Origin of the sequence: Caldimonas sp. KR1-144 (genome assembly GCF_049446155.1) — a bacterium.
In the GTDB taxonomy this organism is placed as follows: Bacteria; Pseudomonadota; Gammaproteobacteria; order Burkholderiales; family Burkholderiaceae_C; genus Rivibacter.
In genome coordinates this window covers 437,463-491,000 of the sequence record NZ_JBMSEE010000001.1, presented here as the reverse complement: position 1 = coordinate 491,000, position 53,538 = coordinate 437,463, and the positions used below count along the sequence as shown (strand labels likewise).

The following is a 53,538-nucleotide window of genomic DNA, read 5'->3' as shown; positions in this document are numbered from 1 at the left end:
CGAGCAATGCCTATGTGCTGACCGACCGCGGCACCTGGCTGTCGTTCAAGAACCGCGCCGACCTGGCGGTGCTGGTCGAGGGCGACACGCGCCTGTTCAACCAGTACGGTGTCATCGTCGTCGATCCGGCCAGGCATCCGCACGTGAAGCAGCAGCTCGCGCAGACCTTCGCCGACTGGCTGGTCGCGCCGTCCGGCCAGCAGGCCATCGCGGCCTACAAGATCGGCGGCGAGCAGCTCTTTTTCCCCAACGCCGGCAGCGGGAAGTGAGGCGCCGCGACGTGCTCGCGGTGCTGGCCGCGTCGGGTGCGGGCAGCGGCCTGCGGGCCCAGGCGAGCGACGAGGTTGCTGTCTATGCGGCCGGCAGCCTGCGCAGCGCTCTGGGCGAGATCGGCCGGCGCTTCGAGGCGGCGCCCGGCGGCGCGCGTGTGCGCTTCGTGTTCGGCGCCTCGGGCCTGCTGAAGGACCGGCTGCTGGCCGGCGAGCGCGCCGACGTGTTCGCCTCGGCCAACATGACGCATCCGCAGGCGCTGTTCGCCGCCGGCCGGGCACGTGCGCCGCAGCGCTTCGCGCGCAACCGCCTGTGCGTGCTCGCGCGGCCCGAGGTCGCGATCACCACCGTCGACCTCGCCGAGCGCCTGCTCGATCCGACCCTGCGCGTCGGCACCTCGACGCCCAAGGCCGATCCCTCCGGCGACTACGCGTTCGAGATGTTCCGCCGCATCGAGGTGCGCGGCGCTGCCTTCGCGGGCGCCTACCAGCGCCTGGCCGACAAGGCGCTGCAGCTCACCGGCGGCCCCGCGTCGCCGCCGCCGCCGGCCGGCCGCAGCGTCTATGGCGCCTTGCTGGAATCTCGCCAGGCCGACGTGTTCGTCACCTACTGCAGCAACGCGCACGAGGCGGCGCGCGAGGTCGAGGGATTGAAGGTGGTCGAGCTGCCGGGCGACATCGACGTCGCGGCCGACTACGGCGTCTCGCTGCTCGACGGCGCGTCGCCCGCGGCACAGGCCTTCACGGCCTTCCTGCTCGGCGACGAGGCCCAGGGCCTGCTGGCGCGGCAGGGCTTCGCGCCGCGCTGAATCAGGAAGTGGCTGCGAGGCCCAGCGGCCGGCTCGAGCCGTAGACAGTGGCGCCATCGTCGTCGAGCCGTGCCGGCACCGCGCGCCGGCGGCCCAGCCGCTTGGCCTCGTAGAGCGCGAGGTCGGCGCGGTGCTGCGCCGACTCGAGCGACTCGTCCGGCTCGACCTGCACGACGCCGAAGCTCAGGCTGAGCGCAAAGGCGTCGGCCGGCAGTGCGGCCGCGTCGATCGCATCGGAGATGCGCTCGGCGACCATCAGCGCGTCGTCGACCGAGGCACCGGGCAGCAGAAGCATGAACTCGTCGCCGCCCAGGCGGCCGAGCACGTCGCGCGTGCGCAGCGTCTCGCGCGCGCAGCGCGCGACGCGGCGCAGCGCCTCGTCGCCGGCGGCGTGGCCGTGGCTGTCGTTGATGGCCTTGAAGTGGTCGATGTCGAACAGCATCAGCACCGCGCGCGCATCGGATGCGCCGTGCAGCGCCGCGCCGGCCAATTCCTCGAAGTGGCGGCGGTTGGGCACCTGCGTGAGCATGTCGATGTCGGCCAGCACGCGCAGCTGGCGCTGCGTCTCGCGCAGGTCGCCCTCGGTGCGCTCGTGCGTGAGCACCTGGCACAGGTACACGGTGAACAGCATGCCGATCATCATCGGCATCAGCACCAGCGGCGACATCAGCGCGAAGGGCTCGAGCTGCTCGTGGCCCAGCGTCGAGGCGATCCAGCCCAGGCGCGCCAGCGGGATCAGCGTCTGCAGCAGCATCACGGCCGCCATCGTCTTGAGCGCCGGGCTGTCGGGCCGCTCGGGCAGGCGCCACAGGAAGACCGTCGCGTTGAGGAACAGTGCCGACATCGCGAGGCCGAAGGCGATCGCGCGCCACGGGTCGGCCGCGTGGCTGGCCCAGGTGGCCAGCCAGCCGGCGAAGCACAGAACGAACAGCAGCGCGTCGCCCCATTGCGAGCCCGGCAGGCGGCCACGCGCGCAGAAGCGGCGCATGCCGGCCTGGATCAGCACCGGCCACGACAGCAGCAGCAGGTTGCCGGGCACGGCGGCCTCCGGCCAGCGCGCGCGCAGCAGCTGCAAGGCGCCGCCGCCGGCCGCGAGCCACATCGCCGCGACCCACCAGGCGTAGCCGCGATAGACGCGGTGGCTGAGCCCGAAGAAGCTGGTGATCGACGCCGCGGCCGCCATCACGACGACCGACAGCAACAGCATCGTCGGCACGTGCAGCGGCTCGGTGAGCGACATGGGCGTCATCGGCAAATTCTCGGCAAGGCCCTAGTCTCACGACTTCCCCCCAAAGGTGGGTGACGGGTGGTCACGACACGTGACAGGCGTGCCGTAGTACCGCTTTGGCTACCATCGCGCCCGTTTTCGCTTTTCCCGCGCAGGAGAACTCCTATGGCAATGGACGTGGTCGACTACGAGATCAAGGGCTCTGAGATGCAGTTCGTCGAGGTCGAACTCGACCCCGGCGAGGCCGCGATCGGCGAGGCCGGCAGCATGATGTTCATGGACGCCGGCATCGACATGGACACCGTGTTCGGCGACGGTTCGGCCAACCAGGGCGGCTTCTTCGGCAAGCTGCTGGGCGCCGGCAAGCGGCTGGTCACCGGCGAATCGCTGTTCACCACGGTCTACACCAACCAGGGCCAGGGCAAGCGGCGCATCGCGTTCGCCGCGCCGTACCCCGGCAAGATCCTGCCGATGAACCTCAAGCAGCTCGGCGGCACGCTGATCTGCCAGAAGGACGCCTTCCTGTGCGCCGCGCGCGGCGTGAGCCTGGGCATCGCGTTCCAGCAGAAGCTCTCGGTCGGCTTCTTCGGCGGCGAAGGCTTCATCATGCAAAAGCTCGACGGCGACGGCCTGGCTTTCGTGCACGCCGGCGGCACCGTGGTCAAGCGCGAGCTGCAGGCCGGCCAGACGCTGCTGGTCGACACCGGCTGCGTGGTCGCCTTCACGCCCAACGTGAACTTCGAGATCCAGTACGTCGGCAAGGTCAAGACGGCGCTGTTCGGCGGCGAGGGCCTGTTCTTCGCCAAGCTCACCGGCCCGGGCACCGTGTGGCTGCAAAGCCTGCCGTTCTCGCGCCTGGCCAGCCGCGTCTTCGCGGCCGCGCCGCAGCGCGGCGGCTCGCGCGAGGAAGGCTCGATCCTCGGCGGCTTCGGCGCTGGCGGGCTGCTGGGCGGCGTGCTGGGCGGCGACGACGAGTAAGCGCGGCGAGGGCTGCCGCCTGGCGCGCCCTTTGCCGACCCCGTGCGCTCAGACGTCGACGATGAAGTCGGGGTCGAACAAGGCGTTCTCGTTCACGCCGTCCTTGGCGTATCCGCGCGGATTGCACACCACGCGCGTGCCTTTGACCCGGTAGTCGAAGCTGTCGTGCGTGTGGCCGTGGATCCACGCGCGCGCGCGTTCGGCGCCCAGCAGATGCTCGGCCTCGGAGACGAAGCAGGCATTGATCAGCGAGCCCGCAAAGCGCGGATGCACGCTGCGCGGCGACGGCGCGTGGTGGGTGATCACGACGGTCGGCCCGTCATGGGCCGCGTCGAGCCGGCGCGAGAGCCAGCCGGCATGGCGTGCGAAGCGCGCGGCGCAGTCGTCGGGCCGAAAGAGCGCATCGCTGCGCTCGTCGAGGCGGATGCGGCTGAAGTCGCGCATGAACTGCAAGGCCGCATCGACGGCCGCGGCGCGCCCGTCGGGGCCGAACAGCATGAAGTCCGTCCACAGCGTGCTGCCGAGGAAGCGCACGCCGTCGATCACGATCTCGTCGTCGTCGAGCACGCGCACGTGGGTGCCGGCAGCGAGCGCCCTGAGCTCGGCGACGGTGCCCTCGAGGCTGCCGCCGTAGAACTCGTGATTGCCGGCAACGTAGAGCACCGGCTTGTCGAAGCCCAGCGCCCAGTCGATGGCCTGCCTGGGCCGCGCGATGTCGCCGGCCAGGATCACGACGTCGGCGTCGTTGCGCGGCCGATCGAAGCCGGCCACGCCGATGTGCAGGTCGGACAGGATGTTGAGCTTCATCGCGCCGTCCCGTCGTGCGCGGCGTTGCGCGTGCTCAGTCCGCGATGAAGAAGCGCTGCGCCTCGGCCAGCGCATTGGCGTCGGCGGCGACGCTGCCGGGCGGCCCGCCCTTGCCCCACAGCGCGCCCATGAAGCGCATGCCGATGAACTCGGCGCACAGCTTGTAGCTGTCGATCATCGGCTGCGCCTTCTCGCGCGAGCCGCTGGTCGTGACGACCCACAGGCGCTTGCCGGCCATGCGCTCCTTGAACTCGAGCCCCGGCACGCGCATCCACGCGCTCCAGTGGTCGAGGTAGAGCTTCAGCGGCGCGGGGATCGAGTACCAGTAGACCGGCGAAACGAACACCAGGTCGCTCGCCGCCAGCGTGGCTTCGAGCAGCGCGAGCCCTTCGCCGTCGGCCGGCATCGGGTAGCTGCCGCGGCCGTGCCGGTGGTCGACGAACGGCGGCAGTGCGTGCTCCGGCAGTCGCAGCCAGGTCTGCTGCAGGCTCGAAGGCAGCGCCTGCGCGGCAGTGCGCGCGAGCTGCTCGGTGTTGCCCAGCACGCCGGGCTCGCGCGTGCTGGCATTCAGGAACAGGAAGCTCATCGGGTCAGATCGGCTGCGTGCGCGCTTCAAGCCACGCCAGCGCGTCGCCGCTCACCAGCGGCGCGAGGCGCTCCCGCACCGTTGCGTGGTAGGCGTTGAGCCAGGCGCGTTCGTCGTCGCGCAGCAGCGCGAGATCGATGCAGCGCGTGTCGATCGGGCACAGCGTCAGCGTCTCGAACTCGAGGAACTCGCCGAAGCCCGCTTCGCCGGCCGGCACGTTGAGCACCAGGTTCTCGATGCGCACGCCCCAGCGGCCCGGGCGGTAAAGGCCCGGCTCGACCGAGGTGATCATGCCCGGCTGCATCGCCATCTCGGGCGTGACGACCGACTTGCTGATCGTCTGCGGCCCCTCGTGCACGTTGAGGAAGTAGCCCACGCCGTGGCCGGTGCCGTGGCCGAACTCGAGCTTCTCGGCCCACAGCGGCGCGCGCGCCAGCGCGTCGAGCATCGGGCCGGGCGTTGCGAGCGGAAAGCGCGCGCGCGACAGCGCGATCGTGCCCTTGAGCACCAGCGTGTAGTCGCGCTTCATCTCGTCGGACGGCGAGCCGATCGGCCACACGCGTGTGATGTCGGTGGTACCGCCGGCGTACTGCGCGCCGGAGTCGATCAGCAGCAGCGTGTTCGCCGCGACGCCGCCCGGCGTGCAGATCACCGCGTGCGACTCGGCGGTCGCCCGGTAGTGCGGCATCGCGCCGTTGGCGGCGAAGCCGGCGATGGTGTTGAAGCTCGGGCTGACGTAGCCGGGCTGCTTCGCGCGCTCCGCCGTCAGGCGCTCGTCGATCGTGAGTTCGGTGACCGTCTCGCGGCCGAGCGCCTGCTCGAACCAGGCGTAGAAGCGGCACATCGCAGCGCCGTCGTGCGCCATCGCCTCGCGCACGAAGGCGGCTTCCGCGGCGGTCTTGCGGCTCTTGGCGAGCGTGGACGGGTTGATCGCCTCGACCACGCGCACCGCGGCCGGCACCGCTTCGCGCAGCGCCAGCGTCACGCGCTTGGGGTCGACGAGCAGCACGGCGCCGGCGGGCAGCGCGGCCAGCGCGGCGCGCGCTTGCGCATAGTCGGCGATGCGCACGCCGTCGGCAGCCAGCCGCGCGGCCAGCGCCGCGTCGACCTTGCCGGCACCGACGAACAGCGTCGCCTCCTGCGCACCGATCAGCGCGTGCGCCAGGAACACCGGGTTGAAGTTCACGTCGGCGCCGCGCAGGTTGAAGATCCACGCCAGGTCATCGACGGTCGAGACGAGGTGGTGGCTCGCGCCGCGCGCGGCCATCGCGGCGCGCACCTGGGACAGCTTGTCGGCGCGCGAAACGGCGGCCTGCGGCGCCGCATGCTCGTAGACCGGTGCCGAGGGCAGGGCGGGGCGCTCGGGCCAGGCCGCGGCGAGCAGGTCGGCGTCGGTGCGCAGCGCGACGCCGGCGGCATCGAGCGCGGCGCGCAGGGCGGCGGCCTGCGCGAGGCCGATCACGGCGCCGTCGACGGCGACGGTCTGGCCGCGCGGCACTTCGCGTGCGAGCCAGTCGATGTGCTCGCTGCTGGCGCCGGTGGCGATCTTCACCAGTTCGATGCCGCTGCCGGTCAGCTCGGCCTCGGCCTGCACCCAGTAGCGGCTGTCGGCGAACAGCGCGGCGCGCTCGGCGCCGACCACCAGCGTGCCCATCGAGCCGGTGAACCCAGAGAACCATTCGCGGCCCTGCCAGTGGCCCGGCAGGTACTCCGACAGGTGCGGATCGCTCGACGGCACGAGCACGGCGGCGACGCGCTCGCGTTGCATCACGTCGCGCAGCGCGGCAAGGCGGGCGCGGGCGGGGGAAGTGCGGGTATCCATCGCGGGATTCTAGGTTTGCGGCGGCGCGGGCCGCGGTGCATCGGCCACGACGCGCGCATGGCGTTCGAAGCTGAAGTAGGCCCAGGCCCAGTCCATCAGTACGACGAAGCGGTTGCGAAAGCCGATCAGGAAGTACAAGTGGATGAAGAGCCAGAACAGCCAGGCCGGCAGGCCGCTGAACTTGACCGGGCCCACGAGCGGCAGATCGACCATCGCGACCGCGCTGTGGCGGCCGATGGTCGCGAGCGAACCGTAGTCGATGTAGCGAAACCGTCGCGTCGCGTCGCCGCGGCGGCGTCGCAGCAGGTTGGCGGCGGCCCAGCGGCCCATCTGCTTGGCGCCCGGGCTCACGCCCGGCACCGGCGTCGGCTCGCCGCGCGTGGGGTAGCTCTTCGCGGCCGCGAGGTCGCCGATGACCTGGATGTTCGCGTGCCCGGCGATCGACAGGTCAGGCTCGACGATCACGCGCCCGGCGCGGTCGAGCGTGCAGCCGGTGCGCTCGGCCAGCAGCCGGCCGAGCGGCGAGGCGGCGACGCCGGCGGCCCAGATCACGGTGCGCGCCGGCAGGCGCTGCGTGCCGTGGCCCGCGTCGTAGTCGAGGCCGCTGGCGTCGATGCCGGTCACGCGCGCGCCGGCGAGCACCTGCACGCCGAGCTTTTCGAGCTGCTGCGCGGCGCGTGCCGACAAGTCCTCGGGCAGCGCGCCGAGCACGCGCGGCGCGCCCTCGACCAGCACGATGCGCGTCGCGCGCGAGTCGATACGCTTGTATTCGCCGCGCAGCGTGTGGCGCGCGATCTCGGCCAGCGTGCCGGCCATCTCGACGCCCGTCGGACCGCCGCCGACCACCGCGAAGCTCAGCCACGCGGCGCGCTCGGCGGGGTCGCTCTCGCACTCGGCGCGCTCGAAGGCCAGCAGCACGCGGCGGCGCAGCTCGAACGCGTCGGCCAGCGTCTTCAGACCGGGCGCGTGCGGCGCCCAGTCGGCCTCGTGGCCGAAGTAGCTGTGCGTCGCGCCGGCCGCGACGATCAGCTCGTCGTAGGGCAGCCGCTCGCCGCTGTCGAGCGCCACGGCGCGGTTCGCGACGTCGATGTCGACCACCTCGCCCATCAGCACCGTGAGCCGTCCGCGCGCGATCTGCTTGCGCAGGATGTGGCGGATCGGCGCGGCGATCGACGGCGCCGACAAGCCGGCGGTCGCGACCTGGTACAGCAGCGGCTGGAACAGGTGGTGGTTGGTGCGGTCGACGAGCGTGACGTCGACATTGGACTTCGCCAGCGAGCGCGCGGCCTCGATGCCGCCGAACCCGCAACCGATGATCACCACCTTCGTCATGCACCCTCCAGGCTCAGCAGCTTCTTGCGAACGAGATGAATGTGGCTGCGCAGCGCATACAGCTCGTCGGCATGCGACAGCGGCACGTTGATGCGGCCCACGCGCGTGTCCAGCTCCTCGAGCGACTGGCGCAGCGTGCGCGCCTGGGCGGCCGAGGGCTCGCGCTCGAGCGCCGCCTCGATCTGGCGCAGTCGGCCGTACCAGCGAAACACCTTGGAGCGCACGCGCATCTCGTACAGCGGCGGCACGATGCGCGAGGCCGGGATCAGCACGACGATGATCGAGGCGATCACCACCCACATGCGGTCGACCAGGTTGGTGAGCCAGAACGGCAGGTAGCGCTGCAGCCACGACGGCCCGCTCGCATAGAAGCGCTCGGCTTCCTTGGCCAGCGGGAACTCGACGTTGCGCGGCGAGGGGAAGTCGCCGCGGCGCTGGAACCAGCCCGCCTCGCCGTGGATCGTGCGCGCGGCCTGCACGAACAGCTGCTGCAGCGCCGGATGCGCGCTCTCGCGCGCGACCAGCATCGCGGTCGGCGCGACCAGGTGCACGTCGCGCGGCGGCAGGTCGCGCGCGAGGTCGATCACGCCGCGCGGCAGCACCACCGGCGCGAGCACCGGCAGCCGGCGGGCATAGGCCTCCGACTGGGCGAAGTCCAGCAGCCCGACGCCGGGGGTCTGCAGCAGCATCTGCACCATCGGCGCCTCGGGCGCCGACGTGAAGGCCACCGCGTCGAGCCGGCCCTCGAGGAACTCGACCACCGCCGGCGTTTGGCCCAGGCGCGTGAGCGTGAGCTGTTCGCGCTCGAGGCCGTTGAGGTCGATCAGGCGCAGCATCAGGTTGGTGACGCCGCTGCCGGGCGCGCCGATGTTGAGCTTCCAGCCGGCCAGCTGCGCCAGCCGTTGCAGGCGCGCGCGGCCGAGCAGGCGCCGGGCGCTGTCCTCGCGGTAGAAGAACCACACCGGCTCGTAGAACAGGCTGCCCAGCGCGACCAGGCCTTCGGGCGGCGGCTCGTCGGGCTGGCGCTGGCGGTCGGCGCCGCCTTGGACGAAGGCGAACTCGACCTCGCCGTCGGGATCCTCGAGCAGCTTGAGGTTGTCGGCCGAGCCCTGCGTGCCGCGCAGCACGACCTCGATGCCGTGGCGCGCGAGCTGTTCCTGGTAGCGCTTGCCGAACTCGGCATAGGCGCCTTGCTCGGCACCGGTGGCCAGCACCACGCGCTTGGGCGGGTTGGGCTGCACCAGCCAGTACGCCAGCGCCAGCGCCGCGGCGCCCAGCAGCACGAACGGGCCGCCGGTGGCGAGCAGCTCGCGCATCGACCAGCGCGAGGATGGCTTCGACGCGGAGGAACTCTCGGTTAGCTGTGCGGCTTCTTCTTCGGCCATGGAAGTCGTCGGCGGGCTGACGATGCACCTCGATTGTGCTGCCAGGGGCGCATTCAACGCGTCACGGCGTGACCAGTGCCGCATTTCGACGCTTTACCGCGCCGCCGGGCCGGCCACAATCGCGCCACTTTCGCCGAGGCGCCCACGAGGCGCACGGTCGCCCGTGTGCGATCTATCCACGATGACCGTCTCCACGCAGTCCGCGCCGCCGCAATCCTTCGACCTCGCCCTCGATCGCCTGGAACGCGATGCGCGTGCCGGCACGACCTTCGCGCGCGAAGCCGGTCTCGAACTGCGCAGCCACTTCCAGCCGATCTTCAGCGTCTCGCACGGGCGCGTGGTTGGCCACGAGGCCCTGTTGCGGGCCAGCGATGCCCGCGCCCAGGCGGTTTCGCCGCCGCAGTTCTTCGCCGGCGACGACTTCCCTTCGCTGCTGTGGCGCGACCGGCTCGTGCGCGCGATGCACACCGCCAACTGGACGCGCATGAACCGCGGCTCGCAGTGGCTGTTCCTCAACATGCATCCGCAGGTCTTCCTGCGCTCGCCGCAGCTGGTGAACGACGCGTTCCAGCGGCGCCTGTTCGACCACTTCGGCGTGCGCGGCGAGCAGATCGTCATCGAGGTGCTCGAGGACGCGGTGCGCGACGACGCCGACTTCGACGCCGCGGTCGAGCTCACGCGCTCGCGCGGCTGCCTGATCGCGCTCGACGACTTCGGTGCCGGGCATTCCAACTTCGACCGCGTCTGGCGCCTCAAGCCCGAGATCGTCAAGCTCGACCGCAGCCTGATCGCGCGCGCGGCCGCCGACGCCTCGGTGCGACGCGTCGTCGTGCAGATGGTTTCGCTGCTGCACGAGTGCGGCGCGCTGGTGCTGATGGAGGGCGTCGAGACCGAGTCCGAGGCCCATGTCGCGCTCGAGGCCGATGCCGACCTGATCCAGGGCTGGTACTTCGCGCGCCCGGGGCCGACGTTGGTCGCCGCGGACCATGGCCAGCCGGTCATCGACCATCTCTGGGCCGGCTTCGACCATCGCTGGCGCGACGAGCAGCGCGGCCAGCGCGAGGCGATCGCGCCGTTCCAGAACGCGATCGGCTATGCCGCCGCGCTGCTCGCGGCCGGCCATCCGTTCGAGGCCGCGGCGCGGCCCTTCCTCGACCTGCCCGGCGCCGAGGTCTGCTACCTGCTGGGCCCGCAAGGCCATCAGATCGGCGAGAACCAGTGGGTCCAGGGGCCCGTCTCGCTCAGCGGCACGGTCTACGCGCCGTTTCGCGACACGCGCGGCGCGCGCTGGGCCCGCCGGCCCTATTTCCGCCAGGCCATCGGCAGCCCGGGCAAGGTGCAGGTGACCCGGCCGTACCGCACGCTGCACGGCACGCACCTGTGCATCACGGTGTCCACGGCCTTCCGCATGCCGGGCGCGGATGGCGGCGAGCTGCGGGTCGTCTGCGGCGACCTCGTCTGCCCCTGAGCTCCCTCTCCCCCGAGCGGGAGTCAAACCGCGCGGCGGCGTGAGTTCAGCCAGCTCTCCGCGCTGTAAACCGCCAGCGCCGCCCAGATCGCCGCGAAGCCGGCCGCGCGTGCCGGCGGGAACGGTTCGTGGAACAGCCACACGCCCACCAGCAGTTGCAGCGTCGGACCGATGTACTGCAACAGGCCCAGCAGCGAGAACGGGATGCGGCGCGCGCCGGCGGCGAACAGCAGCAGCGGGATCGCGGTGATCGGCCCGGCCGCGGCGATCAGCGCCTGCGTGCCGACGCTCGCGTCGGCGAAGCGCAGCTCGCCGTGCGCGGCCCACCAGGCGATCGCCGCGATCGCCACCGGCCCGAGCAGCAGCGTTTCCATCGACAGCCCCTCGAGCGCGCCCAGCGGCGCGGTCTTGCGCAGCAGCCCGTAGCTCGCGAAGCTCACCGCCAGCAGCAGCGCGATCCACGGCAGGTGGCCGGCATCGAAGGTCAGCCAGGCGACGCCGGCCGCGGCCAGCGCGACCGCGCTCCACTGCACCGGACGCAGCCGCTCCTTGAGCACCAGCCAACCGACCAGCACGTTGACCAGCGGGTTGATGAAGTAGCCCAGGCTGGCCTCGACGACGCGCTGGTTCACGACCGCCCAGATGTAGATGAACCAGTTCAGCGAGATCACGCAGGCGCTGGCCAGAAAGGTCCAGCGCGTGCGGCGGTCGGCCAGCGCGGCGCCCAACCACGCGAAGCGGCGCTGCGCGGCCAGCACCAGCACGATGAAGCCCAGCGACCACGCCATGCGGTGCGCCAGCATCTCCATCGGCGGCACCTGTTGCAAGGCCTTGAAGTACAGCGGATACAGGCCCCAGCAGAAATAGGCGAGGGCGGCTTGCAGGATGCCGGTTTGCATGGGGAACGCGCTTCGGCGCCGTACGGGCGCGGGGCGCGCATTCTCGGCCAGCTGCGGCAGCCGCGCCGGCGCAGGGCTTGTGCGCGGCGTCAGGCCGTCAGGCGCGGCGCGTCCTCGGCGGCTCGCCAGCGGCCCTTGCCGGCGCGCTTGGCGAGGTACATCGCGGCGTCGGCGCGCTGGCGCAGCGAGTCCAGCGCCTCGCCGCGGCGCCAGACCGCCAGGCCGATGCTGGGCGTCGCCACGACGCGGCGACCCTTGAGCACATGCGGCGCCGACAGCGCGGCGATCACGCGTTCGCACTGCGCGGCGCGGTCGGCTTCGCCGCCGGCACCTTCGAGAACGATCACGAACTCGTCGCCGCCCAGCCGCGCGACGAAGTCGACGCGGCGAACCGCATCGACCAGGCGCTCGGCCACCGCAAGCAGCAGCGCGTCGCCGGCCTCGTGGCCGAGGTTGTCGTTGACCTGCTTGAAGCCGTCGAGGTCGATGAACATCAGCGCCAGCGGTTCGCCGCTGCGCTCGGCGCGCCCGCAGGCCTGGCGCAGGTGCTCCCCGAAGTGGCGCCGGTTGGGCAGGCCGGTCAGCGTGTCCACGCGCGCCAGCTCGGCCAGCTGGCGCGCCTGTTCCTCGAGCGTGCGCGCCGCTTCGCGCTGGTCGGTGACGTCGCGCGTGATCAAGGCCAGCCCGCCTTCGACCGGCACCAGCTGGTGATGCAGCCAGCGCCCACGCAGCGAGGGCTCCAGCCCGGGCGACTCGCCCTCGGCCGCGACGCCGGTCTCGCACACGCGGATGAAGTTCGGCAGGAAGCCGCCGTCGCGGATCGTCGGCGCGACCTCGCACAGGCGCCGCCCGACGAGCTGCTCGTGGTCCAGCTTCATCATCGAGGCCGCGCGCGTGTTGGCATGCGTGATGCGAAAGTCGACGATGCGCCCGTCCTCATGCTCGGCGCGCAGCACGACCACCGAGTCGAGGCTGCCTTCCAGCGTGGCCGCCAGCAGCGCCTGCGCCTGGCCGATCGATCGGCGGCTGCGCTCGAGGTCGTGCGCCTGGCGCCACAGCGCCAGCGCGCCCAGCACCACCAGCGTGCCGAACGCACCTGCCCAGCCGAGCACCGACCCACGTGCGCGCGCATAGCGCGCGATCACCGTGTCGCTGGCCACGCCGACGACGGCGAACAGCGGCTGACCGTCCACCGGCACCGCGGCGATGAAGTAGTCGCGGCCGTCGATGGGGCTCCTGGCCGCTTCGTGGTCGATGCGCTGGCGCTTTGCGATCCCGAGCATTCGTTGCGTATCCATGCGCCCTTCGAACTGCAGCTGATCGTCGCGCAGGCGCGAGCGCAGCACGTTGTCGAGGCCGACCACCGTGATCGCCGTGCCGGGCGCCTCGCCGGCGCCGAAGCCCTCGGTCAGCGTCGCCGGATCGAGGTAGGCCACGACGACGCCGTCGAACTCGGCACCGCCGCGTGCCATGCCGCGCATCGCCGGCATGTACCAGCCGCCCATGTAGTGACGCTGCGGCGGCCCGATCGTGAGGCCGAGGTCGTTGTAGCGCGCATGGCGCTGGAACGCGGGCTCGTCGGCGATCGCGGTCGGGATGTCGGGCGAGGTGCCGTCGATCACCATGCCGCGCGCGTCGGTGACGAACACCGCGCGCGCGACGTCGAAGGTCAGCAGGCCGGCGTGCCGCAGGTCGGTCAACGTGACCGGATGGCCGGCCTCGCGCATCGACTTGACCAGGCTGGTGATCTGGTCGCCGCGGTGCAGCACCTCCTCGACCCGCAGCGCGAGCCGCTGCGCGGTGCGGTCGGCGTCGCGCAGCGTCTGCTCGACCTGCTCGCGCCACTCGGCACGCAGCGCGATGTTCGTCACGACGGCCAGGCCGGCGAGCACGCTCGCCGCGCATGCCAGCACCGCCGCGGTCAGCGGCACGCGGGCAAGGCGCCGCAGGGCGGCGGTGGCAAAGGCAGGGTCGGACATGGCGGCACAGGTCGGCCCCCGTTATCGGAAGGCCGCTGCTGAAGCTTGAACGCCGCCTTTGCGCTGTATCAAGCGATCGCCAGCAGCTCGACCTCGAACAGCAGCGTCGCGTTGGGCGGAATCACGCCGCCGGCGCCGCGCGCGCCGTAGCCCAGCTGAGGCGGGATCACCAGTCGGCGCGTGCCGCCGACCTTCATGCCGGCCACGCCTTCGTCCCAGCCGCGGATCACCATGCCGGCGCCGAGCGAGAACTCGAACGGGTCGCCGCGGTCCTTGCTGGAGTCGAACTTGCGGCCGGCGACGCCGTCGTTGTAGAGCCAGCCGGTGTAGTGCACGCGGACCTCGTGGCCGGCGGCGGCGGTGTCGCCGGAACCGGCGACGGTGTCTTCGTACTGCAGGCCGGAGGCGGTGGTGGGCATGGCGTGCTCCTCGGTGGGCGTGAAAGGGCGCGAGCATAGCCGCTGGCCGCTTGCGCCCGCGCTACAGCGCGCCGGCCACCGCGTTGATGCCCAGCGCCAGGATCAGCATGTTGAACGCGAACGCCAGCAGCGAATGCCACAGCACCAGGCGGCGCATCGCGCGCGTCGTCACCTGCACGTCCGAGACCTGCGAGGTCATGCCGATCACGAACGAGAAGTACAGGAAGTCGCCGTAGTCGGGGGGGTGATCGCCGGGAAACAGCAGCGCCGGCGCGGCGGCGTGGCGCCGCGCCGAGACGAAGCGATGCGCGTAGTGGAACGCGAAGCGCACGTGGATCAGCAGCCAGCTCAGGCTGACCGTCGCGCCGGCCAGCGCGCCGGCGCCCAGGCGTTCCTCGTCGGGCCGCGCACGCAGACCCACCAGCACCGCGCCGACGGCGACCAGGCTCAGTGCGCAGCCGCCGAGCACCAGCAGCAGCAACAGCAGGCTGCTCGGATCCTCGCGCTCGACGCCGCGCAAGCTGGTGTGCGAGCGCCAGACGACGTGCGCGGCCAGCAGCAGCGCGGTCGCGGCGAAGGCGCACCAGCCCCACAGCAACGGTTCGAGGCGGTGCGCGCCATGCTGCGCGAACGCGGCGGCGATGCCGACCGCGAGACCGACCAGGGCCGCGGCGGCCAGCCGCCAGGTGCCGCCATGGCCGACCGCGGGTGGGCATGGCGGGGCGCCGATGGGGCGTGTTCGCGCGTCTTCACGTGCCGATGCTAGCGAGGCCCGTGCTCGCGGCCGATCGGCCATGGGCTCGGTTCGCCGTTGCCGATTGCCGCGGTCCGGCGGTTCAACGTTGCCAGCCGCGGTCGCGCGCGGCGCGCTCCTGCGCCGCGTCGAGCGTGCTGCCGCCGGCAAGGCGCTCGTCGACCGCCTCGAGCACCGCGCGCGGCAGCGAGGTGTCGGCCTGGCGCATGGCGCCGTCGGCCGCCGCATCGACGCTGCCGGTCGCCTGCACCATCCATTGCCCGCCGTCGCGGCAGGCCAGCCCGGCCACGCGCGCGGCGCTGAAGCTGCGGCAGTAGCGGCCGTCGCGATCGACGAAGCTCAGCTGCAGCGCGACGGCAGCGCCCGGCGCCGGCTCGCTGGCGAGCTGCGAGGCCAGCGCCTGCGCCAGCGCGCCGGTGGCGACCAGCCGGCCGTCGCGCTCGGCCAGCAGCGCCGCATCGCCGCGCGGCTCGAGCTGCAAGCCGAGCAGCACGCCCAGTGCGACGCTGGCCGCGATGCCGCCCCATTGCAGCCAGCGCGGCGTGGCGGCGCGCGCCTGGCGGCGTGCGCGCTCGCCGGCCAGGTCGACCACGCCGGCCGGTGGCGACAGCGGCGCCAGCAGCCGCTCGGGCACCGGCTCGTCGAGCGCGCCGGCAAAGGCCGCGGCGACGCGCTGGCGCTGCGCCTGGAGCGCGGCGACGCGCTCGCGCAGCGCCGCATCGGCCAGCACCGCAGCCGCGACCTCACGTCGCGCCGCGGCGTCGAGCTCGCCGTCGACATAGGCCATCAGGGCCTCGTCGGTCCAGTTCGTCGGATCACCTGCGTTCGTGCTCATCGGGCCAACTCCTTGCGCTCGCTCAACAGCGCCTGCAGCGCCTGGCGGGCGCGCGCCAGGCGGCTGGTCAGCGTGCCGATCGGGATGCCCAGCACCTCGGCCGCCTCCTGGTAGCCCAGGCCCTCGACCAGCACCAGACCGACCACCGCGCGCTGGTCCTCGCCGAGCTGCGCAACGGCCTTGCGCACCGCCAGCGCATCGATCTGCGCCTCGGTCGGCGAGACACCCACATGCTCGCCGTCTTCCTCGGGGCGAAAGGTCTGCTCGCGGCGCTCGCGCGCGCGAAGCTCGTCGATCCAGGCGTTCTGCATGATCCGGAACATCCAGCTGTCCAGACGCGTGCCAGGCGTCCACTGGTCGGTGCGCGTCAGCGCTTTCTCGAGCGCGACCTGCACCAGGTCGTCGGCATCCTCGCGGCGCTGCGCGAGCGTGCGGCCGAAACGGCGCAGGCGCGGCAGCAGGGCCGCGATCTGCAGTCGCACGTCGGAGTCCGGGAAGCTGGCCATCGATGCCGGTAGAACGATCGTCGCGCGGATTTTCTTCCCGGCCTCGCTCGTTATGCTTTCGACGACATGAGGAGCAAGCCCCGACACATCACCGCCGCGCGCCGTGCGGGCCGTTGGCTGGCCGGGCTGGCGCTCGTCGCTGTGCTGCCGGCGCAGGCGCTGGCGCAACTGCGCCTGCCGTCGCTGAACCTGCCCGCGCTGCCCACGGTGCCGTCCACGCCGCCGCTCGGCGAGCCGTTGGCCGATCGGCTGCAGCGCCCGGCGCCGCTGCAGGCGCTGCGCGAGCGGGCGGTGCGCGATCTGCTGCTGCGCCATCCGGACCTCGTCGAGGCCGACCCGTTGGGCGATCCGATCCGCCGCGGCGAGTTGCTGTGGCTGTCGCCGGCCGCGGCCAGCGTCGAGCAGGCGCTGGCCGACGGCTTCGTGCTGCTGCGCCAGGACGACTGGCCCGAACTGGGCCTGCGCAAGCTGGTGCTGCGTCCGCCGCGCGAGCTCGGCAGCGCCGCGGGCGCCGAGCGCCTGCGCCGGCTCGATGCGAACGCGGTGGTCGAGTTCAACCATCTCTACCTGCCGGGCGGCGAGGTGAGCGCCGCGCCCGCGACGGCCGCGAAGGCGCCGCCCGGCGCGGCGCCGCTGCGTGTCGGCCTGGTCGACGGCGGCGTCGATCGCCGCCACCCGGCGTTCGCGCAGGCGAGCCTGCGTGCCTTCGGTTGCGGCGGCGAGGCGCATCCGAGCGCGCACGGCACGGCGGTCGCCTCGCTGCTCGTCGGACGCGAGCGCGGCTTTGCGGGCGCCGTTCCGCAAGCCACGCTGTTTGCCGCCGACGTCTATTGCGAGCGGCCCGTGGGCGGTTCGGCCGAGGAGGTGGCCGCCGCGCTGGCCTGGATGGCGCGCGAGCAGGTGCCGGTGGTCAACGTGAGCCTGGTCGGGCCGCCCAACCGCCTGCTCGAACTGGCGGTGCAGGCGCTGCTGCGACGCGGCCATCTGCTGGTTGCCGCGGTCGGCAACGACGGGCCCGCCGCGCCGCCGCTGTATCCGGCGGCCTATCCCGGCGTGGTCGGCGTCACCGGTGTCACGCCGGCGCGGCGCGCACTGCCGGAGGCGGCGCAGGGCCCTCAGGTGATGCTGGCCGCGCCCGGCGCGGAGCTGGCGGTCGCGCGCGCTGGCGGCGGCTGGCGTGCCGCGCGCGGCACGTCGTTCGCGGCGCCGGTGGTCGCGGGCCTGCTGGCACGCTGGCTTGCGCAGCCCGATCCGCAGGCCGCATCGGCGGCATTGGCGCGGCTGGCCGCCGGCGCGATCGACCTCGGCACGCCGGGCCGCGATCCGGTCTACGGCTTCGGGTTGGTCGGCGAAGCGGCACCGACGCGCGCGAGCGCGATGCGCGCCGGCGACTAGCCGCCAGCACACAGCTCGTTACGTTATCGAGGGAAGAAGCACGGGCGTCACGTCGTTGTGCTGGATGAAGGGCCGGATCGGCCGGCTCTTGCAACAACGCAAAGGAGTGACGTCATGTTCAACGGTGGTTTCGTGCTTCGCTCGACAGTATCGATCGCCGTGCTGTCGGCCTGCGTGCTGGCGACGACGGCGCATGCCGGCCCGCTGGGCGGCGCCGGCGGCGGTGCGCTGGGCGGCAGTCTCGGTGGCGGTCTCAGCGGGGGTATCGGCGGCATGACGGGAGCCGGCACCTTCGGCGGCAGCCTGAACGGCTCGATGGCGCCGCGTCCTGCCGATGTCGCGGGCAAGGCGGCCGAAGCGAAGTCGGCCGCGGCCCAGAAGGCGGCCGACGCGAAAGCGGCTGCGGCCCAGAAGGCGGCCGATGCCAAGACCGCGGCCGGCGACGGCGCGAAGAGCGCCGAGACCGCCGCCGCCGGCGACGGGCAAGGCAGTGCCTCGGCCGGCGCCAGCGCGTCGCGCGATTCGGGCTCGCTCGCGGTCTCTGGCTCGGCGAACGCCTCGGCGAGTCGCTAAGCGATCTTCGGCAACGCGGCCGCCTCTTCGCCGGTGAACAGCCGCGAGCGCGTCAGGAAGCGCAGACCGGTCGGCCGCTCGAGCGAGAACATGCCGCCGTTGCCGGCGATCGCGTCGATGACCAGGTGCGTATGCTGCCAGTACTCGAACTGCGAGCGGCTCATGTAGAACGGCACGCCGCCGATCTCGCCGAGCTGCACGTCGGCATCGCCGACGAGGAACTCGCCGCGCGCAAAGCACATCGGCGCGCTGCCGTCGCAGCAGCCGCCCGACTGGTGGAACAGAAGCTCGCCGTGCTGCGCCCGCAGGCGCTCGATCAGCTCGAGCGCCGCGGGCGTGGCCGACACGCGCGTCACGGTGGTCACGCGCAGCTCCGGGTCAGAAGAAGCCGAGGGCGTTCGGGCTGTAGGAGACCAGCAGGTTCTTCGTCTGCTGGTAGTGGTCCAGCATCATCTTGTGCGTCTCGCGGCCGATGCCCGACTGCTTGTAGCCGCCGAACGCGGCGTGCGCCGGATAGGCGTGGTAGCAGTTGGTCCACACGCGACCGGTCTGGATGCCGCGGCCCATGCGGAAGGCACGGCTGCCGTCGCGCGTCCACACGCCGGCGCCCAGGCCGTAGAGCGTGTCGTTGGCGATCGCCAGCGCCTCGGCCTCGTCCTTGAAGGTCGTCACCGACAGCACCGGGCCGAAGATCTCCTCCTGGAAGATGCGCATCTTGTTGTGGCCCTGGAAGACGGTCGGCTGGACGTAGTAGCCGCCGGCCAGCTCGCCTTCCATCACCGCGGGCTCGCCGCCGGTGAGCAGCTTGGCGCCTTCGTCGCGGCCGAGCTTGAGGTACGAGAGGATCTTCTCGCGCTGCTCGGCCGAGGCCTGCGCGCCGATCATCGTGCTCGCGTCGAGCGGGTTGCCCTGCTTGATCGCGCGCACGCGCTTGATGGCGCGCTCGATGAACTTCTCGTAGATCGATTCCTGCACCAGCGCGCGGCTCGGGCAGGTGCAGACCTCGCCCTGGTTGAGGCCGAACATCGCGAAGCCTTCGAGGCACTTGTCGAAGTAGGCGTCGTCGGCCGCCATCACGTCCTCGAAGAAGATGTTGGGGCTCTTGCCGCCGAGCTCCAGCGTCACCGGGATCAGGTTCTGGCTGGCGTACTGCATGATCAGGCGCCCGGTCGTGGTCTCGCCGGTGAAGGCGATCTTGGCAATGCGCGGGCTCGAGGCCAGCGGCTTGCCGGCCTCCAGCCCGAAGCCGTTGACGACGTTGAGCACGCCCTTGGGCAGCAGGTCGGCGATCAGCTCCAGCACGACGAGGATCGACGCCGGCGTTTGCTCGGCCGGCTTGAGCACGACGCAGTTGCCCGCGGCCAGCGCGGGCGCGAGCTTCCACACCGCCATCAGGATCGGGAAGTTCCACGGAATGATCTGGCCCACCACGCCCAGCGGCTCCTTGAAGTGGTAGGCGTAGGTCTCGTGGTCGATCTCGGCGATCGAGCCTTCCTCGGCGCGGATGCAGCCGGCGAAGTAGCGGAAGTGGTCGATCGCGAGCGGGATGTCGGCGTGCGTGGTCTCGCGGATCGGCTTGCCGTTGTCCAGCGTCTCGGCCAGCGCGATGCGCGCCAGGTTCTGCTCGATGCGGTCGGCGATCTTGTTGAGGATGTTGGCGCGCGCGGTCGGCGAGGTCTTGCCCCAGGCGTCCTTGGCGGCGTGCGCGGCGTCGAGCGCGAGGTTGATGTCCTTCTCGTTCGAGCGCGGCACCTCGCACAGCGGCTTGCCGGTCACCGGCGTGAGGTTGACGAAGTACTGGCCGTCCACCGGCGGTACCCACTCGCCGCCGATGAAGTTGGCGTAGCGGGGCTTGAACGGGTTGTCGACGGCGATGTCGTTGATGCGCAGGCTCATGGGGGCTCCTCGGGCAGGTCGTGGTCGGCTGCCGCGCAGGACTCCAAGGGCCACGGGCGGCGTGTCGCCAGTGTGCGAATCGCGCCGCGTGCACACACGCTGGCGCGTACCCCTATGAAGAACGTGACAGCGTCACAACTTGGAGCAGCGGCGCGTCACCGCGCCGCATCGGCGGCCGGCCAGCCCCCGGGGGGCTGCGAACGCAGTGAGCGTTGGGGGGCCCTGGATTAGCCGTGCACCGAGGCGAGGAACTGCTGCAGTTCCGGCGTCGCCGGCGCACCGAACAGCTGCTCGGGCGGCCCCATCTCGTGGATGCGCCCGGCGTGCATGAACACGACGCGGTCGCTGACCTTGCGCGCGAACGCCATCTCGTGCGTGACCATCAGCAAGGTCATGCCCTCGGCGGCCAGCGATTCCACCACGCGCAGCACCTCGCCGACCAGCTCGGGGTCGAGCGCCGAGGTGATCTCGTCGCACAGCAGCACTGCGGGCTCCATGGCCAGCGCGCGCGCGATCGCCACGCGCTGCTGCTGGCCGCCTGAGAGCTGGTCGGGCCAAGCGTCGAACTTCTCGGCCAGGCCCACGCGCGCGAGCAGGCGCTCGGCCTGCTCCTTGGCACGCAGCGGCAAGGTCTTGCGCACCAGGCCGGGCGCGAGCATCACGTTGCGGCCCACGGTGAGATGCGGAAAGAGGTTGAAGCTCTGGAAGATCATGCCCACGCGCTGGCGCAGCTCGCGCATCGACGCGGGGTTGGCGTGGTCCAGCGGCTGGCCCTCGACCGACAGCGTGCCCTCGTCGTGGCACTCGAGGCCGTTGATGCAGCGAAGCAGCGTGCTCTTGCCCGAGCCGCTCTTGCCGATCAGCGCAATCACTTCGCCGCGCTTGACGGTCAGATCGATGCCCTTGAGCACCTCGTTGGCGCCATAGCGCTTGCGCAGGCCGCGGATCTCGACGATGCCGTGGCCGCCTGCCGACGCGGTCCCGGGGGCGGCGGAAACTTCAACGGCGAGCGACATGCAGCGTCCTTTCGAGCGATCGGCTCCAGGCCGAGATCGGCCAGCACAACAGGAAGTACATCAGCGCCACGCAGGCGTAGACGGTGAAAGGGCGAAAGCTCGCGTTGGTGATCATCGAGCCGGCCTTGGTGAGCTCGACGAAGCCGATCACCGAGGCGAGCGCCGTGCCCTTGATCACCTGCACCAGGAAGCCCACCGTCGGCGGCAGCGCGATGCGCAACGCCTGCGGGCCGATCACGTGGCGCAGCTGCTCGCGCAGGTCCATCGCCAGCGCCTGCGCGGCTTCCCACTGGCCCTTGGGCACCGCATCGACGCAACCGCGCCAGATCTCGGTGAGGAAGGCGCTGGTGTAGAGCGTGAGCGCAAGCGCAGCGGCGACCCAGGGCGAGACGTTGATGCCGAACAGCGCCAGGCCGAAGTAGGCGAGGAAGAGCTGCATCAGCAGCGGCGTGCCTTGGAAGAGCTGCACGTAGGTGGCGACGGCAGGCTGCGCACCGCGCAGCTTGGCGAGCCTTGCCACGAGCAATGCCAGCGCGACCAGTCCGCCGCCGACGAAGGCGATCAGCGACAGCACCACAGTCCAGCGTGCGGCGAGCAGCAGGTTGCGGAAGATGTCCCAGAGGGTGAAGTCGACCATGCGTCAGTGGCCTCGAGCGAGGGGCGCGGCAGGCGGTGTCTGGCCGCCGTGCGGATGGGGCGGTCGGCGCTGCGCGCCGACGGCGCTGTGGTGCGCGCTTCGGGGGCGCGCCGCCGCAAGGCCGAGAAGCGCAGGGGAGTCGGCGCACGGCGCCGACCGCCTCACCGAAGCGACGCGGCCTGTCCGGACCAGCCTTTGCTCCCCACCGTGCCCGGCAGTGAAAGAAGAGAAGCGGTCCAGCCCCATGTCATCGTCCAAACACGAACCGCGGCCCCGCCCAGCGCATCAGCTGCCGCACCCCGATCGCCAGCAGCAGGTAGACCGCCGTCGCGACGATGTAGGCCTCGAACGCGCGGAAGTTGCGGCTTTGGATCAGGTTGGCTGCGAACGAGAGTTCGGCGGTCGAGATCTGGCCGCACACCGCCGAGCCCAGCATCACGATGACGATCTGGCTGCTCAGCGCCGGCCAGACGCGCTTGAGCGCGGGCGGCAGCACGATGCGCAGGAACACCTGGCGCTCGGTGAGCGCAAGACTCAGGCCCGCCTCGACCTGCCCGCGCGGCGTTGCGACGAGGCCGCCGCGCACGATCTCGGCCGCGTAGGCGCCGAGGTTGATCACCATCGCCAGCACCGACGCCAGCTCCGGCGACAGCCGCACGCCCGCGCTCGGCAAGCCGAAGAACAGGAAGAACAGCTGCACGATGAAGGGCGTGTTGCGGATCGCCTCGACGTAGGCGCCGACGAAGCGCTGCGCCCAGGCCGGACCTTGCGTGCGTGTCCACGCGCAGACGACGCCCAGCGCCACGCCGACCGAGGCCGACACGGCCGTGAGCGCGAGCGTTACGCCCGCGCCCTTGGCGAGCTGGGGCCATTCGGCGAGCACCGCGCCGAAGTCGAAGGCGATCATCGGGAGGACCGCGGCTTACTGCGGCAGGTCGCCAGCCGGACGGCCCAGCCACTTGACGGCCAGCTTGTCGAGATCGCCGCTCTTCTTGGCCTCGGCGATCACCTCGTTGACCTTGGCGCGCAGCTTGTCCTCGCCCTTGGCGATGCCGATGAAGTTGGGCGAGTCCTTGAGCACGAACTTGAACTCGGTGCCCAGCTGCGGGTTCTTGGCCATCAGGTTGCCGGCCACCGAGGCGCCGGTGGCGATCAGCTGGACCTGGCCCGAGACGAAGGCCGAGACGGTGGCGTTGTTGTCCTCGAAGCGCTTGAGGTCGGCCGAGGCCGGCGCGATCTTGGTCAGCTCCATGTCCTCGATCGCGCCGCGCGTGACCGAGACGCTCTTGCCGGCCAGGTCGGCCGGGCCCTTGACCGCGATGGTCTTTGGGCCGAACACGGCCTGGAAGAACGGCGAGTAGGCGGCGCTGAAGTCGATCACCTTCTCGCGCTCGGGGTTCTTGCCCAGCGTGGAGATCACCAGGTCGGCCTTGCGCGTTTGCAGGTAGGGAATGCGGTTGGCGCTCGTCACCGGCACCAGCTCGAGCTTGACGCCGAGCTTGGCGGCGATCAGGCCGGCCATGTCGACGTCCAGGCCCTGCGGCTTGAGGTCCGTGGCGACGAAGCCGTAGGGCGGGAAGTCGGTCGGAACCGCGATCGAGATGCTCTTCTTGGCCATCACGTCGTCGAGGACGTCGGCATGCGCGAGCGGGGTGACCAGGGCGAGTGAAAGAAGAAGCTTGCGAATCATGGACGGTTCCAGGCCGAATGGAGGTGCGCACCCCTCGAAGCATGATGTGTGCCAAAACGGGGCACCCCGAGGCGGTGCGCACGTGCACCGCGATGGCCACTTTTGTCCCGCAAGCGACAGGGTCGCCGGGGAGCATCCCTCTGTTGGTGCCGCGGCGACGGCGCTATACCCGCACACTCGAACGATTCCTTCCGAGGAGAGCGTCTTGCCCGCCGTGCCCGCCGACCGTCCGCACCTGAAGCATTGGCCCCAGCGACTGCCGCGCGAGCTGGCGATCCCCGACACCACGCTGTGGTTCAACCTCGAGGTTGCGGCGCACCGCTGGCCGGCCAAGGCGGCCTACGTCTTCTTCGGCCGAGAGGTTTCGTACTGCGACCTGTACCGCCGCGCCGAGGCACTGGCGGGCTGGCTGCAGAAGGTGGCCGGCGTGAAGGCCGGCGACCGCGTCGCGCTGTACATGCAGAACTGCCCGCAGTTCGTCGTCAGCCTGTATGCGGCGCTGCGCGCCAACGCGGTGGTCGTGCCGGTCAACCCGATGAACAAGGCCGAGGAGTTCGGCCACTACATCGCCGACCCCGAGACCCGCGTCGTGATCTGCAGCGCCGATCTCGCCGCCAACGTCGCGCAGGCCAACGCGGCGCTGCCGGCGCAGCAGCGCCTGGCGCACCTGGTGGTCACGCGCTATGCCGACCTGCTGCCCGAGCGCTTCGAGCCCGGCCTCGCGGTGCCGGCGGCGATGGACCAGTGGCTGCGCGCCGAGCCGCCGCTGCCGCGCGCTGAAGGCCTCGCCGTCACGCGCTGGACCGACGCGATCGAGGCCGGCCACCAGCCCGGCCCGCACACCGCCCAGCCCGACGACCTCGCGCTGCTGCCCTATACCTCGGGCACCACCGGCCTGCCCAAGGGCTGCATGCACACGCACCGCACGCTGATGTCCAACGCGGTCGGCGGCGGCCAGTGGGGCTACGGCGGGCCGGAGAGCGTGGCGCTCGGCGTGGTGCCGCTGTTCCACATCACCGGCATGCTCTACAGCGTGCTCGGCTCGGTCTACCTGGGCAGCACCGTCGTGCTGATGCCGCGCTGGGACCGCGAGCTCGCGGGCCAGCTGATCTCGCGCTACAAGGTCACGCACTGGACCTGCATCCCGACGATGATCATCGATCTCTTCGGCAGCCCGAACTACAAGTCCTTCGATCTCTCGTCGCTGCGCTACCTCAGCGGCGGCGGCGCGGCGATGCCGCATGCCGTGGCGCAGCGCCTGCAAGACGAGTTCGGCCTGACCTTCGCCGAAGGCTACGGCCTGACCGAGACCGCGGCGCCCTCGCACGGCAACCCGCCCGAGCGCGCCAAGCTGCAGTGCCTGGGCATGCCGATCTTCGGCGTCGACGCGCGCGTGGTGGATCCGCTCACGCTCGAGGAGCTGCCGCCCGGCGAGGTGGGCGAGATCGTCACGCACGGCCCGATGGTCTTCAAGGGCTACTGGCGCCACCCCGAGGCGACCCAGCAGGCCTTCGTGAAGATCAAGGGCGACGACAAGCTGTTCTTCCGCACCGGCGACCTCGGCCGCATGGACGAGGAGGGCTACTTCTTCCTGACCGACCGCCTCAAGCGCATGATCAACGCGAGCGGCTTCAAGGTCTGGCCGGCCGAGGTGGAGCTGATGCTCTACAAGCATCCGGCCGTGCAGGAGGCCTGCGTGATCTCGACGCGCGACGCCTACCGCGGCGAATCGGTCAAGGCGGTCGTCGTCAAGCGTCACGACCATGCCGACGTGACGGCGCAGGACATCATCGACTGGGCGCGCGAGCAGATGGCTGCCTACAAATACCCGCGCGAGGTCGAGTTCGTCGACGCACTGCCCAAGTCCGGCGCCGGCAAGGTGCTGTGGCGGGTGCTGCAGGATCGCGAGAACCAGCGCGAAGGCGCTGCGTAGCTGCAGCCCAGCCGCAGCCGGGCGTCATCCGCCGCTTGACGGGAGGGCGATCCCGGCCTCAAGTCTGCGCGGGGCTGGCCGATACTGCGGCCCGTGCCTGACCCGACCCCGGCTTCGGCCGACACCCTGAGCCTGCGCCGCAGCGCCACGCGCATCGCGAACCGCACCGCGCTGCGCTGGGCCTTGCTGTACCTCGCGGCGTCGACGCTGTGGATCGTCGGCACCTCCGCGCTGCTCGACCGCCTGGCCCTCGCGGCGCCGCTGCGCGAGCGGGTGGAGGTCGGCAAGGGGCTGAGCTTCGTGATGCTGACGGCCGTCGGCCTGTTCCTCGTCGTGCGGCAGGCGGCGACGCGCCTGGCAGTGCGCCGCCAGCAGATCCGCGAACAGCATCGCCGCGCGCTGCAAAGCGAAAGCCGCTGGCGCCACCTGATGTCCAACCTCGCCGAAGTGGCCTGGTTCGCCTCGCCCGACGGCCGCACGCTGCACTACGTCAGCCCCGCCGCGCTCGGCGTCTACGGCCGCGCGCCCGACGAGTTCATGCGCGACCCCGACCTGTGGCTTCGGCTCGTGCATCCCGACGATTGGGCGGCGGTGTCCGCCTCCGCGGCGAGCCTGCTGATAGAAGGTTCGCGCAGCATCGAGTACCGCATCCGCCACGCTGACGGCGGCTGGCGCTGGCTGCGCGACCGCGCCTCGGTGCTGCGCAACGAGCGCGGCGAGGTGGTCGGCATCGGCGGGGTCGCCGAAGACGTCACCGAGCGGCGCGCCGCCGACGTCGCGCGCGAGGCGCAACGCAGCGCCGAAGCCGCCAACCGCGCCAAGAGCGAGTTCCTCTCGCGCATGAGCCACGAGCTGCGCACGCCGCTCAATGCCGTGCTCGGCTTCACGCAGCTGCTCGAGTCCTCCGCGGAGCCGCTCAACGAGCACCAGCTCGCCCAGCTGGCGCAGATCCGCAGCGCCGGCTGGCATCTGCTGGCGCTGATCAACGACGTGCTCGACGTCTCGCGCATCGAGGCCGGCGCGTTGCAGGTCCACCTCGAGGCGCTCGATGCGCGCGAACCGGTGGCCGACGCGCTGCGCCTGTCCGAGGCGCTGGCGGCGCAGTACGGCGTGCGGCTCGAAGGCCCCGACGCGACGGGCGGCGGCTGGCACGTGCGCGCCGACGCGACGCGGCTGCGCCAGGTGCTGCTCAACCTGCTGTCGAACGCGATCAAATACAACCGGCCGGGCGGACGCGTCACGCTGAGCCTCACGAGCGCCGGCTCCCGCCTTCATCTCGAGGTCGAGGACAACGGCCTGGGCATGACGCCCGAGCAGCTGCACTCGCTGTACGAGCCGTTCAACCGGCTCGGCCGCGAGCGCGGCGGCATCGAAGGCACCGGCATCGGCCTCACGATCACGCGCGAGCTGGTGCTGCTCATGGGCGGCGAGCTCGCGGTCGAGAGCCACGCGGGGCAGGGCACGCGCGTGCGCGTCTCGCTGCCGCAAGCCGGGGCCGCCGGCGAGCGGCGCAGCGATGCGCAACCCCTGCCCGCCCCCGCGCCGGCGGCGCCGGTGCAGCATCGCGACCCGCGCGGCGTGGTGCTCTACGTCGAGGACAACCCGGTCAACATGCTGGTGATCGAACAGCTGCTCGCGCGCTGGCCCAAGGTGCAGCTGGTGCACGCGGTGGACGGCGCGAGCGGCGTCGAGCTGGCCGTGCGGCTGCAACCCGACCTGGTGCTGCTCGACATGCGCCTGCCCGACATCGACGGCTTCGACGTGATGCGTCGCCTGCGCACCGATGAGCGCACACAGTCGCTGCGCGTCGTCGCGCTGTCGGCCAGCGCGATGCCCGACGAGATCGCGCTGGCGCGCGAGGCCGGTGCGCTCGAGTACTGGACCAAGCCGCTGGACTTCAGCGGCTTTCTCGACGACATGGCGCGGCTGCTGGCGGCGCCGGGCGAGCGATCCGGCGCGAACGCCTGAGGCCGCGCCGATGAGCCGCCGCACGCTGGTCCGCGCCTCGGCCGATCTGGCCTGGTGGGACGACGGCGGCGGCGCCGGCGCGCCCCTGGTGCTGCTGCACGCGGGTGTTGCCGACAGCCGCATGTGGCAGGGTTGCGTCGACGCCTTCGCGCCTGAGAGGCGCGTGATCCGCTACGACCGGCGGGGCTTCGGCGAGACGCACGTGCGCGAGCCGCGGGCGTATGCGCAGGTCGATGACCTGCTCGCGGTGCTCGACGCCGCGAACGTGGAACGCGCCGTGCTGGTCGGCTGCTCGCAGGGCGGGCGCATTGCGCTCGATGCCGCACTCGAGCAACCGCAGCGCGTCGCGGCGCTGGTGCTGGTGGCGCCGGCCGTCAGCGGTGCGCCCGAGCCATCACAGCCGGCACCCGAGATCCAGGCACTGTTCGACGCCTACGAAGCGGTCGAGGCGGCGGGCGATCTCGAGGCGCTCAACGAGTTCGAGGCGCGCGTCTGGCTCGACGGTCCGCTGGCTGCGCGCGGCCGGGTGGGCGGCGACGCGCGCCGGCTCTTCCTCGAGATGAACGGCCGCGCGCTGCGTGCCGGCAATGCGGGGCCGCCGGTCGATCCGCCCTCGGCCTGGGATCGCCTCGAGCAGGTCGCCGTGCCCACCCTGGTGCTGTGGGGCACGCTGGATTTCCCGCACCTGGCCACGCGCTGCGAGAGCCTGCTCACGCGCATTCCGGGAGTGCAAGGCGGCGCCATCGATGGCAGTGCGCACCTGCCGAGCCTGGACGCGCCGCAGGCGCTGGAGGTTCGGCTGCGCTCGTTCCTCGCCGCGTTGGCGGCCGGGGCCGACTCCTAGCTCGGCTCGATCTCCAGCTCGGCCCACCCGGTCTGCGCATCCAGGCGGCGCGCGAAGCGCCAGCCCGGCAGCGGCGCGAGGAGCAGCTCGGCGGTGGTCCGCACGATGCACCCGGGCGCGACGTGGCCGCCCATGGTCGCGCCGTGCGCGTCGGCCACGCTGGCGTGCAGATGAGGGCCGTCCGGCGACAGCGTGCCCGCCAGGCTCAGCAGCTCGAGCGGGCCGGCCACGACCCGCGTCTCGCGCTCGTTGGCCAGGCGCAGCCGCGCCTCGCTCAAGCTGCCGATGCCGGCCAGCACGAAGGCGGCCTCCCAGCCGCGCTCGCGCAGCAGCGCTTCGAGCGCGCCGCGCAGGTCGGCGCCGGGTGTCAGGCGCAGCGGCAGGGCCTCCATGCGGCCATCTTAGCCAGCGGGGACGGCGGCGTGCGCAAGCCCAGCCGAGCGACGCGGGCCGCTGAATCCGCGCCGCGCCAGGTGCGCGGTCGCGCAGGGCCGTCGTTACACTGCCGCGCACCATGAGCCCCCTCACCAGCCTGGCCCTGATCGGCGTGCTGATCGCCGTCAGCGCCTTCTTCTCGATCTGCGAGATCTCGATCGCCTCCGCGCGCCGCGTTCGCCTGAGACAGCTCGCCGACGAGGGCGACGTGCGCGCGGCGCACGTGCTCGCGCTGCAGGACCAGCCCGGGCGCTACATCACCGTGGTGCAGTTCGGCCTCAACGCGGTGGCCATCCTCGGCGGCATCGTCGGTGACGGCGCACTCACGCCGATCTACACGCGGCTGTTCGAGATGGCGGTCGAGCCGTCGATGGCGCAGACGCTGGGCTTCACCGCCTCGGTGCTGACGGTGACCTGCGCCTTCATCCTGTTCGCCGACCTGTTTCCCAAGCGCGTGGGCGTGACCCAGCCCGAGGCGGTGGCGCTGCGCATCGTTGGTGCCACGCGCATGATGACGATGGCGCTGTCGCCGCTGGTGTGGGTGTTCGAACGCGCGGCCGACGGCCTGTTCAAGCTGTTCGGCCTGCCTGATCGCCGCGACGACCGCGTCACCACCGACGACATCCTCGCGATGGCCGCGGCCGGCACCGCCGCCGGCACGTTGGCCGACGCCGAGCAGCAGGTGATCGAGAACGTCTTCGAGCTCGACACGCGCACCGTTGAGACGGCGATGACCGCGCGCGACAGCATCGTGCGCTTCAAGCTCGACGATCCGCCCGAGGTGATCCGCGCGCGCGTCGCGAGCGATCCGCACTCGACCTACCTCGTCTGCGACGGCTCGATCGACAAGCCGGTTGGCTATGTCGACGCCAAGGATCTGCTCGCGCGAGTGATTGCCGACCTGCCGATCTCGCTGCGCGAGCCCGGCCTATTGCACAAGGTGCTGATCATCCCGGACCGCCTCACGCTCGGCGAGGTCCTCAACCAGTTCCGCACCGCGCACGAGGACTTCGCGGTGATCATGAACGAGTACAGCCTGGTGGTCGGCGTGATCACGCTCAACGACGTGATGAGCACGGTGATGGGCAGCCTGGTGACGCGCACCGACGACGACGAGCAGCAGATCGTGCAGCGCGACGACGGCTCGTGGCTGATCGACGGCGTGACGCCGGTGACCGACGTGCAGCGCGCGCTCGGCCTCGACGAGCTGCCGCACGCCGGCCAGTACGACACGCTGGCCGGCTTCATGATGGTGATGCTGCGGCGCATCCCGCGCCGCACCGATCGCGTGGAGCACGCCGGCTGGCGCTTCGAGGTGCTCGACGTCGACGACTACAAGATCGACCAGGTGCTGGTCACCTGCCTGGTGCCGAAGCAGGGCGCGGTGGCCGCCTGACGGCCGAACCGCTGCGCGGGACGCAGGTCCCTCGCCCCGAGGGAGAGGGAGCAGGAAGACTGCAACGGCTCAGGGCGCGGCCAGCAGGTCGCGCGTCTCCGGGTGGCGGTGCATGTACGACGCGACGTAGCTGCACCAGGGCTCGACCTTGAGCTTCTCGGCGCGCGCCCACTCGAGCGCGGCGCGCACCAGCTGCGCGGCGACGCCGCGGCCCTGCAGCGCGACCGGCACGAGGGTGTGCGGCAGCACCAGGGTCTGGCCGTCGCGGCGGTAGTCGCAGACCGCGAGCTGGTCGTCGATCGTGACCTCGAAACGCGAGTGCGCGGGGTTGTGCGTGACGTGGATGTCCATGGCGAAAGTCTTGGGTGAACCCGGCCAGTGTGCCCGCATGACGACCATCAGACGGGCGCCGGGGTCTTGGCGCCGCCGCGCTGGCGCTGCTTCGCCATCCAGGCCATGGCCTGCTGCTGCGTGATGCTGCCGCGCTGGTCGGCGTCGATCTCGTCGAAGTTCTTCGCCAGGCGCGGCATGCCGGCTTCGGCCTCGGCCTTGGTGAGCCGGCCGTCGCCGTCCTTGTCGGCGGCCTTGAAGCGCTCGCCGAACTTCTGCGCGAACTGGCCGGCACGCGGCTGGCCCTCCTGCGCCGGCGCGATGCCGGGCACGCTGAGCATCGTGGCCGCGGCCAGGGCCACCAGCGCGGTGGCGAAGGACAGCTTGCGTTCGGTCATCTCGGGCTCCTTGGCGCCGGCGTGGCGCATCGTCGAGCCTTCAGTCTCGAAGCCCTGGCTGTCGCGTGTGCGAGCCGCCGGTAAAGATGCGTTTCAGACCAGGCCGAGCGCACCCAACACCGCGCCGGCGCCGATCAGCCACAGCAAGTGGATGCGCGTGCGCCAGACCAGCACCGCGGCGGCTGCCGTCAGCGCCAGCGGCGCCCATTCGCGCGCCGAGGCGGTGAGCAGCCAGCCGGTGGCCACCAGCAGGGCGAGCGTGATCGGCGCCATGCCGGCCTTGAAGGCACGCACCGCGCGCCAGTCCTCGCGCGCATGGCCCCAGCGCGCGGCGGCGAAGGCCAGCGTCGTCGACGGCAGCAAGATGCCCAGCAGCGTCGCGGCCGCGCCCGCCAGGCCACCGGCCTGGTAGCCGAGCACCGCGACGAACAGCACGTTGGGGCCGGGCGCGGCCTGCGCCAGCGCGATGGAGGAACTGAACTGGGCGTCGGTCAACAGGTGGTGCTCGTCGACCATCAGCCGGTGCATGTCGGGCGCGACGGTGATCGCGCCGCCGATCGACAGCAGCGACAACAGCAGGAAGTGGCCGAACAGCGAGAGCCAGCCGTCCCAGCCGATGGAGGCGAAGGCGCTCATCCCGGCTCCTTCGCGGCCAGGCGTCGCCACGCCAGCAGGCACGCGAAGCTGCCCAGGCCCAGCAGCACGGCCACCAGCGGCCAGCGCAGGATCGCGATCATCACGAAGGTGGCTGCGCCGAGCGCCCCGCACCACGCCAGGCCCAGCGGGCTGGCCTTCAGCGGCTTGGCGAGCTTGAGCGCGGTGCCGATGACGAGGCCCGCGGCGACCGCGCTCATGCCGCGCAGCGCGCCGGCCACCTGCGGATGCGTCGCGACTTCGGCATACAGCACGGTGAGCAGCAGCACCAGCACCAGCGGCGCGAGCATCATGCCGGCCAGCGCGGCGAAGGCGCCGCGCCAGCCGAACCAGCGGTCGCCCACCATCAGCGAGAGGTTGCAGACATTGGGCCCGGGCAGCACCTGGGCCAGCGACAGCATCTCGAGGTACTGCGCCTTGGTCAGCCAGCGGCGGCGCTCGCACAGCTCGCGCTGTGCAACGGCCAGGACGCCGCCGAAGCCCTGCAGGGCCAGTGAAGTGAAGGCGACGAACAGGTCGCGCGGGGATCGGGGCGGCGAGGCACCGTGGACGTCGTCGGCATCTTCGAGCATGGGCCGATGGTACGGATCGACCACCAACCCGCGCTGGCGCTCAGGCTCGGCCGAACAGCCGCTGGGCATGCACGCCCAGCCCGCGCGCCACGCTGGCGAGCCGGTCGCCGGGCACCGCCCGCGCCGCGGGAAACGCCGCGGCCAGCCGCGCCACCAGCGGCGCGAGGCCGGTCGAGCCGCCGGTGAAGTAGAGCGTGTCGATGCGCTCGGGTGTCAGCTGCGCGCGCTGCACGGTCTCGCGCGCGGCCCGCACGATGCGCTCTAAGTCGGCGTCGATCGCGGCGATCGCGCGCGGCTCGTCGAGCACGACCGCGAGGCCGGCCTCGACGGCATCGAGCGCGATGCGCACGCCGGGACCGTTGGCATCCTGTTGCGCAACGTCGATCTTCGCGGCCTCGGTCAGCGCGGCCAGCTCGTGGCCCAGCCGATGGCGCAGCACATTCATCAGCCGGGCGTGATGCGCGCCGTCGGCGTACCAGCTGGCCATGCGGGCGATCTCGGCCACGCGCTGCGGCGCGTAGACGGTGTTGATCAGGTGCCAGGTCGCGAGGTCGTGGTAGACGCCCGAGGGCACCTCGCGCGGCGCCTGTCCGGGCCGTGCAGGCCCCAGGGCGCGGTAGCCGATCGCCGGCAGCACGGCTTCGAGCTCGAGGCGGCGGTCGAAGTCGGTGCCGGCGATGTGCACGCCGTGGTTGGCGAGGATGTCGTCGTGGCGTTCGAGACGGCCGCGCCGCTCGGGGCCGACGCGCACGATGGAGAAGTCCGAGGTGCCGCCGCCGATGTCGGCCACCAGCACCAGCTCCTCGCGCACGGCGCTGCGCTCGTGGTCGAAGGCGGCGGCGATGGGCTCGAACTGGAACGCGATCTCGTGCAGGCCGACGTCGCGTGCGCAGGTTTCGAGCGCGGCCTGCGCGGCGGCGTCGCGCTCGGGATCGTCGTCGACGAAGTAGACGGGGCGGCCCAGCACCGCGCGCTCGACCGACGCGCCCGAGGCGTGCTCGGCGGCGTCCTTGAGCTCGCGCAGGTAGCCGGTGACGATGTCGCGGTAGCGCAGCGCATGGCCGCCGCCGACGTCGGTGCTCTGCTCGAAGAGGCTCGAGCCGAGCAGGCTCTTCATCGAGCGCATCAGGCGACCGTCGTAGCCGTCGACATAGGCCGCCACCGCGGCGCGGCCGACCGCGTGCGGCGGCTGGGCGCCTGGCGCCAGCGGCGGATGCTCGGCGAAATAGAACACCGCCGTGGGCATGGTCGGCTGGCCATCCTCGAGCGCGACGAGGCGCGAGCCGGCCTCGGCGTGCGGCACCGCGACGGCCGAGTTCGACGTGCCGAAGTCGATTGCGCACCACGAAACGCTCATGCCGTGCCTCAGGCGTAGACAGCGACCACCTGGTACGCCAGCGCGACCAGCGCACCGTCCGGGGCCCACAGCAGGCCGCGCTGGTTCACGTAGCCGTCGGACGCGGCCAGCGTGTCCATGTCCATGCGGAAATGCGCGTCGAGCGGCGTGCCGTCGGCGAGCGGGCGCAGCTCCAGCGCCCAGGTCACGGAGCTCGACGGCGCGCGTTGCGGCAGGCGTCCGATCGCCGGCGTGGGCGGCGTGTCGGCCAGCAGCACGCAGCGCAGTTCAGGGTGCACGTCGACGTCGTCGCGCAGGCGCAGGTACAGGCGCGTGTTCCAGGCGTCGCCGCCGCTGTAGGGCACGGGGCCTTCGGCCCAGCGCATGTCGAAGTGCTGGATGAAGGCCGGCGTCATGCCGGGCACGAAGGGCACGCGCTGGGCCTGCTCGGCGGCCACCGCGATCGGCTCGGCCTCGGGCAGCAGCTTGGGCAGCACGCTCTCGCGCGCGTGGCCGAAGGTCGCCAGCAGCACCGCCGCGGTGGCCGGCGCGCCGTCCTCGCCGGCCTGCGTGACCTCGGCCTGGACCTGGCGCATGTTCTTGCCCGAGCGCAGCACGCGCACCTTGACCGCCATCTCGCCGGCGCCCACCGGCCCGGCGAAGCTCGTCTGCAGCGCACGCAGCGGCGGCAAGCCATCGCCGGCCAGATCGTGCATGGCCTTCACGCCCAGTGCCGCGATGAGGCCGCCGAAGGTGGTGCGGCCCTGGAGCCAGTCGTCGGTGATCGTGAAGTGCACCGCATTGCCGTCGCGACGGCGCCGGGCGACGAGCTGCGAGAAGGGCGTGCGGGGCAAGGCGGCGTGGCTCATCGGCGCGTCGGCGTGAAGGGGCGGGCGCGCATTATCGAACGATCGTTCTTTTCGTGCGGTCGCCGCGCTTTCCGCGGTGGCATGATGCGCGGCTTCGCGCTGTCCGCCGCGTGGCGTGCGCACCAGAATCGTTCGACCATGACCTCGATCCACCGCTTCACCGTCTCCTCGCTGTGCCTGGCCGCCGTGCTGGCGCTGCCGCTGCCTGCCGCGGCTCAATCTTCCAAGGGCAATGTGCTGAGCCTCGGCAAGGGCCAGGGCAAGGGCGCGCTCTTGACGCGCGACCAGCTGCGCAGCTGCCTCAAGGAGCAGGCCGAGGTCAAGAAGGCCGGCGCCGAGGCCGTCAAGGCGCAAGGCGATATCGACGCGAAGAAGGCCGAGGTCGACAAGCTCGACGCCGAACTGCAGGCCCAGCGCGCGACGCTGGACGCCACCAACGAGGCCGCCGTCAACGACTTCAACGCCAAGGTGCGCGAGCGCGATGCGCTGATCGAGGGCTACAACGCGGCGCTTCCGGCCTTCAATACGCTGGCCAAGGCCTACCAGGAGCGCCAGGGCAACTGGCAGCGCGACTGCGCGGACCGGCCGTACGACGAGGCGGACTACTTCGCGATCCAGCGGGGCAAGTGAGCGGGCAGGGCGCTCAGCCCTTCTCGGCGAGCGCCTTCAGGTTGGCCAGGCCGGCCTCGAAGTCCTTGCCGACCATCCCGTCGGCGAACAAGGCCATCCAGCGAAACAGCGGGTTGCTGCCCATGTCGCCGTTCATGGTCCAGCTCACGCGCGTGACGGCCGGATTCGAGCCGGCCGGCTCGAAGCGGATGTCGCCGCCCGAGGTGGTGCCGAAGTCGGGGAAGTAGAGCTCGTAGGCCACGCGCTTGCTCGGCGCGGCGGCGGTCATCGTCATGCGGCCGTCGCCTTCGGTCTTGCTCTTCCACTCCCAGGTGGCGCCCTGGCCGGACTCGGGGCCGCTGTAGGTGATCTGCATCGCCGGGTCGCGCTGGTTCCACACGCTCCAGCGCTTCCATTCGCGCGGCGAGGCGACCAGCGCGTAGACCTTGTCGGGTGGCGCGGCGACGTCGACCGCGCGCGTCACGGTGAACTTGGGCGACAGCAGCAGGCCGCCGCCGTACAGCAGCGCGGCCAGGGCCACGATCGCGATCACCAGCCACTTCAGCGTCTTCACCAGCATGGTCGTCCTCCCGGGTCGGATGGCCGCGAGAGCCTAGGGTGATGCCGCCGTGCTGTCCATCGGGACGCTGCCCATAATCCATCGGCATCGCTGAAGGAGACAAGACCATGCTGTTCCCGACCACGATCGCCGGAAGCCTGCCCAAGCCGGCCTGGCTCGCCGAGACGAACAAGCTGTGGCCGCGCTGGCGGGCCGAGGGCCCCGAGCTCGAGCAGGCCAAGCTCGATGCGACGCTGCTGTGGATCAAGGCGCAGGAGGACGCGGGCATCGACGTCATCGGCGACGGCGAGCAGTCGCGCCAGCACTTCGTGCACGGATTCCTCGAGCAGGTCGAGGGCATCGACTTCGAGCACAAGGTCGAGATGGGCATCCGCCGCGACCGCTACAAGGCGATGGTGCCGCAGGTGGTCTCGGCCCTGAAGCTCAAGGGCCGCGTGCACGAGCGCGAGGCGCGCTTCCTGCGCGCGCACACGAAGCGCAGGATCAAGTTCACGCTGCCCGGCCCGATGACCATCGTCGACACCGTGGCCGACCGCTTCTACGGCGACCGCGTGAAGATGGCCTTCGCGTTTGCCGAGCTGCTGAACCAGGAGGCGCTCGCGCTGCAGGCCGATGGCGTGGACGTGATCCAGTTCGACGAACCGGCCTTCAACGTCTACCTCGACGAGGCCGCCGACTGGGGCGTCAAGGCGCTCGAACGCGCGGCGCAGGGCCTGAGCTGCACGACCGCCGTGCACATCTGCTACGGCTACGGCATCCAGGCCAACATCGAATGGAAGAAGACGCTCGGCGAGGAATGGCGCCAGTACGAGAAGGTGTTCCCGGCGCTGGCGAAGAGCACGATCGGGCAGGTGAGCCTGGAGTGCATCCACTCGCACGTGCCGCCCGAGCTGATGGCCTTGCTCGAGGGCAAGGACGTGCTGGTCGGCGTGATCGACGTGGCCAGCGAGCAGGTGGAAACGCCCGAGGAGGTGGCCGAAACCATCGGCCGCGCGCTGCAGTTCGTGCCCAGGCACCGGCTGTACGCCTGCACCAACTGCGGCCTGGCGCCGATGCCGCGCGAGGTGGCGCAGGCCAAGCTGCGCGCGCTGGCCGAGGGCGCGGCGCTGGCGCGGCTCAAACTGGGCTGAGCAGTAAAAGAAAACCGCGGCCGAGGCCGCGGTTCTTCTTTGGGGCGAAACGCGCCTGCTGGATTACAGCGGGCGGATGTTCGCGGCTTGCGGGCCCTTCTGGCCTTGCTTCACCTCGAACTCGACGCGCTGGTTTTCCTGCAGCGTCTTGAAGCCGTTGCCTTCGATGTCGCGGAAGTGCGCGAAGACGTCAGCGCCGCCGCCGTCTTGGGCGATGAAGCCGAAGCCCTTGGCTTCGTTGAACCACTTCACGGTGCCGGTTTGCTTGCTCATATGACGTTCCTTGTGTGTTGTCAAAGCAGTGGATGGAATCAGCGCGCGGCAAAGCGCTGCGCGCCAGCAGAGACACTCAAGAAACGCAATCGGGGGATGCGAACCAGACGGCACCGCACAGGGCGGCCACCGGATTGAACAGACCTCTGAAGAGACGGCCTTGGGTATATCTACGCCGGCCATTGTAATCGCAGGCGCACAATTCCCTGCACCCGGCTGTCACGAAAGAGGAGTTGGCGATGAGCGAATCCCCGAATGACCTCGGCGAGCCGCGCTGGAAACACGATGGCGTGCGCGTGATCCACGCGAACCAGCTCGACCCCAACACCGCGCAAACGCCCGGCATGGACCGCCGGGCGGCCATCACCTACGCGCGCGTGGGCGCGCAGAAGCTCTGGGCCGGCACGGTGCACATCCATCCGAACGCCAAGACCGGCGCGCACCACCACGGTCCGCTGGAAAGCGTGATCTTCGTCGTCAGGGGCCGTGCGCGCATGCGCTGGGGCGAGCGGCTGGAGTTCACTGCCGAGGCGGGGCCGGGCGATTTCATATACGTGCCGCCCTATGTGCCGCACCAGGAGATCAACGCCAGCCGCGACGACGAGCTCGAGTGCGTGGTGGTCAGAAGCGACGGCGAGGCGGTGGCGATCAACCTCGACATCGAGCCGGTCGAGCAGCCCGAAGACGTGCCCTGGATCGATCCGATCCACCGCGGCTGAGTCGCCTCAGACCGCCTCGGCGCGCGAGGGCCAGGCGGCACAGCGCTCGGCGATGCGTGCGGCCAGCGCGGCGATGCCGGCGTCCGAGAGGTCGTCGGTCTCGAAGCGCTGTGCAGCGGTCAGTGCCGCCAGGTTCTGGCGTTGCGAGCGCGCGTACAGCGGGTCGTAGTGCAGCGCGATCAGTTCGTCGAACAGCGGGCGCAGCTCGCGCGCACGCGCCCAGCCGATCCAGCGCTCGAGCGTCTCGTTCGGCTGCAGCCCCTTGAGCAGGGCCAGCTTGGACGCAAGGTCCTCGGGATCGTCGGCAAAGAAGGCGTAGTCGCGCAGCAGGTAGTCGAGCCGCGCCTCGCGGGTGGCGGCAATCTCGATGCACGGCGCGGCGCGCAGCGGCAGCAGCAGCGCGTCGGGCAGCGAGATGCGGCCGATGCGCCGGCTCTCGGCCTCGACGAACACCGGCCGGGCAGGATCGAAGCCCTCGACGACCGCGGCCACCTGCGTCTCGAAACCCTTCTGCGACGGCTGCTGCACGCCCGGCACGGCGCCGAGCACCGAGCCGCGGTGGCCGGCGAGTCCTTCGAGGTCGAGCACTTGCGCGCCCTGCGCGGCCAGCGCCTGCAGCACGCGTGTCTTGGCGCTGCCGGTCGGGCCGCACACCACGCGCAGCGGCAGCGCGGCGATGCGCTCGTCGAGCAAGCTCATGACATGGCGGCGCCAGGCCTTGTAGCCGCCTTGCAGCTGCTGCGCGTCCCAGCCGATCAGGCGCAGCCAGGTCACGAAGCTTGCGCTGCGCATGCCGCCGCGCCAGCAATAGAGCAGTGGTCGCCAGTTCCTGGGTCGGTCCTTGAAGAACGGACCGTCGAGGTGGCGCGCGATGTTGCGCGCGACCATCGCGGCGCCGAGCTTGCGTGCCTCGAAGGCCGAATCCTGCACGTAGATCGTGCCGACGATGCGGCGCTCCTCGTCGTCGAGCACCGGGCAGTTGACCGCGCCGGGAATGTGGTCGAGCGCGAACTCGGCCGGCGAGCGAACGTCGACGACGGCGTCGAAGCCATGGCGGTCCGCAGGGCCGAAACTGCGCGCGCTCATGTCGGCCCCTCGTCCGACGAGTACGTCGTCCGGTCCCCCAAGGGGACGCGGGCCGGCTTGGGAACGGCCCGGCGCTCGGCCCGCTGAATGCACAGCTGCGTCATGCGAAGCCTTCCCCCCAACCGGCACAATCCGCGCATGTCTGCCATCGACCTCGAACCCGTTCGTCTCACCCAGTTCTCCCATGGCGGCGGCTGCGGCTGCAAGATCGCGCCCGGCTTGCTGCGCGAGATCCTCGCCCAGGCACCGCAAGGCCTCGTGCCGCCGCAACTGCTGGTGGGCACCGAGACCAGCGACGACGCCGCGGTCTACCGGCTCAATGACGAGCAGGCCCTGGTGGCCACCACCGATTTCTTCACGCCGATTGTCGACGACCCGCACGACTTCGGCCGCATCGCGGCCACCAACGCGATCTCCGACGTCTACGCGATGGGCGCGACGCCGATCCTGGCGCTGGCCATCGTCGGCATGCCGATCGCCAGGCTCGCACCGCAGGTGATCGGCGCGGTGCTCGAAGGCGGTGCGAGCGTGTGCCGCGAGGCCGGCATCCCGATCGCCGGCGGCCATTCGATCGATGTGCTCGAGCCGATCTACGGCCTCGTCGCGCTGGGCATCGCGCACCCGAAGCGCATCCGCCGCAATGCCGATGCGCGCGCCGGCGACGTGCTGGTGCTCGGCAAGCCGCTCGGCGTGGGCGTGCTGTCGGCGGCGCTGAAGAAGGGCGCGCTCGACGACGACGGCTACGGCGAGATGGTGGCACTGACGACGCAGCTCAACCGCGTCGGCCCGGCGCTCGCGGCGATCGACGAGGTGCATGCGATCACCGACGTGACCGGCTTCGGCCTCGCCGGCCATGCGCTCGAGGTCGCGCGCGGCTCGCGGCTCGATGCGCTGATCGACTGGCCCGCGGTGCCGCTGGTCGATCGCGCCGCGGCGTTCGCGCGCGAGGGCGTGGCCACCGGCGCGTCGGCGCGCAACTGGGCCGGCTATGGCGCCGAGGTGCAGGGCGCCGACGCGTTGGCCGACTGGCAGCGCACGCTGCTGACCGACCCGCAGACCAGCGGTGGGCTGCTGGTGAGCTGCGCGCCGCAGGCGCAAGAGCGCGTGCTGGCGGTGTTTCGCGAGGCCGGGTTCGGGCGCGCGGCGGCGGTTGGCAGGCTCGCCGCCGTGGCCGGAGCCGAGCCGGTGTTGCGCGTCGTGCCCTGAGGCCTGAAACCTCAGCGCGACGGCGCCGAGGCCGCGGCCTCGGCATGCAGCTTGCGCAGCCGCTCGCGCCACGCGGTCCAGTCGACCGGACCGGTCTCGAAGCGCCTTTGCAGGTTGGCCAGGACGTTGCCCCAGGCGCGGTCGAAGTAGGCATGGGCCTGGTCCCACTCGCCGCCGTCGCCCCAGCCCGTGTGGTGAAGCGTGACCCGTGTCTGGCGCTCGCCCACCGGCTCGAAGCGGACCACCACGAAGGTGCGCTGCTCGCGCACCGTCGGCAGGCTGGGCGGCGCGTTCCAGTCGAAAGAGAGCATGCGCTTGGGCTGCAGCGCCATGAAGCGCATCGTGTCCGCACCCTTCATGCCGGGCTGCGCGTAAGGGTCGATGTAGACGTGGAAGGCGCCGTCGACGCGCGCGTCGATCTCGGCCTCGGGCGCGAAGAAGCTGGTGATGCCCTCGCGGGTGGTCCAGGCGGCCCAGGCGTCGTCGAGCGACGCGGCGACGACGACCTGCTTGTCGAGGCTTCGCTCGGTGGCGCTGGCGTTGCCGCACAGGGCGACGCCAAGAGCGAACAGCACGGCGAGCACGGTCGATCGGGGAGCGTGGCGGGGCATGGCGGCCTTTCGAAGTTGGCGCCATCGTGCCGCAGTTCGCCTGCGCAGGCCATGCGCTCGTCGCGGCTGCGGCGCGTTTCGCACTTCGATGCCTGCAGTTCATCGCAAACGGGCTGCGCCGCCGCGCGGCCTTGACGATAGTTCGCTCCATCGAACGACGCGTACCCACGCAAGACCTCAAGGAGCCGAACATGAAGACCCTGATCCCCGCCTCGATCAAGCTCGCGATCGCCGCCGTGGCGGTCGGCTTCACCGCGCTGCAAGGCGCCGCGGTCGACCACCTGGCACAGCACCAGGGCCAGGCCAGCGTCACGCCGCACGTGCAGCTCGAGCGCGTGGTCATCAGCGCCAGCCGCGACGCGCTCGCGCAACCGCTCGCGCTGCGCTGATTGACCCGCGCGGCGCGCGCGTGCCACACTCGCGCCCTCGCATCGGCCGGCATGCTTGCCCGCCATCCCTCAACCCAGCCACAGGAGACGAGTCATGAAGCAGCACATTGATCTTGCCGTCCTCCTGACGCCGGCTGCGGTCTGACGGCGCTTCGTCCCCGAACCGCCTCCGTTTCGCGAACCTCGCCGCCGCGCGCGGCCCGCGTCAGTCCCTCTCGAAGTCCGCACCCGTCACGGGATGCGTGTTCGCTTGCGCTTTGCGCGGCGTTCTTCCACCGAGAACTGACACCACCATGTTCGCGATCGAAGCCCTTTCCGATTCCTTCGAACGACTTCATTCCATCGGCTGGCATGCCGGCCTTCACGACGCGGCGAGCGCCGCGCTCGCCGAACTCGACGACCTCGAGACCGCCCCGCGCCTCGCGCGCGTGGTCACCGTGCACCGCGAGACGGTGCAGTTGCACGACGGCGAATGCGAGTTCGCCGCGCGCGTTCGCCCGCGCCTGCGCCATGCGCTCGACGAGCAGGGCACGGCACTGGCAGTCGGCGACTGGGTGCTGGTCGACGCCGATGCCTGGACGCGCGCGCGCCTGGCGCCGCAGACCCACCTCGTGCGGCGCGACGCCGACGGCCGACGCCATCCGCTGGCCAGCAACGTCGACACCGCGCTGCTGGTGATGGGGCTGGACCTGGACTTCAGCGCGCGCCGGCTGGAACGCTTCCTGACCCTGCTGGCCGGCAGCGGCGTGCGGCCGGTGGTCGTGCTGACCAAGGCCGATCTCGTCGCGCCGGCGGCGAGCGAGGCGTTGGCGGCCGACGAGATCGACGCGCTGCGCGCACGCGTCGGGCCCGACGTGCCCCTGCTCGCGGTCAACGGCACCTCGCCCGAGGTGGCGCAGCAGCTCGCGCCCTGGCTCGAGGCGGGGCGCACCGTGGTGCTGCTGGGCTCGTCGGGCGCCGGCAAGTCGACGCTGACCAACACGCTGGCCGGGCGCGCGGTGCAGGTGACGCAGCAGGTGCGCGAGCACGACCATCGCGGGCAGCACACGACCACCGCGCGCGTGCTGCACCGGCTGCCCTGCGGCGCCTGCGTGATCGACACGCCGGGACTGCGCGCGCTGCGGCCGGACATCGATGCCGACGGGCTGGCCGAGAGCTTCGGCGACATAGAGCGGCTGGCGCCGCGCTGCCGCTTTCGCGATTGCCGCCACCAGGGCGAGCCGGGCTGCGCGGTGCGCGAGTCGGTGCACGAAGACCGGCTGCGCAACTTCCACAAGCTGCAGCGCGAACTTCAGCGCGACACGATGACGGCGCTCGAGAAGCGCGAGCTGGTCGCGGGCTGGAAGGCGCGGACCCGCTCGGTGCGGGCCTACATGAAGACCAAGCGCGGCGAGGGCGACCGGTGAGGCGGGCTCAGGCGGCCTTCTTGCCGGCCACCGGCAGGTACTGCGCCGAGGTCACGCCCATCGAGACGTACAGGCTCGTCACCGCCTCGATGCCGATCTCGGCCGGCCGCACCCAGTCGACCGGCACGTACAGCAGGCCGCCGCCGACCGGCACCGGCGCGGTCGGCACCACGACCGCGAAGCAGGGCCGGCCGCCGACCAGCAGCGGTTCGGGCGTCGACAGCAGGCCCAGCACCACGACGCCCTCGCGCTCGGTTCCGCCGAAGTGGCACCACACCGCACTCATCGACTGCAGCCCGTCGCCTTCGCGCTGCGAGAGCAGGTCGACGAAGCGGCGGATCAGATCGTAGACGCCGCGCACCAGCGGAATGCGCCCGACCAGCGCGTTGACCGCGCGCGCCAGCCCGCGCTCCAGGTTGGCCTCGATCAGCAGGCCCAGCCCGAAGATCGCCGCCAGCACGAACAGCAGGCCGATGCCGTAGCCGATCACCTCGGAACCGGTCAGCCCGAAGCCGATCGACACCAGCAGGTGGCCGACGAGGCTTTCCGGCCCCAGCCAGCCGAACAGCAGGCGCACGGCCCACACGACGATGGCCACCGTGGCCGCGAGCGGCAGCGCGGCCAGCAGGCCGGTGAGGAAGATGCGCAGAAGTTTGCGGGCGGAGGTCTGCAAGTCGGGCTCCTGTGGGCAAGCGCAGTGTGCCTGCTGGCAGGCCTCAGCCGCGCAGCCGGTCGCGCTGCGCCAACGCCGGAAACAGCCGCATCCACGTCAGCGCGACGACGATCGTCCCGATGCCTCCCATCACGACCGACCCGACCGGTCCGAACCACGCCGCGGTGACGCCCGACTCGAACTCGCCGAGCTGGTTGCTCGCGCCGATGAAGATCGAGTTCACCGCGCTGACGCGCCCGCGCATTTCGTTCGGCGTTTCCAGCTGCACGAGTGTCTGGCGGATCACGACGCTGACCATGTCGGCCGCGCCGCTGACGAACAGCGCGCCAAGCGAGACCCAGAACGAGGTCGACAGCCCGAAGGCCAGCGTCGCGAGGCCGAACACGATCACCGCGACGAACATCGCGCGACCGACATGGCGCTCGATCGGCCGGCGCGTGAGCCAAACCGAAAGCAGCAGCGCGCCGGCCGCCGGCGCCGAGCGCAGCAGGCCCAGCCCCCACGGACCGACATGCAGGATGTCCTTCGCGAAGATCGGCAGCAGCGCGACCGCGCCGCCCAGCAGCACCGCGAACAGGTCCAGCGAGATCGCGCCCAGCATCGCCTCGCGGCTGCGGATGAAGCTCACGCCGGCGAACACGGTGCGCAACGTGACCGGTTCCCTGGGTGGCGGCGCATGCTCGTAGCGCAGCCCGAAGGCCAGCCACAGCGCGGCAACGAACAGCGCCGCACACGTGCCGTAGACCACCCCAGCGCCGGCCGCGTAGAGCAGGCCGCCGAGCGCCGGCCCGCCGATGATCGCCACCTGCATGCCGGCCGAGCTGAAGGCGAGCGCGCGCGGCAGCACCACGTCGGGCACCAGCAGCGCCGGCAGCGCCTGCTGCACCGGCATCTGGAAGGCGCGCGCCGTGCCGAGCAGCACCGAGATCCCCAGCAGCAGCTCGCGGCTGGCCCAATGGCCCAGCGCCGAAGCCGCGAGCAGCCCGCCGATGGCGGTCTGCAGCGCGAAGCATGCGGCCAGGATGCGACCGCGATGCCAGCGGTCGGCCGCATGGCCGGCCGGCAAGGTCAGCACCAGCGCGGGCAGGAACTGCAGCAGCCCGACGAGGCCGAGGTCCCAGGCGCTGGCGGTCAGTTCGTACATCTGCCAGCCGACCGCGACCATCATCATCTGGCTGCCTGCGCTGCCGGCCAGGCGCGCGCACCAGAAGCGCATGAAGGCCGGGTGTTCGCGCAGCGGCGATCGCCCGACGCTCATTCGTTCGATTCGATCATGGCGTCAGCGTCGGTCCGGGCACGAGCAGCCGGTGTCGAAGACGATGCGCCAGTCGCCGTTGGGCTCGCGGCGCCACACCGAGTTGAAGCTGCCGATCGGGCGGCCGTCGGGGCCGTAGACCGGGCCCTTGGACATCGCGAGCGTGCCGTTGTCGAGCACCTCGACGTCGCGCGGCTCCCACGAGAACGGCGCCGCCGGGCCCTCGAACCAGCGCTTCCAGTGCGCGGCCACGGCGGCCTTGCCGCGCAGCGGCTCGGGGCCGGTGAAGAACACCGTGTCCTCGGCGAGGAAGCGCTTGAAGCCTTCGTGGTCGCGCGCGGCCATCGTGCGCGCGAAGTCGGCTTCGGTGTTGCGCACCTGGCGCGCGAGCACCATGTTGCTTTCGTTGGGCAGCAGCAGCGGGCCGCTGCCGCAGCCCGCGACGGCGGCGGCGGCGCCCAGCATCAGGACGGATCGCAACAGCGACGGCAGTCTCATCTCGGGTCCTCCTCGGTGTGTGTTCAGCTTGATTCGGCCACGGCTTCGTCGTCGTCGGACTCGAGCTGCTGCAGCTCGTAGAGCCGGCGGTAGATGCCGCCTTCGATCGCCATCAGCGCCTCGTGCGAGCCGATTTCGGCGATGCGGCCGTGGTTGAGAACGACGATGCGGTCGGCATCGCGGATCGTCGACAGCCGGTGCGCGACGGCGATCGTCGTGACGCGCCCGCGCACCAGCGCCAGCGCCTGTTGGACCGCGCGCTCGGTCTCGCTGTCGATGTGGCTGGTCGCCTCGTCGAGCAGCAGGATCTTCGGCGCGCCGGCCAGCGCGCGCGCGATCGCGACCAGCTGCTTCTGGCCCACCGACAGCCGCGCGCCGCCTTCGCCCAGCGGCGTGTCGTAGCCGCGCTCGAGCGCCTCGATGAACTCGTGCGCGCGAGCCGCGCGCGCCGCGGCCTCGATCTGCGCATCCGGAATGTCGCGCCCCATCGCGATGTTCTCGCGCGCGCTCGCCGCAAGCAGGAAGGGCTCCTGCGGCACCAGGCCCACCGCGGCGCGGAACGCCGCATCGCCGAGCGCCTCGACCGGCACGCCGTCGAGCGTCAGGCGACCGGCCGGCGCCGGGTAGAAGCGCAGCAGCAGCGACAGCAGCGTGCTCTTGCCGCTGCCGGTATGGCCGACGATGCCGACGAACTCGCCCGGCGCGATCGCGAGGTCGATGTGCGACAGGACGTTCGGCCCGCTGCCGTAGGCAAAGCTCAGGTCGTGGAAGCGCACCGCGCCTTGCGTCACCGCGCCGCCGGCATTGGGCGCGTGGGCCTCGGCCTCGTCGAGCAAGGTGTTCACGCGCGCGGCCGACACCACCGCCTGCTGCAGCTGCGAGAACTGCATCGTGATCTGGATCAGCGGGTCGACCACGCGCGTCACGTAGCTGATGAAGGCGTACAGCACGCCGATCTCGACCGCGCTCAGGCCGCCGCCCTCGAACTGCCGCAGGCCCGACACGCCGATCACCGCCGCCAGCAAGGCGACGTTGAGGAAGTCGAGCGCCGGGCGCAGCAGCCAGGCGTTGGCGCGCAGCTCGCGCTTGCGCGAGGCGTAGTGCGCCTCGTTGACGCCCTTGTAGCGCTCGGCGAATCGGCCGCTCGCGTTGTCGGTCTGCAGCACCGCCATGCCGGCGATCGACTCGGCCATCTGCGCATTGAGCTCGCTGCGCAGCTCGCGCGTGCGCGCCACCGCCGGCGCGGACCAGCGCTGGTACAGCCAGACGATGACGATCACCGCCGGCAGCAGCACCGCGACGATGGCCATCAGCTTCCAGTCGAGCAGGGCCATCGTCACCAGCAGGCCGGCCAGCAGGATCAGGCTGTCTAGCATCACGAACAGCACCTGCACGTAGAGCTGCTGCACCGCCTCGGTGTCGTTGGTGACGCGGCTGACGAGCTGGCCCGTGATGGCGCGGTCGAAGTAGCTCATCGGCAGGCGCAGCACGTGGCCGTAGACCGTTTCGCGCAGGCGCCGCACCGAGCGCATCGCCAGGCCCGCCAGCCGCACGAGCTGGCCGTAGCGAAGCAGCGATGCGAGCGCGCCGGCCACCAGCGCGCCCAGCAGCAAGCCGCCGATGGACCACAGGTCGCCATCGCGCGGCAGCAAGTGGCGGTCGATCAGCGCCTTGCCGAGGATGGGGCCGAGCGCCTCGAGCCCGGCCGCGAGCGCGAGGCCGAAGGCGCCGAGCTTCAGGTGGCGAAGATCGGGCCGCGCGGCGCGCCACAGCAGCGCGAAGGCGGCGCGGCGCGGGTCGGCGTCGCGTGCCGGCGTCGAAGCGGATGCGCCCGGCAGCGCCGCGGTGACTTCAGGCGGCATCGAGCGTGGCCTCCAGTTGTTCCTCCAGCTGCTGGTAGCGCCATTGCGCGGCGTACCAGCCGCCGCGTGCCACCAGCTCGTCGTGCGTGCCGCGCTCGGTCACGCGGCCGTGATGCAGCACGACGATGTGGTCGGCGTCGGCCACCGCGCTCAGCCGGTGCGCCACGATGATCACGCTGCGGCCGCGCCGCTGCTCGCGCAGGTGGGCCAGGATGCTGGCCTCGGTGCCGGTGTCGACGGCCGATAGCGCGTCGTCGAGCAGCAGCAGCGGGCAGTCGGCCAGCAGCGCGCGCGCGATCGCCACGCGCTGGCGCTGCCCGCCCGAGAGCGTGACGCCGCGCTCGCCGACCGGCGTCGCGTAGCCCTGCGGCAGGCGCAGGATGTCGTCGTGCACGGCGGCCAGGCGCGCGGCACGCTCGATCTGCGCCGGCGTCGCGCGCGGCTGCGCCAGCGCAATGTTCTCGGCCACCGAGGCCGAGAACAGGAAGGGCTCCTGCGGCACCCAGGCGCAGGCTTCGCGCAGCACGTCGAGCCGCAGGTGCGAAAGGTCGGTGCCGCCCCAGTGCAGCGAGCCATGCTGCGGTACCCACTGGCGCAGCAGCAGCTTGAGCAGGGTGCTCTTGCCCGCGCCGGTCGGGCCGACCAGGCCCAGCGTCTGGCCCGGCGCGAGCGACAGCGAGACCTCGTCGAGTGCGAGCGCGCGCTGGCCGGGATACGAGAAGCTCACGTCGCGCGCCTCGATCGCGCCGGGCGTGATGGCGTCGACGGCGCCGTCGTCGTCGAGCGTCAGCGGCGCGTCGAGCACCGGCTGCAGACGGCCCCAGGCTGCGCGGCCGCGCTCGATCAGCGACAACACCCAGCCGGCCGCAAACATCGGCCAGATCAGCTGGCCGAGGTAGAGGCTGAAGCTGGTCAGCTGGCCGATCGTGAGCTCCGCATGCCACACCAGCCAGCCGCCGTAGCCCAGCGTCAGCACGGTGGCGGCCGTCAGCGACAGGCCGACCGCAGGCTCGTAGGTCGCTTCCCAGCGCTGCGCGCGCTCGCTGGCGTGCGCGGCGCCTTCGGCCAGCTCGGCGAAGCGCTGCGCGCTGCGCGTCTCCAGGCCCAGTGCGCGCAGGGTGCGCACGCCGGCCAGGGTTTCCTGCACGTGGTCGTTGAGGTCGGAAAAGCGCGCCAGCGCGTCGTGCGAGGCGTCGTGCACGTGGCGCGAGATCCACCAGAAGGCCAGCGCCATCGCCGGAAAGGGCAGCAGCGCGACGGCGGCCAGGCGAGCGTCGACCGCGAAGGCCATCGAGACGACCACCAGCACCAGGGTCAGCGTGCCGTCGAAACCGGCCAGCAGCGCCTCGCCGGCGGCCAGCTCGACCGCGTCGATGTCGTTGGTGGCCAGCGCCATCAGGTCGCCGGTGCGGCGCTGCTGGTAGAAGCGCGGGCCTTGAAGCGTCAGGCGCCGGTACAGGCGCTCGCGCAGCTCGACGCCGAGCCGGTAGGCCGCGGCATAGAGCTTGAGCCGCCAGCCCACGCGCAGAAAGTAGATCGCGACGCCGGCGCCGAGCAGCAGCGCGAGCTCGCGCGTGAGCGATGGCGCGTCGAGCCGGCCGGCGACCAGCTCGTCGACCAGATGGCCGACCTGGCGCGGCAGCCAGACGATCAGGAAGGCAATGCCGACCAGCATCAGCGCCGAGGCGGCATAGGCGCGCCCATGGCGGCGCACGAAGGCGAGAAGGAGTCCGGTGAGCGTCACGGATGGGTCACGATGGGCCGCCACGGCGAAGGTCGGTTGCAGGCACCTCGTGGGCGCACCGCTGCGGCGGGCGTGGCGAGTGTAGGGGCGCGCGTCGGGGCGTGCGGCGCCGTGGGCATCGATCTTCGTTGCGTTTCGGCAGCTTGCGGGCGCAGTTCGAGCCGCGCTTGGGGCCGTTCATCGCACGCCGCGTGCAATCGGGCGGCCCGGCGCCCACACTGCATTCACCCCGAACCGATTCCGCCCCATCAGGAGCCAGCCATGTTCACGATGATGTCGCGTCAAGCCCGCCTGACCACCGCGGTCGTCGCCGTGGTTGCCACTCTGGCCGAAGGCGCCTTGCTGGCGACCCTGGCCGAACCGGCCACGCCGACGGTGCGCCTCGAGCGCGTCGTGGTGCGCGGTGCCGCCTCGCAGCTGCTGTCGAATGCGGCCGCCGATCAATGCCCCGAGATGGTCGCGACGGCGACCTGCTGATCGATGAACCTTTCGCCGGCTTGGCGAGTCGATCGAAGCCAGCAAGAGCAACGCCGGCTCCTTCGTAGCGCTGAAGGATGGCCGGCGTGCACAGTTCCAACCCAGCGGGATTTCCAAGACTCCCCCGCTGACTTCCAGGGCCGCCTTGCAGCGGCCCTCTTTTTTGTGGAGGCGATTGTGCATCAGCCGAACGAAGGCCTGCGTCTGCCGTCAGGGCATTGGCGTCGGCGCGACAATGCGCGCATGACCCAATGGCTTTACCGTCTGGGCGCTCGCGTGCTGCGCCTGGTGCTGATCCTTGGCGGCCTGGTGTTCGCGCTCAGCGTGCTGGTCGCCGGCCTGATCCTCGCGGCCTTGCTGACCGTGGTCTCGCTGCTGCGCGGACGCCGGCCCACGGCCAGCTGGCAGGCGGTGCGCCGCGCGCGCAGCCGGGCCGCTTCGCATGTGTCGGCAAGCCGCGGCGCGCCGCGCCACAGCGGCGAGGTGGTCGACATCGAGGCGCGCGAACTGCCGTAGGAGCCGCGGTGGCGCGGGTGGACTTCACGCCCCAGCTGCGCCGGTTTACGGCGGCACCTGGCGTTGATGCGCCCGGCGCGGCGACGCTGATGCAGGCCCTCGCGGCCGCGTTCGAACTGAACCCGAAGCTGCGCGGCTACGTGCTCGACGACCAGGGCCAGCTGCGGCCCAATGTGGCGATCTACATCGACGGGCACGCCATCCGCGACCGGCGCCGGCTGCTCGACCCGCTGGGCGCGGCGAGTCGCGTCTACGTGGCGCAGGCTCTGTCCGGAGGCTGAATGCTCCTCTGACGTCCACGCCCTTCCACGCAAGGAGACAACGCGATGTCCGTCAGCCAAGTCACCGACCGCGCCTGGGTGGCGACCCGCAAGGGCTTGTTCGAGCTGCGGCGCGGCAGCGGCGCTGCCTGGCGCATCGAGCGCGTGAGCTTCCTCGGCGAGCCGGTGTCGATGCTGCTGGCGCCCGACGCCCGCGGCCGCATGCTCGCCGCGCTCAACCTGGGGCATTGGGGCGTCAAGGTCCAGGCCTCGGACGACGGCGGCGCGAGCTGGAGCGAAGTGGCGACGCCCGCTTATCCCGAACAGCCGGCCGGCGCCGAAGGGCCGGCCTGGAAGCTGGTGCAGATCTGGAGCCTGGAGCGCGACGGTGCCGGCACGGTCTGGGCCGGCACGCTGCCCGGCGGCCTGTTCCGCTCGTCCGATCACGGACGCTCGTGGCAGCTCGTCGAGTCGCTGTGGCAGCGGCCCGAGCGGCTGCAGTGGTTCGGCGGCGGCTACGACGTGCCGGGCATCCACTCGATCTGCCCGCATCCGCAGCGCGAGGGCGAACTGCTGGTGGCGGTCAGTTGCGGCGGCGTCTGGATCACGCGCGACGACGGGGCAAACTGGGACGTGCACACGAAGGGCATGCGCGCCTCGTACATGCCGCCCGAGCGCGCCGAGGATCCGGCGATCCAGGACCCGCACCGCGTCGCGCGCTGCCATGCGGCGCCCGACGTGCTGTGGTGCCAGCATCACAACGGCATCTGGCGCAGTGCCGACAACGCGGCGAGCTGGCAGCCGATCGAGGCGCCGCTGTCGGATTTCGGCTTCGGCGTCGCCGTGCATCCACGCGATCCGCACACGGCCTGGTTCGCACCGGCGGTCGCGGACGAGAAGCGCGTGCCGGTCGATGCCGCGCTGGCCGTCAACCGCACGCGCGACGGCGGCGCGAGCTTCGAGACGCTGCGCGAGGGCCTGCCGCAGCGCGACTGCTACGACTTGGCCTACCGCCACGGCCTCGAGGTCGCCGCCGACGGCGAGCAGCTGCTGATGGCCAGCACCACCGGCGGCCTGTGGGCCAGCGCTGATGGCGGCAATGCCTGGCGCACGGTGTCGCTGACGCTGCCGCCCGTCTACGCCGTGCGCTTCGGCTGAAGTCCCCGCCACCACCGCCAGCGCATCTGCCTTCGGACGGCTCGACAGCCGCGCGGCGCCGGTGTCGAATCGGCGAGCGGCGCGATCGGTGCCGCGCCAACCTCCCCACCAAGAAGGAAGCGCTACATGCAAGCTGTCATCGACAAGTTCGGCCCGCTCGTCGGGCGCATCCTGATCGCCGCGCTGTTCGTTCCGGCAGGCATCGGCAAGATCGGCGGTTTCGAAGGCACCGTCGGCTACATCGCGTCCAAGGGCCTGCCGCTGCCGCAGGTGGGCGCGGCGCTGGCGATCGTCGTCGAGATCGGCGTCGCGGCCGCGCTGTTGCTGGGCTGGCGCACGCGCTGGGCGGCGCTGATCCTGGCGCTGTTCACGCTGGTGTCGGGTGTCATCTTCCACAACTACTGGGCGGTGCCGCCGGAGCAGCAGATGGCCCAGAGCATCCACTTCTGGAAGAACATGGCCATCGTCGGCGGCCTGCTCTTCGTGGCCGCGCATGGCGCCGGCGCCTTTGCGCTCGACCGCCAACGGGGCGACTGAGCCGGGCCGCGCCGACACCGCGTCGGCGCGCCTGTTCTTCGCGCTCTGGCCCGACGAAGCGACGCGCTGCGCGCTGCTCGCGCACCAGGCCTGCTGGCGCTGGAGCCGGGCCAGCCGTCGCACGCGCGGCGAGCGCCTGCACGCGACCCTGCTGTTCCTCGGCGACGCGATCGATCGCGAGCGCATTGCCGAACTGGTCTCGCTGTGCCCGCGCTGGCCGCGCCCCGTCGAGCTCGTGCTCGATGCGGCGCAGGTCTGGCCACGCGGCATCGCGGTGCTCGGCGCGAGCCAGGTGCCCGAGCCGCTGATCGAAGCCCACGATGCATTGCGCGCTGCCTGCGGCGCGCCGGCGCGCCCCTGGCGGGCGCACGTCACGCTGGCGCGGCAGGCCGAGGGCGCGCTGCCGCCGCAGCAGTTCCCGCCCATTGCCTGGCGCGTCGAGCGCGCGGTGCTGGTCGAGTCGGACCTGCGTCCGCCGGGGCACTACCGCGTGCTCGGTGAAATCTAGAACGGCGCCGGGCTTTCGAAGCTGCAACGATCGCCGCTGCGCGGATGCGCGAATGCGAGCCGGCTCGCGTGCAGCAGCAGTCGCCGTCCGTCGGCGATGCCGTGGCGCTGCCGATCGGGCGGCGCGTAGAGCGCGTCGCCGAGGATCGGATGGCCGATGGATTGCAGGTGCACGCGCAGCTGGTGCGAGCGTCCGGTCAGTGGCTCGAGCTCGACGCGCGTGAGGTCCTGGGCGGCGTCGCAGGCCAGCGTGCGGCAGCGCGTGCGCGAAGGCTTGCCGCGTGCCTCGTCGACGATCTGGCGCGGCCGGTTCGGCCAGTCGCAGATCAGCGGGCGGTCGATCGTGAACCATTCGGGCGCCTCGAGTCGGCCGGCCACGACCGCGACGTAGCGCTTGTCGACCGCGCGCTGCTCGAAGGCACGCGACAGCGCGCGCTGCGCATCGAGGCCACGCGCGAACACCATCAAGCCCGAGGTCGCCTGGTCGAGCCGATGGACCACCAGCGCGTCATCGAAGCGAGCGCGAACGCGCGCGATCAGGCAGTCCTGCTTGTCCTCGCCGCGGCCGGGCACGGCCAGCAGGCCGGCGGGCTTGAGCGCGACGAGCAGCGCTGCGTCGGCGTGGACGATCTCGAACGCCGGCGCCGTCACGCGTCGCGCACGTCGGCCACCGGCTCGCGTCCGAAATCGGGCTTCGCCAGGAAGGCCAGCAGCTTGGCGGCGGCCTGCTCGGGGCTGTCGAGCAGGCCGTCGGTCTTGAGGCGCACGAAGCGTTCGCGATCGGCGAACGCGGCCGGATCGGCGCTGCGCAGCTGCACCTGCATGTCGGTGTCGATCACGCCGGGCGCCAGCGAGACGATGCGCGCGCCGTGCGGCCGCGCGGCCTCTTCGAGCGCGACGCAGCGGCTGAAGTGGTCCATGCCGGCCTTGGCGGCGCAGTAGACCGCCGCCGAGGCCATCGGCCGGCGCCCGAGGCCGGACGAGACATTGACGATGCGCCGCGTGGCGGTCCAGTCGCGCGTGGCGGCGAGGAAGGCGCCGGTCAGCAGCATCGCGGCCTCGAGGCCGACACGCAGCGCTTGCGAGACCTCGGCCGCCGGCACCTCGCCCAGCGGCGCCGAGGTCGGCAGCGCGGCCGCGTTGTTGATCAGGTTGGCGCTGCGCAGGCCCGCGCCGCCGCGGGCGCGCAGCCACTCGGCCAGGCGCGACGCGGCACCGGCCGGCTCTTGCGCGAGGTCGATCGCCCAGTCGGTGACGGTGGCGCCGCGCGATGCCGCCAGCGTCGCGAGGTCGGTCGCGGGCCGGCGTGCGATCAGCAGCAGCTCGTGGCCGGGGCGCAGCAGCTGGGTGGCGAGCGCATGGCCGAGACCGCGCGAGGCGCCGGTGATGACGTAGAGATGACGTTCCATGCCCGATCCTCAGGAGTGGCCTTCACGAGAACTGCTCGACCAGCCCGGATTGGACCGCGTTCTCGGGGTTGGAGCCGGCAGCGCGCACGCGCCGCAGCGCTTCCTCGGTCTCCAGGCCGGCGCACTTGAGCACGCAGGCCGCGGCCGAGCCGGTGCGACCGATGCCGGCCGCGCAGTGCAGCAGCACGGTCTCGCCGGCGCGCAGCGCGGCGTCGACGCGCGCGATGCCGGCGCGAAAGCCGGCCAGGTCTTCCGGTAGGCCGTAGTTGCGCATCGGCAGGTGCAGCCAGCGAAACGGCAGCTCGCCCAGGCCGATCAGCCGCGCATAGGTCGGCGACAGCTCGGCCACTTCATCCAGCGGCGCCAGGCACACGACGAGGCCGACCTGCGCCTGGCGCGCCAGCGCCATGAACTCGGCCCAGGGTTCGAAGCGGCCGGGCATCGAGGCCAGCACGAGGCGGCCATGGCCGGGCGCGGAGGCATCGACGAATCGCAATCCCATGACAAGAAACTTCCAGACTGCTCCGGCGATGGAGCACTGCGCATCCTATCGCTGCGACATGGGCCGAGGGTGGATCCGGGTTGGTGCGCGGGGGCCGGCGCCCTAAGCTGGGG

The 53,538-nt window shown here is 71.6% G+C and carries 59 protein-coding genes (1 of these 59 cut by a window edge); 22 read left to right on the top strand and 37 right to left on the bottom strand.

The genetic code is table 11. The annotated features are described in order from the left end of the window. A protein-coding gene (locus tag ACO2TI_RS02540) for a substrate-binding domain-containing protein (protein ID WP_423282135.1) crosses the window boundary here: on the top strand, positions 1-269 show its 3' portion. The gene continues 562 nt to the left of window position 1, outside the view; the window shows 269 of its 831 coding nt (coding positions 563-831); its start codon lies beyond the left edge, outside the window; the stop codon is at positions 267-269. Then, entirely contained in the window at positions 266-1,078 is an 813-nt protein-coding gene (locus tag ACO2TI_RS02535; RefSeq protein ID WP_423281870.1) for a molybdate ABC transporter substrate-binding protein, read from the top strand. The genes ACO2TI_RS02540 and ACO2TI_RS02535 overlap by 4 nt, the downstream gene beginning before the upstream one ends. A gap of 1 nt (position 1,079) precedes the next feature. On the opposite strand, the gene ACO2TI_RS02530 is transcribed toward ACO2TI_RS02535, so the two are convergent. Next, positions 1,080-2,327 carry a diguanylate cyclase gene (locus ACO2TI_RS02530; protein ID WP_423281869.1) on the bottom strand — a complete coding sequence of 416 codons (1,248 nt, stop codon included), beginning with the start codon at positions 2,325-2,327 and terminating at the stop codon, positions 1,080-1,082. A gap of 144 nt (positions 2,328-2,471) precedes the next feature. Between ACO2TI_RS02530 and ACO2TI_RS02525 the strand changes: the two genes are divergently transcribed. Beyond that, positions 2,472-3,284 (top strand): TIGR00266 family protein, encoded by an 813-nt coding sequence (locus ACO2TI_RS02525; protein WP_423281868.1) that lies wholly within the window; start codon positions 2,472-2,474, stop codon positions 3,282-3,284. A gap of 48 nt (positions 3,285-3,332) precedes the next feature. Here the strand turns inward: ACO2TI_RS02525 and ACO2TI_RS02520 are convergent, their stop codons facing one another. The 5 genes from ACO2TI_RS02520 to ACO2TI_RS02500 are packed head-to-tail and all read right to left on the bottom strand — an operon-like array spanning position 3,333 to position 9,147. Continuing rightward, positions 3,333-4,091, bottom strand: a complete 759-nt coding sequence (locus ACO2TI_RS02520) for a metallophosphoesterase (protein ID WP_423281867.1) — start codon at positions 4,089-4,091, stop codon at positions 3,333-3,335. Between the two features lie 34 nt (positions 4,092-4,125). Then, positions 4,126-4,677 carry a flavodoxin family protein gene (locus ACO2TI_RS02515; protein ID WP_423281866.1) on the bottom strand — a complete coding sequence of 184 codons (552 nt, stop codon included), beginning with the start codon at positions 4,675-4,677 and terminating at the stop codon, positions 4,126-4,128. A 4-nt stretch (positions 4,678-4,681) separates the two neighbouring features. Next, positions 4,682-6,499 (bottom strand): M24 family metallopeptidase, encoded by a 1,818-nt coding sequence (locus tag ACO2TI_RS02510; protein ID WP_423281865.1) that lies wholly within the window; start codon positions 6,497-6,499, stop codon positions 4,682-4,684. Positions 6,500-6,508: 9 nt separating this feature from the next. Continuing rightward, the gene (locus ACO2TI_RS02505; RefSeq protein WP_423281864.1) at positions 6,509-7,831 is read right to left on the bottom strand and encodes an NAD(P)/FAD-dependent oxidoreductase; all 1,323 of its coding nucleotides are present in this window, start codon (positions 7,829-7,831) and stop codon (positions 6,509-6,511) included. After that, on the bottom strand, positions 7,828-9,147 hold the full coding sequence (locus ACO2TI_RS02500; protein ID WP_423281863.1) for a TAXI family TRAP transporter solute-binding subunit: 1,320 nt from the start codon (positions 9,145-9,147) through the stop codon (positions 7,828-7,830). The genes ACO2TI_RS02505 and ACO2TI_RS02500 overlap by 4 nt, the downstream gene beginning before the upstream one ends. A 250-nt stretch (positions 9,148-9,397) precedes the next feature. Here ACO2TI_RS02500 and ACO2TI_RS02495 point away from each other — a divergent pair, with 250 nt between their 5' ends. Beyond that, positions 9,398-10,684, top strand: coding sequence for a sensor domain-containing phosphodiesterase (locus ACO2TI_RS02495; RefSeq protein ID WP_423281862.1), 1,287 nt, complete (start codon positions 9,398-9,400; stop codon positions 10,682-10,684). Positions 10,685-10,707: 23 nt separating this feature from the next. Here the strand turns inward: ACO2TI_RS02495 and rarD are convergent, their stop codons facing one another. The 6 genes from rarD to ACO2TI_RS02465 all read right to left on the bottom strand — a co-directional run bounded on the left by rarD (position 10,708) and on the right by ACO2TI_RS02465 (position 16,076). Further along, positions 10,708-11,583, bottom strand: coding sequence for an EamA family transporter RarD (rarD, locus tag ACO2TI_RS02490; protein WP_423281861.1), 876 nt, complete (start codon positions 11,581-11,583; stop codon positions 10,708-10,710). Between the two features lie 89 nt (positions 11,584-11,672). Next, positions 11,673-13,562: a diguanylate cyclase domain-containing protein gene (locus tag ACO2TI_RS02485; RefSeq protein WP_423281860.1), complete on the bottom strand. Its 1,890-nt coding sequence runs from the start codon at positions 13,560-13,562 to the stop codon at positions 11,673-11,675. A gap of 68 nt (positions 13,563-13,630) precedes the next feature. Further along, positions 13,631-13,981, bottom strand: coding sequence for an FKBP-type peptidyl-prolyl cis-trans isomerase (locus ACO2TI_RS02480; RefSeq protein ID WP_423281859.1), 351 nt, complete (start codon positions 13,979-13,981; stop codon positions 13,631-13,633). 61 nt (positions 13,982-14,042) lie between these two features. Then, entirely contained in the window at positions 14,043-14,777 is a 735-nt protein-coding gene (locus tag ACO2TI_RS02475; protein WP_423281858.1) for a DUF1345 domain-containing protein, read from the bottom strand. Between the two features lie 40 nt (positions 14,778-14,817). Next, positions 14,818-15,570: a hypothetical protein gene (locus ACO2TI_RS02470; protein WP_423281857.1), complete on the bottom strand. Its 753-nt coding sequence runs from the start codon at positions 15,568-15,570 to the stop codon at positions 14,818-14,820. Further along, the gene (locus ACO2TI_RS02465) at positions 15,567-16,076 is read right to left on the bottom strand and encodes a sigma-70 family RNA polymerase sigma factor (protein WP_423281856.1); all 510 of its coding nucleotides are present in this window, start codon (positions 16,074-16,076) and stop codon (positions 15,567-15,569) included. Before ACO2TI_RS02465 ends, ACO2TI_RS02470 begins: the two co-directional genes overlap by 4 nt. Positions 16,077-16,142: 66 nt before the next feature. Here ACO2TI_RS02465 and ACO2TI_RS02460 point away from each other — a divergent pair, with 66 nt between their 5' ends. Together ACO2TI_RS02460 and ACO2TI_RS02455 are read left to right on the top strand one after the other, a co-directional pair. Further along, positions 16,143-17,471, top strand: a complete 1,329-nt coding sequence (locus ACO2TI_RS02460; RefSeq protein WP_423281855.1) for a S8 family serine peptidase — start codon at positions 16,143-16,145, stop codon at positions 17,469-17,471. Between the two features lie 114 nt (positions 17,472-17,585). Beyond that, on the top strand, positions 17,586-18,044 hold the full coding sequence (locus ACO2TI_RS02455; protein WP_423281854.1) for a hypothetical protein: 459 nt from the start codon (positions 17,586-17,588) through the stop codon (positions 18,042-18,044). On the opposite strand, the gene ACO2TI_RS02450 is transcribed toward ACO2TI_RS02455, so the two are convergent. The 6 genes from ACO2TI_RS02450 to ACO2TI_RS02425 form a co-directional block, all read right to left on the bottom strand. Further along, positions 18,041-18,409: a DUF779 domain-containing protein gene (locus ACO2TI_RS02450; protein WP_423281853.1), complete on the bottom strand. Its 369-nt coding sequence runs from the start codon at positions 18,407-18,409 to the stop codon at positions 18,041-18,043. The two genes, ACO2TI_RS02455 and ACO2TI_RS02450, sit on opposite strands and share 4 nt — an antisense overlap. A 13-nt stretch (positions 18,410-18,422) precedes the next feature. Further along, entirely contained in the window at positions 18,423-19,940 is a 1,518-nt protein-coding gene (adh, locus tag ACO2TI_RS02445; protein WP_423281852.1) for an aldehyde dehydrogenase, read from the bottom strand. A 227-nt stretch (positions 19,941-20,167) separates the two neighbouring features. Continuing rightward, positions 20,168-20,956: an amino acid ABC transporter ATP-binding protein gene (locus ACO2TI_RS02440; protein ID WP_423281851.1), complete on the bottom strand. Its 789-nt coding sequence runs from the start codon at positions 20,954-20,956 to the stop codon at positions 20,168-20,170. Then, a complete protein-coding gene (locus tag ACO2TI_RS02435) occupies positions 20,940-21,593 on the bottom strand; it encodes an amino acid ABC transporter permease (RefSeq protein ID WP_423281850.1) in 654 nt (217 codons plus the stop codon). Before ACO2TI_RS02435 ends, ACO2TI_RS02440 begins: the two co-directional genes overlap by 17 nt. Positions 21,594-21,840: 247 nt before the next feature. Beyond that, on the bottom strand, positions 21,841-22,500 hold the full coding sequence (locus ACO2TI_RS02430; RefSeq protein WP_423281849.1) for an amino acid ABC transporter permease: 660 nt from the start codon (positions 22,498-22,500) through the stop codon (positions 21,841-21,843). Between the two features lie 15 nt (positions 22,501-22,515). Continuing rightward, positions 22,516-23,283, bottom strand: coding sequence for a transporter substrate-binding domain-containing protein (locus tag ACO2TI_RS02425; RefSeq protein WP_423281848.1), 768 nt, complete (start codon positions 23,281-23,283; stop codon positions 22,516-22,518). 205 nt (positions 23,284-23,488) lie between these two features. Between ACO2TI_RS02425 and ACO2TI_RS02420 the strand changes: the two genes are divergently transcribed. The 3 genes from ACO2TI_RS02420 (at position 23,489) to ACO2TI_RS02410 (ending at position 28,028) form a co-directional block, all read left to right on the top strand. Next, entirely contained in the window at positions 23,489-25,216 is a 1,728-nt protein-coding gene (locus ACO2TI_RS02420) for a long-chain fatty acid--CoA ligase (RefSeq protein WP_423281847.1), read from the top strand. 93 nt (positions 25,217-25,309) lie between these two features. Further along, on the top strand, positions 25,310-27,184 hold the full coding sequence (locus tag ACO2TI_RS02415; RefSeq protein ID WP_423281846.1) for an ATP-binding protein: 1,875 nt from the start codon (positions 25,310-25,312) through the stop codon (positions 27,182-27,184). Between the two features lie 10 nt (positions 27,185-27,194). Further along, positions 27,195-28,028, top strand: a complete 834-nt coding sequence (locus tag ACO2TI_RS02410) for an alpha/beta fold hydrolase (protein WP_423281845.1) — start codon at positions 27,195-27,197, stop codon at positions 28,026-28,028. On the opposite strand, the gene ACO2TI_RS02405 is transcribed toward ACO2TI_RS02410, so the two are convergent. Beyond that, the gene (locus tag ACO2TI_RS02405; protein WP_423281844.1) at positions 28,025-28,420 is read right to left on the bottom strand and encodes a PPC domain-containing DNA-binding protein; all 396 of its coding nucleotides are present in this window, start codon (positions 28,418-28,420) and stop codon (positions 28,025-28,027) included. The genes ACO2TI_RS02410 and ACO2TI_RS02405 overlap by 4 nt on opposite strands. Before the next feature lie 122 nt (positions 28,421-28,542). Here ACO2TI_RS02405 and ACO2TI_RS02400 point away from each other — a divergent pair, with 122 nt between their 5' ends. Then, positions 28,543-29,859, top strand: a complete 1,317-nt coding sequence (locus ACO2TI_RS02400; RefSeq protein ID WP_423281843.1) for a hemolysin family protein — start codon at positions 28,543-28,545, stop codon at positions 29,857-29,859. Between the two features lie 69 nt (positions 29,860-29,928). Here ACO2TI_RS02400 and ACO2TI_RS02395 read toward each other — a convergent pair whose 3' ends face one another. From ACO2TI_RS02395 to ACO2TI_RS02370, 6 genes are all read right to left on the bottom strand, one after another. After that, on the bottom strand, positions 29,929-30,210 hold the full coding sequence (locus ACO2TI_RS02395) for a GNAT family N-acetyltransferase (RefSeq protein WP_423281842.1): 282 nt from the start codon (positions 30,208-30,210) through the stop codon (positions 29,929-29,931). A gap of 47 nt (positions 30,211-30,257) precedes the next feature. Next, positions 30,258-30,587, bottom strand: coding sequence for a calcium-binding protein (locus ACO2TI_RS02390; RefSeq protein ID WP_423281841.1), 330 nt, complete (start codon positions 30,585-30,587; stop codon positions 30,258-30,260). Positions 30,588-30,680: 93 nt separating this feature from the next. Further along, positions 30,681-31,223 (bottom strand): chromate transporter, encoded by a 543-nt coding sequence (locus ACO2TI_RS02385; RefSeq protein WP_423281840.1) that lies wholly within the window; start codon positions 31,221-31,223, stop codon positions 30,681-30,683. Continuing rightward, positions 31,220-31,813 carry a chromate transporter gene (locus tag ACO2TI_RS02380; RefSeq protein WP_423281839.1) on the bottom strand — a complete coding sequence of 198 codons (594 nt, stop codon included), beginning with the start codon at positions 31,811-31,813 and terminating at the stop codon, positions 31,220-31,222. Before ACO2TI_RS02380 ends, ACO2TI_RS02385 begins: the two co-directional genes overlap by 4 nt. Before the next feature lie 40 nt (positions 31,814-31,853). Continuing rightward, on the bottom strand, positions 31,854-33,170 hold the full coding sequence (locus ACO2TI_RS02375; protein ID WP_423281838.1) for an Hsp70 family protein: 1,317 nt from the start codon (positions 33,168-33,170) through the stop codon (positions 31,854-31,856). 8 nt (positions 33,171-33,178) lie between these two features. Then, positions 33,179-34,018 (bottom strand): acyl-CoA thioesterase, encoded by an 840-nt coding sequence (locus ACO2TI_RS02370; RefSeq protein WP_423281837.1) that lies wholly within the window; start codon positions 34,016-34,018, stop codon positions 33,179-33,181. Positions 34,019-34,156: 138 nt separating this feature from the next. Between ACO2TI_RS02370 and ACO2TI_RS02365 the strand changes: the two genes are divergently transcribed. After that, entirely contained in the window at positions 34,157-34,648 is a 492-nt protein-coding gene (locus ACO2TI_RS02365) for a hypothetical protein (protein WP_423281836.1), read from the top strand. Between the two features lie 13 nt (positions 34,649-34,661). Here the strand turns inward: ACO2TI_RS02365 and ACO2TI_RS02360 are convergent, their stop codons facing one another. Next, entirely contained in the window at positions 34,662-35,207 is a 546-nt protein-coding gene (locus tag ACO2TI_RS02360; protein ID WP_423281835.1) for an SRPBCC family protein, read from the bottom strand. A gap of 110 nt (positions 35,208-35,317) precedes the next feature. Between ACO2TI_RS02360 and ACO2TI_RS02355 the strand changes: the two genes are divergently transcribed. Next, positions 35,318-36,337 (top strand): methionine synthase, encoded by a 1,020-nt coding sequence (locus ACO2TI_RS02355; protein ID WP_423282134.1) that lies wholly within the window; start codon positions 35,318-35,320, stop codon positions 36,335-36,337. 63 nt (positions 36,338-36,400) lie between these two features. On the opposite strand, the gene cspE is transcribed toward ACO2TI_RS02355, so the two are convergent. Beyond that, on the bottom strand, positions 36,401-36,610 hold the full coding sequence (cspE, locus tag ACO2TI_RS02350) for a transcription antiterminator/RNA stability regulator CspE (protein ID WP_423281834.1): 210 nt from the start codon (positions 36,608-36,610) through the stop codon (positions 36,401-36,403). A 239-nt stretch (positions 36,611-36,849) separates the two neighbouring features. Between cspE and ACO2TI_RS02345 the strand changes: the two genes are divergently transcribed. Then, entirely contained in the window at positions 36,850-37,329 is a 480-nt protein-coding gene (locus ACO2TI_RS02345) for a cupin domain-containing protein (RefSeq protein WP_423281833.1), read from the top strand. A gap of 6 nt (positions 37,330-37,335) precedes the next feature. Here ACO2TI_RS02345 and mnmH read toward each other — a convergent pair whose 3' ends face one another. Beyond that, positions 37,336-38,415 (bottom strand): tRNA 2-selenouridine(34) synthase MnmH, encoded by a 1,080-nt coding sequence (mnmH, locus tag ACO2TI_RS02340; RefSeq protein ID WP_423281832.1) that lies wholly within the window; start codon positions 38,413-38,415, stop codon positions 37,336-37,338. Between the two features lie 138 nt (positions 38,416-38,553). Between mnmH and selD the strand changes: the two genes are divergently transcribed. Continuing rightward, positions 38,554-39,621 (top strand): selenide, water dikinase SelD, encoded by a 1,068-nt coding sequence (selD, locus tag ACO2TI_RS02335; protein WP_423281831.1) that lies wholly within the window; start codon positions 38,554-38,556, stop codon positions 39,619-39,621. A gap of 11 nt (positions 39,622-39,632) precedes the next feature. On the opposite strand, the gene ACO2TI_RS02330 is transcribed toward selD, so the two are convergent. Next, the gene (locus ACO2TI_RS02330; RefSeq protein WP_423281830.1) at positions 39,633-40,232 is read right to left on the bottom strand and encodes an SRPBCC family protein; all 600 of its coding nucleotides are present in this window, start codon (positions 40,230-40,232) and stop codon (positions 39,633-39,635) included. A 191-nt stretch (positions 40,233-40,423) separates the two neighbouring features. On the opposite strand from ACO2TI_RS02330, the gene ACO2TI_RS02325 reads away from it, so the two are divergent. Both ACO2TI_RS02325 and rsgA read left to right on the top strand, forming a co-directional pair. Then, positions 40,424-40,621, top strand: a complete 198-nt coding sequence (locus tag ACO2TI_RS02325; RefSeq protein ID WP_423281829.1) for a hypothetical protein — start codon at positions 40,424-40,426, stop codon at positions 40,619-40,621. 293 nt (positions 40,622-40,914) lie between these two features. Then, the gene (gene rsgA / locus ACO2TI_RS02320; protein ID WP_423281827.1) at positions 40,915-42,027 is read left to right on the top strand and encodes a ribosome small subunit-dependent GTPase A; all 1,113 of its coding nucleotides are present in this window, start codon (positions 40,915-40,917) and stop codon (positions 42,025-42,027) included. Positions 42,028-42,034: 7 nt separating this feature from the next. On the opposite strand, the gene ACO2TI_RS02315 is transcribed toward rsgA, so the two are convergent. The 5 genes from ACO2TI_RS02315 to ACO2TI_RS02295 are packed head-to-tail and all read right to left on the bottom strand — an operon-like array spanning position 42,035 to position 48,059. Beyond that, a complete protein-coding gene (locus ACO2TI_RS02315) occupies positions 42,035-42,700 on the bottom strand; it encodes a DUF502 domain-containing protein (protein ID WP_423281826.1) in 666 nt (221 codons plus the stop codon). A gap of 43 nt (positions 42,701-42,743) precedes the next feature. Further along, positions 42,744-43,958, bottom strand: coding sequence for an MFS transporter (locus ACO2TI_RS02310; protein ID WP_423281825.1), 1,215 nt, complete (start codon positions 43,956-43,958; stop codon positions 42,744-42,746). A 21-nt stretch (positions 43,959-43,979) separates the two neighbouring features. Then, positions 43,980-44,453: a YybH family protein gene (locus tag ACO2TI_RS02305; RefSeq protein WP_423281824.1), complete on the bottom strand. Its 474-nt coding sequence runs from the start codon at positions 44,451-44,453 to the stop codon at positions 43,980-43,982. Positions 44,454-44,476: 23 nt separating this feature from the next. Further along, positions 44,477-46,315: an ABC transporter ATP-binding protein gene (locus tag ACO2TI_RS02300; protein WP_423281823.1), complete on the bottom strand. Its 1,839-nt coding sequence runs from the start codon at positions 46,313-46,315 to the stop codon at positions 44,477-44,479. Beyond that, on the bottom strand, positions 46,305-48,059 hold the full coding sequence (locus ACO2TI_RS02295; RefSeq protein WP_423281822.1) for an ABC transporter ATP-binding protein: 1,755 nt from the start codon (positions 48,057-48,059) through the stop codon (positions 46,305-46,307). The genes ACO2TI_RS02300 and ACO2TI_RS02295 overlap by 11 nt, the downstream gene beginning before the upstream one ends. Positions 48,060-48,320: 261 nt before the next feature. On the opposite strand from ACO2TI_RS02295, the gene ACO2TI_RS02290 reads away from it, so the two are divergent. From ACO2TI_RS02290 to ACO2TI_RS02265, 6 genes are all read left to right on the top strand, one after another. Further along, a complete protein-coding gene (locus ACO2TI_RS02290; protein WP_423281821.1) occupies positions 48,321-48,536 on the top strand; it encodes a hypothetical protein in 216 nt (71 codons plus the stop codon). 243 nt (positions 48,537-48,779) lie between these two features. After that, the gene (locus ACO2TI_RS02285) at positions 48,780-49,052 is read left to right on the top strand and encodes a hypothetical protein (protein ID WP_423281820.1); all 273 of its coding nucleotides are present in this window, start codon (positions 48,780-48,782) and stop codon (positions 49,050-49,052) included. Between the two features lie 8 nt (positions 49,053-49,060). Beyond that, positions 49,061-49,333: a MoaD/ThiS family protein gene (locus ACO2TI_RS02280; protein ID WP_423281819.1), complete on the top strand. Its 273-nt coding sequence runs from the start codon at positions 49,061-49,063 to the stop codon at positions 49,331-49,333. Between the two features lie 45 nt (positions 49,334-49,378). Beyond that, the gene (locus ACO2TI_RS02275) at positions 49,379-50,470 is read left to right on the top strand and encodes a WD40/YVTN/BNR-like repeat-containing protein (RefSeq protein WP_423281817.1); all 1,092 of its coding nucleotides are present in this window, start codon (positions 49,379-49,381) and stop codon (positions 50,468-50,470) included. Between the two features lie 126 nt (positions 50,471-50,596). Continuing rightward, complete coding sequence (locus ACO2TI_RS02270; RefSeq protein WP_423281816.1) at positions 50,597-51,007, top strand: DoxX family protein; 411 nt, start codon at positions 50,597-50,599, stop codon at positions 51,005-51,007. Then, positions 50,964-51,515, top strand: coding sequence for a 2'-5' RNA ligase family protein (locus ACO2TI_RS02265; RefSeq protein ID WP_423281814.1), 552 nt, complete (start codon positions 50,964-50,966; stop codon positions 51,513-51,515). Before ACO2TI_RS02270 ends, ACO2TI_RS02265 begins: the two co-directional genes overlap by 44 nt. Here the strand turns inward: ACO2TI_RS02265 and ACO2TI_RS02260 are convergent. From ACO2TI_RS02260 to ACO2TI_RS02250, 3 genes are read right to left on the bottom strand one after another with little or no spacing between them, the layout of a single operon-like run. After that, positions 51,512-52,165, bottom strand: coding sequence for an RluA family pseudouridine synthase (locus tag ACO2TI_RS02260; protein WP_423281813.1), 654 nt, complete (start codon positions 52,163-52,165; stop codon positions 51,512-51,514). The genes ACO2TI_RS02265 and ACO2TI_RS02260 overlap by 4 nt on opposite strands. Next, positions 52,162-52,923 carry an SDR family NAD(P)-dependent oxidoreductase gene (locus tag ACO2TI_RS02255; RefSeq protein WP_423281812.1) on the bottom strand — a complete coding sequence of 254 codons (762 nt, stop codon included), beginning with the start codon at positions 52,921-52,923 and terminating at the stop codon, positions 52,162-52,164. Before ACO2TI_RS02255 ends, ACO2TI_RS02260 begins: the two co-directional genes overlap by 4 nt. A gap of 22 nt (positions 52,924-52,945) precedes the next feature. Then, on the bottom strand, positions 52,946-53,425 hold the full coding sequence (locus ACO2TI_RS02250) for a protein-tyrosine phosphatase family protein (protein ID WP_423281811.1): 480 nt from the start codon (positions 53,423-53,425) through the stop codon (positions 52,946-52,948). Between the last annotated feature and the right edge of the window lie 113 nt (positions 53,426-53,538).

Bases quoted from the DNA above. Each gene is read 5' to 3' on its own strand.
- ACO2TI_RS02530 (WP_423281869.1), bottom strand. From the start codon at position 2,327: ATGACGCCCATGTCGCTCACCGAGCCGCTGCACGTGCCGACGATGCTG.
- ACO2TI_RS02525 (WP_423281868.1), top strand. From the start codon at position 2,472: ATGGCAATGGACGTGGTCGACTACGAGATCAAGGGCTCTGAGATGCAG.
- ACO2TI_RS02520 (WP_423281867.1), bottom strand. From the start codon at position 4,091: ATGAAGCTCAACATCCTGTCCGACCTGCACATCGGCGTGGCCGGCTTC.
- ACO2TI_RS02515 (WP_423281866.1), bottom strand. From the start codon at position 4,677: ATGAGCTTCCTGTTCCTGAATGCCAGCACGCGCGAGCCCGGCGTGCTG.
- ACO2TI_RS02510 (WP_423281865.1), bottom strand. From the start codon at position 6,499: ATGGATACCCGCACTTCCCCCGCCCGCGCCCGCCTTGCCGCGCTGCGC.
- ACO2TI_RS02505 (WP_423281864.1), bottom strand. From the start codon at position 7,831: ATGACGAAGGTGGTGATCATCGGTTGCGGGTTCGGCGGCATCGAGGCC.
- ACO2TI_RS02500 (WP_423281863.1), bottom strand. From the start codon at position 9,147: ATGCGCGAGCTGCTCGCCACCGGCGGCCCGTTCGTGCTGCTGGGCGCC.
- ACO2TI_RS02495 (WP_423281862.1), top strand. From the start codon at position 9,398: ATGACCGTCTCCACGCAGTCCGCGCCGCCGCAATCCTTCGACCTCGCC.
- rarD (WP_423281861.1), bottom strand. From the start codon at position 11,583: ATGCAAACCGGCATCCTGCAAGCCGCCCTCGCCTATTTCTGCTGGGGC.
- ACO2TI_RS02485 (WP_423281860.1), bottom strand. From the start codon at position 13,562: ATGTCCGACCCTGCCTTTGCCACCGCCGCCCTGCGGCGCCTTGCCCGC.
- ACO2TI_RS02480 (WP_423281859.1), bottom strand. From the start codon at position 13,981: ATGCCCACCACCGCCTCCGGCCTGCAGTACGAAGACACCGTCGCCGGT.
- ACO2TI_RS02475 (WP_423281858.1), bottom strand. From the start codon at position 14,777: ATGGCCGATCGGCCGCGAGCACGGGCCTCGCTAGCATCGGCACGTGAA.
- ACO2TI_RS02470 (WP_423281857.1), bottom strand. From the start codon at position 15,570: ATGAGCACGAACGCAGGTGATCCGACGAACTGGACCGACGAGGCCCTG.
- ACO2TI_RS02465 (WP_423281856.1), bottom strand. From the start codon at position 16,076: ATGGCCAGCTTCCCGGACTCCGACGTGCGACTGCAGATCGCGGCCCTG.
- ACO2TI_RS02460 (WP_423281855.1), top strand. From the start codon at position 16,143: ATGAGGAGCAAGCCCCGACACATCACCGCCGCGCGCCGTGCGGGCCGT.
- ACO2TI_RS02455 (WP_423281854.1), top strand. From the start codon at position 17,586: ATGTTCAACGGTGGTTTCGTGCTTCGCTCGACAGTATCGATCGCCGTG.
- adh (WP_423281852.1), bottom strand. From the start codon at position 19,940: ATGAGCCTGCGCATCAACGACATCGCCGTCGACAACCCGTTCAAGCCC.
- ACO2TI_RS02440 (WP_423281851.1), bottom strand. From the start codon at position 20,956: ATGTCGCTCGCCGTTGAAGTTTCCGCCGCCCCCGGGACCGCGTCGGCA.
- ACO2TI_RS02435 (WP_423281850.1), bottom strand. From the start codon at position 21,593: ATGGTCGACTTCACCCTCTGGGACATCTTCCGCAACCTGCTGCTCGCC.
- ACO2TI_RS02430 (WP_423281849.1), bottom strand. From the start codon at position 22,500: ATGATCGCCTTCGACTTCGGCGCGGTGCTCGCCGAATGGCCCCAGCTC.
- ACO2TI_RS02425 (WP_423281848.1), bottom strand. From the start codon at position 23,283: ATGATTCGCAAGCTTCTTCTTTCACTCGCCCTGGTCACCCCGCTCGCG.
- ACO2TI_RS02410 (WP_423281845.1), top strand. From the start codon at position 27,195: ATGAGCCGCCGCACGCTGGTCCGCGCCTCGGCCGATCTGGCCTGGTGG.
- ACO2TI_RS02405 (WP_423281844.1), bottom strand. From the start codon at position 28,420: ATGGAGGCCCTGCCGCTGCGCCTGACACCCGGCGCCGACCTGCGCGGC.
- ACO2TI_RS02400 (WP_423281843.1), top strand. From the start codon at position 28,543: ATGAGCCCCCTCACCAGCCTGGCCCTGATCGGCGTGCTGATCGCCGTC.
- ACO2TI_RS02395 (WP_423281842.1), bottom strand. From the start codon at position 30,210: ATGGACATCCACGTCACGCACAACCCCGCGCACTCGCGTTTCGAGGTC.
- ACO2TI_RS02390 (WP_423281841.1), bottom strand. From the start codon at position 30,587: ATGACCGAACGCAAGCTGTCCTTCGCCACCGCGCTGGTGGCCCTGGCC.
- ACO2TI_RS02385 (WP_423281840.1), bottom strand. From the start codon at position 31,223: ATGAGCGCCTTCGCCTCCATCGGCTGGGACGGCTGGCTCTCGCTGTTC.
- ACO2TI_RS02380 (WP_423281839.1), bottom strand. From the start codon at position 31,813: ATGCTCGAAGATGCCGACGACGTCCACGGTGCCTCGCCGCCCCGATCC.
- ACO2TI_RS02375 (WP_423281838.1), bottom strand. From the start codon at position 33,170: ATGAGCGTTTCGTGGTGCGCAATCGACTTCGGCACGTCGAACTCGGCC.
- ACO2TI_RS02370 (WP_423281837.1), bottom strand. From the start codon at position 34,018: ATGAGCCACGCCGCCTTGCCCCGCACGCCCTTCTCGCAGCTCGTCGCC.
- ACO2TI_RS02365 (WP_423281836.1), top strand. From the start codon at position 34,157: ATGACCTCGATCCACCGCTTCACCGTCTCCTCGCTGTGCCTGGCCGCC.
- ACO2TI_RS02360 (WP_423281835.1), bottom strand. From the start codon at position 35,207: ATGCTGGTGAAGACGCTGAAGTGGCTGGTGATCGCGATCGTGGCCCTG.
- cspE (WP_423281834.1), bottom strand. From the start codon at position 36,610: ATGAGCAAGCAAACCGGCACCGTGAAGTGGTTCAACGAAGCCAAGGGC.
- ACO2TI_RS02345 (WP_423281833.1), top strand. From the start codon at position 36,850: ATGAGCGAATCCCCGAATGACCTCGGCGAGCCGCGCTGGAAACACGAT.
- mnmH (WP_423281832.1), bottom strand. From the start codon at position 38,415: ATGAGCGCGCGCAGTTTCGGCCCTGCGGACCGCCATGGCTTCGACGCC.
- selD (WP_423281831.1), top strand. From the start codon at position 38,554: ATGTCTGCCATCGACCTCGAACCCGTTCGTCTCACCCAGTTCTCCCAT.
- ACO2TI_RS02330 (WP_423281830.1), bottom strand. From the start codon at position 40,232: ATGCCCCGCCACGCTCCCCGATCGACCGTGCTCGCCGTGCTGTTCGCT.
- ACO2TI_RS02325 (WP_423281829.1), top strand. From the start codon at position 40,424: ATGAAGACCCTGATCCCCGCCTCGATCAAGCTCGCGATCGCCGCCGTG.
- rsgA (WP_423281827.1), top strand. From the start codon at position 40,915: ATGTTCGCGATCGAAGCCCTTTCCGATTCCTTCGAACGACTTCATTCC.
- ACO2TI_RS02310 (WP_423281825.1), bottom strand. From the start codon at position 43,958: ATGAGCGTCGGGCGATCGCCGCTGCGCGAACACCCGGCCTTCATGCGC.
- ACO2TI_RS02305 (WP_423281824.1), bottom strand. From the start codon at position 44,453: ATGAGACTGCCGTCGCTGTTGCGATCCGTCCTGATGCTGGGCGCCGCC.
- ACO2TI_RS02300 (WP_423281823.1), bottom strand. From the start codon at position 46,315: ATGCCGCCTGAAGTCACCGCGGCGCTGCCGGGCGCATCCGCTTCGACG.
- ACO2TI_RS02290 (WP_423281821.1), top strand. From the start codon at position 48,321: ATGTTCACGATGATGTCGCGTCAAGCCCGCCTGACCACCGCGGTCGTC.
- ACO2TI_RS02285 (WP_423281820.1), top strand. From the start codon at position 48,780: ATGACCCAATGGCTTTACCGTCTGGGCGCTCGCGTGCTGCGCCTGGTG.
- ACO2TI_RS02275 (WP_423281817.1), top strand. From the start codon at position 49,379: ATGTCCGTCAGCCAAGTCACCGACCGCGCCTGGGTGGCGACCCGCAAG.
- ACO2TI_RS02270 (WP_423281816.1), top strand. From the start codon at position 50,597: ATGCAAGCTGTCATCGACAAGTTCGGCCCGCTCGTCGGGCGCATCCTG.
- ACO2TI_RS02265 (WP_423281814.1), top strand. From the start codon at position 50,964: ATGGCGCCGGCGCCTTTGCGCTCGACCGCCAACGGGGCGACTGAGCCG.
- ACO2TI_RS02255 (WP_423281812.1), bottom strand. From the start codon at position 52,923: ATGGAACGTCATCTCTACGTCATCACCGGCGCCTCGCGCGGTCTCGGC.
- ACO2TI_RS02250 (WP_423281811.1), bottom strand. From the start codon at position 53,425: ATGGGATTGCGATTCGTCGATGCCTCCGCGCCCGGCCATGGCCGCCTC.